This window comes from Nocardia sp. NPDC003979, assembly GCF_053605015.1.
Genome location: NZ_JBSGIJ010000010.1, coordinates 114,840 through 170,797, shown reverse-complemented (window position 1 = coordinate 170,797; position 55,958 = coordinate 114,840). Strand labels below are relative to the sequence as shown.

The following is a 55,958-nucleotide window of genomic DNA, read 5'->3' as shown; positions in this document are numbered from 1 at the left end:
GTCTCGGTGCCGCCGAGCGTGCCTTCGCCGACACTCTGGAGTTCGTCACCCAGCGCAAACAGTTCGGCAGGCCGGTCGGCACCTTCCAGGCGCTGCGGCACCGGCTGGCCGATCTGGCCACCGAGATCGAATGCACCAAGCTGCTGATCTACAGCGTGGCCCGCGAGGCCGATGCGAATCCGGACAAGATGCTGGCGCGTGAGGCCTCGATGGCCAAGCTCAAGGCCACCGAGACCGCCAAGCGGGTGGCGCTCGAGGGCATGCAGATGATGGGCGGCTACGGGTACGCGCGCGAGTTCGACATGGAAAAGCATGTGCGCGGCGCCCTGGTGTCGACCATCTTCGGTGGCACCAGTGAGATCCAGCGCGACATCATCGGGCGCACGCTGGGTCTGTGACCCGTGGGGTTCTCGCCGCCGCGACCGTTGGGGGGTGGCGGCGAGAACCCACGCGCTACCGTGGTCGGCATGGCCGAACGCATGGTTGTCATCGGCGCCGACGCGACAGGCATGTCGGCGGCCTCGCAGGCGCGCAGACTGCGCGGCGCCGACGAACTCGAGATCGTGGTGTTCGAGAAGGGCAGCCACGCCTCGTATTCCGCGTGCGGCATTCCGTACTGGGTCAGTGGTGACGTCGCCGAGGCCGACGACCTGATCGCCCGTTCACCCGAGGAACACCGTGCTCGCGCGATCGATCTGCGCATGCGCACCGAGGTGATCGAGCTCGATGTCGCTGGGCGGCAAGTGCTCTCGCGTGACCTCGACACCGGCGACGAGGCCTGGACCGGCTACGACAAACTGGTGCTCGCCACCGGCGCCACCCCGATCCGCCCGCCGCTGCCCGGCATCGACGCCGACGGTGTGTTCGGCGTGCAGACCCTCGACGACGGTGAGGACCTCATCGAGGCGCTGGTTTCGTCGTCGGGACGCGACGCCGTCGTCGTCGGCGCGGGCTACATCGGGGTCGAGATGGCCGAGGCACTGATCCGCCGCGGGTTCCGGGTCACCATGGTGACCCGGGGTCCGGAGCCCATGTCGACACTCGATCCCGATGTGGGCGCCCTGGTCCGAGAAGCCATGCTCGGCATGGGCATCCGGTTGGTCACCGGCACCGAGGTGACCGGTATGCGTACCGATGCCGATGGGCACGTGCGCGCGGTGCTGACCGCCGACACCGAGTACCCGGCCGATGTGGTCGTCCTCGGTCTCGGCGTACGACCGGCCACCGACCTGGCCCGGCGCGCGGGTCTGCCGCTCGGCGAATCCGGCGGCCTTCTCACCGATCTCGCCCAGCGGGTGCGTGGTCACGACGACATCTGGGCGGGCGGCGACTGCGTGGAGGTGCTCGATCTGGTCTCCGGTGAGCTGGTACACATCGCCCTCGGCACCCACGCCAACAAGCACGGCCAGGTGATCGGCACGGGCATCGGCGGCGGGTATGCCACCTTTCCCGGCGTGGTCGGCACCGCCGTCAGCAAGGTGTGCGATCTCGAGGTCGCCCGCACCGGTCTGCTCGAGGACGACGCCGAGCGAGCCGGCCTGCAGTTCCACACGGTCACCATCGAATCCACCGGGCGCGCGGGTTATTTCCCCGGCGCCGAACCGATGACGGTGAAGATGCTCGCCGAACGCCGCACCGGCAGGCTGCTCGGCGTGCAGATCGTCGGGCGCGAGGGCGCGGCCAAACGCGTCGACATCGCGGCGGTCGCGCTCACCGCGCGGATGACGGTGGAGCAGATGACCGCCCTGGACCTCGGCTACGCGCCACCGTTCTCGCCGGTGTGGGATCCGGTGCTCGTCGCCGCCCGCGCGGCCACCCGTGCGGTGGCGCGCGGCGACTGAACGACTCAGCGGGGGAGCGGCCGACCGAGGGTGACGGTCTGGAGCAGCCGGACCACGAGGTCCTGCGGGCAGATCCCGTCGTCACCGAAGACGCGTCCGAGGTCGACCACCAGGCTGAACGCGGCATGGACCAGAATCCTGGCCTCACCGATCGACAGCTCCGGCCTGGCCTCGGCGACGAGTTTCGCCCACTCGGTGATGATGAGTTGCTGCAGGTGCCGCAAGGTCACCTGATCGGCCTGGTCGACATGGGTGAACTCGGCGTAATACACGAAGGTCAGCGCCCGTTCGTCGAAAGACCCGGCGACATAGAGATCGATGAGCGTGCCCAGCGCCTCGGCGGGTGTCCCGGCGGTGTTGATCGCCGTGGGAATCGCCGCCGACACCCGGTCGGCGGCACGCCGGAACGCCGCCGCGAGCAGGTCGCTCTTGCTGCGGTAGTAGCGGTACACCGCGGAGGCCGCCGACAGATCGGCGGCCACGGCGATGTCTTCCATACTCACATTGGGGTAGCCACGCTCGTGGAACAGCTCGACCGCTTTGCGCAGCAGCAGTTCGTGTTTGAACGGTTGCGGCAGGTCGGGGCCCCGCCGGGCCGCCGCCGTGCTCGGCTCGCCGCGCAGATCGGCGTCGACCAGTGCCCAGCAAGTCGACTTCAACAGCTGGGCAAGGGTTTTGGCCGACAGGCTCGCGTGGTGGTCGCCGATGCTGCTGACCACCGCGAACACCGACACCGCCCGCACGGCACGGTCGTGTCCGTCGAGTTCGGGGCGCACGTCACGGATCAGGCCACGCAGTGCGGCGATCGCGGTGACGAACTGCCCGGTGAACTCGGTGAAGTCGGCGGGCTCCAGATACCGCCGCTCCCACCGGGCCAGCGCCACAGTCGGCCGATTGGTGACCGTGGCGGCGATGATCGCGTCGAAGACATGATCGAGACGTTCCCTCGGCGACCAGCCTTCGGCCTCCGGCGGCAGTTCGACCGCGCTGAGCGCCAGCCCCGACAGCCGCAGCAACTCCTCCCGGAACAGCGCGTATTTGCTGGGGAAGTGGCGATAGAGAGCGGCGGAACTGATGTCGAGCCTGCGGGCGATGTCGTCCATGCTCACGCCGTGGTAGCCGTGCGCACCGAAGGCCGCCGCGGACTCGGCCGCGATCTGTGCGCGCCGGTTCTTCGGCCTGCGGCGGATCTGCCGTGCCGGGGCGGCGGGTTCGTCGATCTGCTTGCTCGTCATCTCGCTTGTCATGCTATCGCCTGTCGGTACCCGGTCGGACCGGCCGCTGGAGTCACTGGGCGGGCGTCGCTGTCAGCGGGGAGTTCACCTTCTCGACGAGCCAGCGGCCACCGTCGTTGTGCAGGCTCATCACCATCGACAGCTGGCCCGGCTTGGCCTTGTGCTCGGTGCCGAGGCTCGAGATGGTCGTGCCGATCACCACGATGGCCTCGGCGGAGTCCTCGTCGCCGGTGCGCAGGGCGCACTGGGTGTCGGTGGCCTTCGAGGTGACCTGGCCCTGGGTGAGGGCTTCGCGCAGCTCGGTGCTCGTCGCTTCGAACTGCTTCTTCCAGTCGCCGGTCGCGCCGTCGAGGACGGCCTGGAAATAGCCGTCGAGGCTCTTGCTGTCGTAGTCGGCCAGGACCGGGGCGTAGCGGCAGGCTGCTTCGCGGGCGCCCTGCTGGGCGGCGAGCAGGTCCTTGCTCTCCTTGTTCTCGAGGAACAGGATCACCGAACTCGCCACCGAGGCGCCGACGACGAGTGCTGCCGCCGCTCGCAGGACGAGGGACTTGCGCTCGGCGGTCCACCGCTCGGTGACGGTCGGTTCTGGGGTATCCGCGGCGGGGGTATCGGATTCGGTTGTGCCGCTGTCTTTTTCGTCTGTGCTCATGAGGTCATCTCCTTATCGGGGTGCGGGCACCGCGGGCTGGGACAGTTCGTCTCCGGTCGCCCCGGGCGGCGGGCCCGCGCCGTTGTCGGGGCCCGGGGGCCGTGGCGCGTTGGCCGAGCCGCGCACCTGCAGCGCGGGGTTGTCGGTGACGCAGTAGTTGTAGAGCCGCACCCTGGTGTCGGTGGTCGGCGTGGTCGGCACGATCGGGACCGTGTCGTAGTCGCAGGTCGGGCGCGGCCACGGATCGACCAGGGTGAAGAAGGCATTGTCGTGGGCCGGGATGCCGACCGCCTCGGCGAAGCGGCTCAGCGTGGGGAAGAGCAGCTCGATGGCGGGCTGGCGGAGTTTGGCCGCCCGGGTGATCGCGACGAAGTTCGTCACCAGGTCGGTGATCGGGTCCTGGGTGCGCGAGACGAACCCGCCGAGCGTGGCCAGCTGACCAGGCCCCTCCTCGAGCAGGTGCCGCAACTCCGCGTCGGCGGCGGTGAACTGCTGGAACAGCGCGCTACCCGCGTGCGTGATGGTGCCGAGGTCGGGTTGGGCGTGCGCGGTGGTCGAGGCGATGACCTGGAGATTGCGCAGGAGGTGCTCGGTCTGCGGGAGCAGGTCGGTGAGCCCGGCCATCGCACGGCTGAGCCCGGAGATCATATTGCGCAACCCGTCCGGCCCACCGGCGAGAGCTTTGTCGAGTTCGTCGACGATGACATTGAGGCGTTCGGGATTCAGCCCGCTCACCAGGCCGGTCATATTGGCCAGCACCGACTGCACCTGCACGGGCACCGCGGTGTCTGCGCGGGCGATCACGGCGCCGTCCTCGAGATAGGGGCCGGTCTCGGTCTCCGGGCGGAAATCCAGGTACTGCTCACCGGCCGCCGACAGGCGGGCGACCGCCACCCGGCCACCCCGCGGGATCCGGGTGCCCTCCTCGATCTGTGCCACGGCGGCGATGCCGTCACCGGAGACACGCACGTCCTGGACCCGGCCGACCCGGACCCCACGGAACGTGACATCACTGCCCGCCGTGAGCCCGCCCGAGGTGGCCAGTTCGACGGTCACCTCGTAGGGCGAATCGGTCGGGTCGATCCGCAGGACCACCCCGCCCAGGTACAGGGCGCCGAGCACCAGGACCACGACGAGGCCGGCGTTGGCGACCGCGACGCGGCGCCGCACCAGCCACTGCCACAAGGGTGAGTTCATCGCGGACCCTCCTGCGGTGTGCTGTTGAGACGGCCGGTGACCTTGGCGATCACCTCGGCGAGGCTGCCGATGAAGGCGGGCACATCGGTGCCGTCGGGCCAGCGGCTGCCGGTGGGATCGGTGACCGCGCCGACATCGAGGTAGGACAGGATCGCCCCGACCGACAGGTTCGGCCCCCGCATGCTGTCCATCACCGAGGGATAGATCTGATCGAAGCCGTCGAGGGCGCCGGTGAGGTCGTCGCCCATTCCCACGAACCCGTTCATCAGGTTCTGGATGCTCTGGAACAGGCTCACGAACTGCGGCCCGTTGGTGGCGCTGAAGTCACCGAGGGCGTCCATGGTGATCGCCACCCGGTTGATGAGATCGACGATCGCCTGATTGTTCTCGGCGAACAGCCCGATCAACTGGGGGAAACTGTCGGCCGCCGCACCGAGTTCGGCCTTGCGCCTGGCCAATTCGCCCGTGAGCACCTGCAACCCGCCGAGGGTGGCGTCGAGGTCGCCGGTGCGCTCGTTGAGCGCGGTGATGACCGAGGTCATCTCGCCGATCAGGTGCTGCAGCTGAGGTGCTTTGCCCGCGAAGATCGAGTTCAGCTCGGAGGTGATCTCGGCGGCCTGATTGATGCCGCCGCCGTTGATGAGCATCGAGACCGACATCATGAGCTGTTCGACCGAGGCGGCCGAGGCGGTGTGCTCGGTGCCGATGGTCGCGCCCTCGCGCAGCGGCGGACCGGCGTTCGCTTCGCTCGGCAGGGTCATGGCGACGAAGACGTCGCCCAGTGGCGTCGCCTGCCGCAACTCCACGGTGGTGCCCTGCGGCAGCCGGATGTCGTCGCGGATGAGCATCTCCACATCCGCGAGGAACGAGGTGGTCGAAATGCCGGTCACCACACCGATATCGGTGCCGCCGATCTTCACGTGGGCGCGGTCGGGCAGGTTGAGCGCGTCGCGGAAGGTGGCGTGCACGGTGTACCCGGGACCACCGATCCCGGGCTCGGGCATCGGCAACTGGGCGACGGTCATCGAGCAGCCGGCGCTCGATGCCGCGACGGCGGCCGCGCACAGGGCGACGGCGACGGTCCTGCGCAGTGTCTTTGCGTGCGTGGTCATTTCGTGAGTCCCAACAGAGCGGCGGTCAAGCCGAAATCCGGGCCCATATCGGAGATCTTGCCGGTGCGGCACCCGTCCAGACGCATCTGCACGCGCTCGCAGAACGTCGCGAGGATCTCGCTGTCGAGCACGATCTTGTCGAGCAGGCCGTGCAGGCGAAGGGCTCGATGTTCCCGGCTGATCGCGTTGTCGAAGTTCTGGAACATCAGCGGGCCCACGTCGATGATCTCGGTGAGATTGCGGGCGTTGGCCCGCATCTGGGTGGCGATGTCGACGAACTTGGTGAGCGCGCCCGCGAGTTGAGTCTCGTTCTGGCCGACCACCGAGGACGTGTTGGTGATGAAGTCGTCGAGTTGCTTCAGCACCGCCTGCAAGCCGGGAGACTGCTGGGCGAACAGCGCGACCAGTTCGGTGATCCGCCCGCTGAAATCGCGCACGGTCTGGTCGTTGTCGGCGATGATCTGGGTGATCTCGCCGAGCCGGACCACGGCATTGGCGATCTGGTCCTTGTTGGCCAGGGTCACCTCGAACGCCGCCGACAGTTCGTCGAGCGTGGCGCGCAGCCGGTCGCCGTTGCCGTCGAGCAGCGGGAACAGCACCCGGCTCGCCATCGGCCCGCTCTGGCTGTCGCCCTTCAGCGCCTCACCGAGCTGATCGAAGTTGGCCAGGATACGGTCCAATTCGACCGGGGTTCTTGTCTTTCCGAGCGGAAGATGGGCGCCGTCGGCGAGCTCGGGACCCGACCCGGGGTAGGCGGGTGCCAGTTCGACGTGCCGGTTGGTGATCAGCTGCGGCGAGATCAGGGCCGCCATGGCGTCGGCGGGAATGCGCACATCGCGATCGACCTTCATCACCACCTCGACATAGCTGCCGCGTGGTGTCACCGAATCGACGACACCGACCGGGACCCCGAGCACCGCGACCTCGTTGCCCGGGTAGAGCCCGGAGACGTTCTCGAAGTCGGCGCTGATGGTCTTCTGCTCGCCGAGCGCCCGGTCGGCGAACCCGGACACGCTGTCGGGAACCAGAGAACAGCCGGTGGTCACAGCCAGAGCCAGGCACAGCGCGGCCAGTTTGCTCGAACGTGTCGTCCTCATCAGTTGCACCCCTGTACGGCCTGCGCGAAGCACAGCCAGTTGTCCGGGAAGATCCACGGTGCCCAGATCTCCCCGTAGGGGCCGTTGCCGAGCAGATTGTTGAACTGCCGCAACGTCACCGGGGCGATCTCGTAGAGCCGGTCCAGGTTCTCCTTGTTCTTGGTCAGGCCGTCCGCCATGGTGTTGAGATTCGTGATCAGCGGTGCGAGCTCGCCGTTGTTCTCGACGCCCATCTCCTGCAGCAGCCGCGACATCTGCGCGACGTTGTCGAGCAACTGGGTGAGCAGGGTCTGGCGTTTCTGCACGGCAGCGCCGATCGCCTCGCCCCTGGTGATCAGGACGAGCACGCTGTTGCGGTTGTCCGACACCAGTTGCGAGACCTGATCCAGGCTTTTCAGCAGGGTGTCGACCTCGTCGCGCCTGCTGTTGATGACCTGGGCCAGCGCGCCGATGCTGTCGAGTGCCTGCACCGCCATGGCGGGGGAGTCGCCCAGCTGGCTGCTGAACACATCGAGCGCGGTGCGCAGCTTGTTCGGGTCGATGCGTTCGATCCGCTCGAACGACGACGAGTACTTCGGGTCCTGGATCACCTTGCTCAGGTTGTAGGGCACGGTGGTGTTCGCGAGCTCGATCCGGTTGTCCGGCAGCCCTTTTCCGTCGCCGGGGCGCAGGTCGATGTGCAGCCTGCCGAGGATGGTCGACATCTCGATCGCCGCGTGCGCGTCGGCGCCGAGGCGGATGTCACGACGGATGCGCAGCGCCACGTCGACCCGGTCGTTCACGAGTTCCACCGACTGCACCTCGCCGACCTCGATGCCCGAGATGTCGACGGTCGCGCCGGGCCGCAACCCGGCGGCTTGGGCGAATTCGGCATGAATCGTCTTGTCGCCCAGCTGGATCCGGGCGAGCAGATTCGAACCACCGAGCAGCACGAGCACCGAGGCGGCCGCGATCAGACCGAGCCGCAGATTCCGGTTGTGCCGCAAGAACTGCGGGACGCGGGGCCGGTTCATCGGCACACCCCCGACTGCGCGTTCCCGCCGACCTGCGAGAACAGGCCCTCCGGCAGCAGCACTCCCCATAGCGACACATCGAGGCGGCACAGGTAGGCATTGCCGTAGGTGCCGTACTGGGTGAAGCGGGCCACGCCGTTGAGGAAGTCGGGCAGTTGCACCGCGCCGCGATCGAGGGCGGCGCCGTTGGCCAGCAGCATCGCCACGCCCGTCGTCGCATTGCGCTGGGCGTCCGACACACCGGGCTTGACCTGTTCGATGATCGTGACCAGCGAGTTCGTCGCACCGGCCACCCGTTCGACCGAACTCTTCAACGATTCTCCTTCGGCGTATAGCCCGTCCATCAGGCTGCGGGTCTGGGTGATCAGGGTTTCCAGTTCGCCGCTGCGATTGGCCAGCCCCGCCAGCACGGAACTGAGATTGCTCAGCACGTCACCGAGGATCTGATCGCGTTCCCCGAAGGTGGCGGCCAGCTGGGCGGCCTGGGTGATCAGCGCCGACAGCGACACCTCGTTGCCCTGCAGCGCTTGGATGAGTGTTTCTGACAGCGAGTTGATCTGGTCGGGCTGCAGCACGCTGAACAGCGGCTCGAAGCCCGACAGCAGCGCGGACACGTCGAACGACGGTTCGGTCCGTTCGAGCGGGATCTCCGAGCCCGGTGCGATGACGGTGCCACCGTCGGTGCCCGGTGCCAGCGCGAGATAGCGCTGGCCGATCAGATTCTGGTACCGCACCAGCGCCTTGGTCGTATCGGTCAGGCGCTGGCGTTCCTCGATCCGGAAATCGACCCGGGCGGTGTAGTTGTCGGCGAAATCGATCTTGTCGATCCGCCCCACGCGCACGCCGGCCATCCGGACGTCGTCGCCGACCCGCAGGCCGAGTACATCGGTGAACACCGCCGAATAGCTGCTGGTATTTCCCGGCACACTGCGTTGCAGGGTCGACCAGATCGTGTAGGTGAGCACGGTCGCCAGGACAGCGAAGAGGCTGAACCCGATGAGTGCTTTGGTGGATTTCACTGTCGGACACCGTCTTCTGTGTCGGGAACGAGGGGGGTGTCGCCGAGGACCGAGCTGAGCAACAGCAGCTGGCTGAACGTCGGCCTCCCGCCGACCAGCGCCGATATGGCGTCGATGCCGGTGAGCCGCTGTGCGGCCGGGGTGGCGGCGGGTGTGGGTTCGACCGCCGCGGCCGGTGCCGTGATCCCCGGGATGGCGGGCAGCCCCGGGATCGGGGGCAGGCCGGGGATCGCCGGAACGGTGATGCTCGGCAGCGCGGGCAGCTGCGGCACCGCGGGCACCACCGGTGCGGGCCCCGCGGCCTCGAGCCGGTTCGGCAGCATGCCGGGCGGATACTCCTGCGGCGGTGCGACTTCCGGGACGGTCGGGCCGCCGCAGCGGGGACCGGTCATCTCGCCGTAGCGGGGGCAGTCGGCGGCGGTGTACTGCTGGAAGGGCGTGAACGTCACATCCATTCGCCAGGTCATCTGCCTGCGCGGCCCGAAGTTGAAGACCTGCTGCAAGTTACGCAGCGACGCATTGAGATTGGCCGCCGTCGTCTGCAGTGCGCCGGGATCGCGGGCGATGCCGCCGAGCAGGTCGTCCAGCCCCGCGACCAGCTCCTTGCCCGCGTTCGGGTTCGCACCGAACAACACGTTCACCGATTCCACGGCACTGTTTCCCTGCATGAGCAGTTCGATCAGGTCGGTCCGGTGTTCGTTGAGGGTGCGGGCGGAGTTCACCGAATCGGCGAGCACACCGACCAGCTCCGGCGCCGACTGGCTCAGCGCCGTCGACGCACGCCCGAGATTGCCGAGCAAGTCACCGATCTCGGGGATCCGGTGCACGGTCGTGAGCCACTGATCGAGGCGCTCGATCGTCGAGCCCGGCACGCGACCGGCCGGGTCGAGCGCCGCGGACAAGGTGGCGAGCACCCGGCCGAGCTTTTCCGGCTGGATGGTGGTGAGCACGTCGCGCAGGGTGTTGAGCGTGGTCTGCAGCTGGATGGTCGCCTCGCTGGTGTCCTCGGCGATCACCGCACCCGCGCGCAGACCCGAGGTGGCGCCGCCGTTGTCGACCAGCTGGATGGACGAGACACCGAAGATGTTGTCGGGCACCACACGGGCGGTGACGGTGTCCGGAATCGTCTCGGCAAGGTCGGGCTTCAGCTCGAGGGTGGCTCGCTGGCGTTCGCCTGCCGCGACCATCTCCACCGAGCCGACGACGCCGACGATCATGCCGCGGAACTTCACATCCGCGCGCTGCGGTAAGCCGTCGCCGGTGCTGGTGAGGTCGGCGCCGACGGTCACCGTTTCCTCGAACTCGCCGTTGTAGCGCAGGGCGAGCAGATACAGCGCGACCGCGAACGCGGTGATCATCGCCAGGCCCGCGGCGGTGAGCTGCAGGGGTTTGGGGCCGCGGCCGCTGAGATCGAGAATCATCCGATCGACCTATCCCGAGATCCGGAATCCGGGGTCGATGCCCCAGATCGCAAGCGTGAGAAAGAGATTCGTGAACACCATGACGACGATGACCATCTTGATCGCCCGTCCGGCCGCCACGCCGACGCCTTCGGGCCCACCGGTGGCGACGAAGCCGTAGTAGCACTGGATGAAGGCGGCGATCAGCACGAAGACCACCACTTTGAGCAGTGAGAAGAACACATCGGGGCCGAGCAGGAATTGGTAGAAGTAGTGGTCGTAGGTGCCCGCGGTCGTGCCGCCAAGGAACAGCACCGACAGCTTGGTCGCCACATAGGCCACCGCGAGACCGACGGTGTAGAGCGGGACGATGGTGATGGTCGCCGCGAGCATCCGGGTGGTCACCAGGTACGGCAACGGCCGGATGGCGATGGACTCGAGCGCGTCGATCTCCTCGGAGATCCGCATCGAACCGAGCTGGGCGGTGAACCGGCACCCCGACTGGATGGCGAAGGCGAGCGTGCCGAGGATCGGCGCGATCTCCCTGGTGGTCGCGAAGCCGGAGATGGCGCCGGTGAGCGGGCCCATGGTGAGCAGGTTCAGCGCCGAGTAGGACTCCATGCCCACGGTGATGCCGCCGAACGCGCACAGCACGATCACCACGCCGACCGTGCCACCACCGACGATCAGCGACCCGTTGCCCCAGCCGACATCGGCGACGAGGCGGGCGACCTCCTTGCGGTAGTGGCGCAGTGTGAACGGGATCGCCAGCAGCGCCTGGAAGAACACGATGGCCTGATGACCGAGCCGTTGATTGGCCTGGATCGGCACCTTGGCCGTGGCCGCCAGCGCCTGCACCGGACGCATCGCGGGTGGGATGTATTCGGCGGCCACGTCACACCACCTTCGCCGGGAAGAGGGCGTTGTAGAGCTGGGTGACGATGATGTTCGTCGCGAACAGCATCAGCGCCGAGGTGACCACCGCCGAGTTCACCGAGTTCGCGACCCCGCCGGGACCGCCCTTGGTGTGCAGGCCGATATCGCAGGCGATGATCGCGGTGAGCGCACCGAAGATCGCCGCCTTGAACAGCGCGACCAGCAGGTCGTCGGCCACCGCGAACGAGGCGAACGAACTGATGAACGAACCCGGTGTGCCGTGCTGGGCATACACATTGAACAGGTACGCGGTGGCGAAGCCGACGAACACGATGAACCCGCACAGCAGCATGCTCACCACCACCGCGGCCACCAGGCGGGGTGCGACGAGCCTGCGCACCGGGTCCACGCCCATCACCTTCATCGCGTCGATCTCCTCGCGGATCGTGCGCGAGCCGAGGTCGGCGCAGATCGCCGAACCGACGGCCCCCGCGATCATCAGCGAAGTCACCAGCGGTGCGCCCTGACGGATGATGCCGAGCCCGGCGACCGCGCCGATGAAGGTGGTCGCACCGACCTGGTTGACCAGCGCGCCCACCTGGATCGAGACGACCACCGCGACCGGGATGGCGACGAAGACGGTCGGCAGGGCCGAGACATTGGCCATGAAGGCGCACTGTTTCACGAACTCCTGGAACGGAAATCGTCGCCGCACCAGTGAGAGGAACAGCTGCACGATCGCGGACCTGCCGAGCAGGACCTGCCTGCCGAGGGTCTCGACCGATCGCTGGGGATGTCGTCGCCAGAGCCCGGTGGCGCTGTCGATGATCCGTCCGACCTCGGACGGTTCGGTGGCCGGTTGTGACGTCATGCGGCACCGATCCTCGTGCTGAGCCAGTGTTCGAGCAGGACGACGAGTCCGGCGAGGGCGGCGAGGCCGAGCCCGAACGCGCACAGAACGGCGACCCACATACCGAATCGGAGCACCGGATTCACCCCGCGACGTCCGCCGAGGATCTTGACGACGGTCACCACCAGATCGATGACCCAGACCAGCGCCATCATCAGGTCATCGTCACATTCGCGAAGGTGAGCACCGGCCAGCACACGATCGACCCGAGGAACGAGATCACCAGGTCCGCGCCGTGGAGATCACGCAGGTGGCTCGTGTGGGTGAGGGTCCAGATCACCCCGACGACGCCGTAGGGGATCCCGAGAATGATCAGGGTTCCGAGAAATTCGGACACCTTCATCTCGTAGCTGAGAAATCTGTCCAGCCGTCGCAACATGGCGTGCCGCTGTTCCTTCCTGCAGGACCGTGGATCAGCGGGGCCGGTGGGCGGCCGACGTCGCTGACGGTCGAGTGATGTTGCTTGGTGTTCGGTGGGGAGAAAGGAATCGGCTATTCGGGATCTTCCCCTGGATCGTCGGATAGCGTGGGGATTACGGCGCTCACCTAGGGCGACTGCACCGATTAAGTTACTACGCATTCCTCGCTCTGTGACGAGAATTACGGGTAACATAGCGCACGAATCGCTGATTGCCTATAGGTAGTCGACCGGGAGCTCACCTGGTTGTCGTCGACGAGAATCGCTAGTAACTTACCGGTGATGTCGCCGCTGGGGTGGCTGTGCAGGAGGAACGCAATGTCCGCAGTGATCGTCGATGTGGTTCGCACCCCCTCGGGGCGTGGCAAACAGGGCGGTGGGCTCTCGTCGGTGCACCCGGCCACCCTGCTCGCGGGTGTGCTCGCCGAGCTCGTCGCCCGCACCGGCATCGACCCCGCCCTGGTGGACGACGTGATCGGCGGTTGCGTGACGCAGAGCGGTGAACAGGCCAACAACATCTCCCGCACGGCCGTACTCGCCGCCGGGTTCCCCGAATCCGTGCCGGCCACCACGGTCGACCGGCAGTGCGGATCCAGCCAGCAGGCCGTGCATTTCGCGGCCCAGGGGGTGCTCGCCGGCGCCTACGACATCGCCATAGCCTGTGGCGTCGAGTCGATGAGCCGGGCGCCGATGTTCTCCAACACCCAGGGCAAGGACTCTCTGCGCGGTCCGCTTGCCGCGCGCTACCCCGACGGGCTGATCGGCCAGGGTATCGCGGCCGAAATCCTCGCCGCGCGATGGAAACTGGACCGGGCCACCCTCGACGAATTCGCCGCCCGCTCGCACCGTCTCGCGGCCGCCACCGCGCAGGCGGGCGGGTTCGACGCCGAACTGGTGTCCGCGGGCGAACTCACCGCCGACGAGACCATCCGGGCAGGCACCACCGTGGAAGGGTTGGCCGGCCTGCGCCCCGCCTTCACCGATCAGGCTATGGCACAGCGTTTCCCGGAGATCGACTGGTCGGTGACAGCGGGCAATTCCTCGCCGCTCACCGACGGCGCCTCGGCCGCGCTCATCATGAGCGAGGCGATGGCGTCGAAGCTCGGCCTGACCCCGCGCGCCCGCTTCCACTCGTTCGCGGTGGTCGGCGACGACCCGACCCTGATGCTCACCGCCGTCGTCCCGGCGACCCGCAAGGCACTCGAGCGCGTGTCGCTGACCGTCGACGACATCGACACCTTCGAGGTGAACGAGGCGTTCGCGCCGGTGCCGCTGGTGTGGCAACACGAACTCGGCGCCGACCCGGAACGGGTGAACCCGCGCGGTGGCGCCATCGCGCTCGGCCACCCACTCGGCGCCTCCGGCACCCGCCTGCTCGCCACCATGGTCAATCACCTCGAGCAGACCGGCGGCCGCTACGGGTTGCAGACCATGTGCGAAGCCGGTGGCCTGGCCAACGTCACCATCATCGAACGGCTCTGACGCGATCTCGCGTCCTCGATCCCGAACTCTGGAGTAGTGATGCGTCGTCGGACCGCAGCGGTACGAACATCGGAACCGTCGGGCGACCGGCGGCGTTATTTGGCCGGTCCGGCGGCGCTTCTGGGCGGCCCAGCGAATGTGATCATGCAACTGAGCTGGGCGCCGGTCGGTCGCGGTGTCGTGGAAAGCACCGTGACCAATGGGCGTTTCGATCTGCGTCCACGGAAGCGGGGCCGAACCACGTTGACGTACCTGGCGGTCGCGATGCTCGGCACCGAGGAAGATCGGGTCGCCTTCCGTGCGGCCGTGAACACCGCGCACCGGCAGGTGCGATCACGGCCCGACAGCGCGGTGCGTTACAACGCCTTCGATCCGCGGCTGCAACTGTGGGTCGCGGCCTGCCTCTACCGCGGCACCCTCGATTCGGTGACCTACCTGTTCGGTGCGCTGGACGAGGAGTCGGCGGACGAGTTGTATTCGGAATCAGCGCGATTCGGGACAACCCTGCAGGTGCCACCGGAACTCTGGCCCGCGGATCGTGCCGCCTTCGCCGACTATTGGGAGTCCATGCTCCCCGGCCTCTCCTTGGACGACGAGGTCCGGGAATATCTGGTGAGCCAGGTGGTCGACATGGGCCCCTACCGGCCGTGGGAGCGATTCCTGTTCCGCCGGGTGAACCGGTTTTTCACCACCGGCTTTCTGCCGCAACACTTTCGCGATGAACTCGGGTTGCCGTGGAGTGGTCGCAAGCAGCGCGCCTTCGAGATCACGATGCGGGCGATCGGCCGCGTGCTGTCGGTGGTCCCCGAGTCCTGGCGGCTGTACCCCTTCGAGACATATCTGCACGACATGCGCCGCCGGCAGGCGCGCGGCCTGCCGTTGGTGTGAGCGGCTGCCACAAATCCGTACTGCTATCGAGCGACCGGCAGACAGCGAACCGCGCGAGGTGCCAGATGGCCCGCGCCGCGCAGCGTCGCGGCGTAGGCGCTGAGGGCGAGGCGGTCCTTGCGGGTCACCGTGAGACCGAGCAGTCGCGCGGCCCGATCGTGGAGCAGTAGCGCCTCTGTCGAGGCGAGCTGCCGCGACTTCATCGACCACCGTCGGCCGGTAGCTCGGATGTGCTGCGTGGGAAGTCGTGCACTGCGGGCTCGGGCTTCGCGGTGGTGCCGCGCCGTACCCTCCGTATCGCCGTGTGCCACAACAGCAACGGCACCGACCCGGCGATCCGGGGTGCCATCCCGGAGCTCAGGCCGAGCCGCCATTGATCGGCGAGGGCCGCGCGACGAATCGACGCCGATGTTTCGTTCGGCTGTGGCATGTCGAAGGGCGGTGCGGGGTCGTACTCGATGTCCAGCTGAATGATCCGGGCGCGCTCGGTGCCGCATATGCTGCCGACCAGCCAGAGCGCCAGGTCGATTCCCGCGGAAACGCCTGCGGCGGTGGCGATTCGGTCGGTGTGGACGAATCGTTCACCGGGTTGTGGGTGGGCGCCCAGTGTGGCGAGGGCTCGCTGAGCGGCCCAGTGGGTGGTGGCGGGTCGGCCGTCGATCAGGCCCGCGGCGGCGAGGATCAGCGCGCCGGTGCAGACCGACGTCGTCCAGGTCGATGTCTCGTGGACTCGGCGAAGCCAGGCCAGGACGCGTTCGTCCGTCGCGACCACCGTGGCGGCGGGGCCGCCGGGCACGACGATGATGTCGGGACGCACCGTCTCGTCGAGCGTGTGGGTCGCCCCGAGTAGGAGGCTGCCGCTGTCGGTGACGATCGGACCGACCTCATGCCAGACGAATCGGATGCTGGTCGCCGGCATGAACCGGAGGACCTCGTACGGGCCTATCGCGTCCAGTGCGGTCATGCCCGGATAGCACAGCACGGCGATTTGCATGTGGTTCACCACCGCTTTTCGGTGTGGAACGCGCGGGCCACCATGGCCGACTTCAGCTGCCAGAGTCCGGTGGCGCCGGTCGCATCGATCCCGGTCAAGGCCGCGATCCGGCCGAGCCGGTAGATGATGGTGTTGGTGTGCACGTGCAGCTGCCGCGCGGTGCGCTGGCGATTCATATTGTTGGCGACGAGCACCCGCACGGTCTTGGACAACGCGGGATGATCGTCCAGCGGTGCGAGCAATTCGCCGAGTCCGGCCAGGCCCGGTCCGGGCCGGGTGAGCTGGTATTCGAGCGCGAGGTCTTCGAATCGGTAGAGCGCGGGTGGGTAGCCGAGTCGGCCCGCGATGTCGAGAAGTTCGTGTGCGAGCTGTGCCGCGTCGGGAATGTCGGCGGTGCCGCTGACGACCACGGCCGCGGTGATCTCGGCACGGGCAGCGGTCGAGAGTGTGTCGACGAGGTTGTCGAATCGGACATCATCGGTGTCGTCACCGGGGATCAGGATGGTCCCGCCGTCGGGTGACAGCATCGCGAGGGCGGTATCGATGTGCCGTTCCAGTGCCTTGTGGACACGGTGGAGTCGGCGCCGTGCCGTATCGCCGGTCTGCCACTGCTTCGGTGACCTGCGGGGAATCGACACTGCGAGCACCCGATATGCGTCCGCGATGTGCACGCCCGACTCCCGGGCCATCGTGGCCGTCGCGCGGCCGGCGAGCAGCGCCGAGGTCACGGTCCGCATCGCGGTGTGGTGTTCGCCCGCGACCACGCGGTATTCACGCAGGTAAGCGCTGATCATCGTGGTGGACAGGAGATTCGACAGTCGCACTGATGCGCGCAGTCCCGCGGCGAGCGTGTCGTCGCCATAGCCGTTGCGGGGAGAGAACACCGTGTCCACGCTCGCCCACAGCGCCTCGTGGAAGGCACGCAGGATGTCCTCGATCGACAACCCTTCCCTGGCCCAAACGGCCGCGGCGGTCGTGAGCCAGTCGAGTTCGCCCGCGACATCCTCGTCGTCGACGAGGCCCCGGCCGATCCGCGCACACATGCCGGCGGACGTGGTGAGCTCGTCCGAGATCGCGTCACCGAGCAGCGCCCGGCGCCTGGCGAGGTCGCGGACGAAGTAGCTGACGACCCGTCCGGTCATGACGCCGACATCGGGCTGCGCACAGCGCGGTGGTTGGTCGGCCAGGTCCAGCGGCATCGTCGGATCCTCCTCGATTGCCTCGGTGCCACCACCTGCGGCGACGCGGGTACGGCCGAGTGCTGCGACCGGCCTGAGCGGTGGTGCCGTCTGTGGTTCTCGGACTGTCATGGTGTGTCCACGGCTTCCAGTCGGTGGCGCAGGACTTTGCCCGTGGCATTGCGCGGCAGGGCGTCGACGAACCGCACCTCGCGGGGAACCTTGTGTCGCGCGAGGGTGGTGCGCACGTACTCCTGCACCTCGCGCGCGGTGCACGAGGCGCCCGGGGCCCGCACGACATAGGCGCGCAGACTCTGCCCGAAATCGCGGTCGGCGACGCCGACGACGGCGGCCTCGAGGATGTCGGGCCGGTCGACGAGCAGGTTCTCGACCTCGAGCGGGTAGACGTTCTCCCCGCCGGAGACGATCATGTCGTCGTCACGCCCGTCGATGAACAGCCTGCCCTCGGCGTCGAAATGACCGAGATCGCCGCTCGAGCACATCCCGTCGATCATCTCCTTGCCGGTGCCGTCGGTGTAGCCGCTGAAGCTGAGGCCGCTGGTGACGAAGACGGTCCCGACCACGCCCGGCGTGGTGATCCGGCGACGCTGCTCGTCGTAGATCGCGACCCGGCAGCCGACGGGCGGGCGCCCGACTGTGCCCGGCGCCTCGCGCAGATCCCGCGGAGTCGCGACGGCGGCCACGGCGACCTCGGTGGAGGCGTAGAGGTTGTAGAGCACCTCGCCGAAATACCGCGCGGTGCGCCGGCTCAGGTCCGGTGCCAGTGCCGAGCCTGCCGAGAAGATCACCGTCAACGCGGAGGTGTCGTATTCGGCCAGCACCTGCTCGCCCAGATCGACGATGCGCTGCAGCATGGTCGGAACAAGGACGAGCGCGCTCGCGCGGTGGCGGGCGACGGCGGCCAGGGTGTTGCGGGGATCGAACCGGTCCGGCAGCAGCACCACCGTGTTGCCGAGCGCCCAGCCCAGGATCAGCTGCGACAGGCCGGTGCCGTGGAACAACGGCGCGGCGAGGACGATGGTGCTCGTCTTGGGGAGCGGGATGCGATCCAGGAACTGCGCCGACTGCAACGGCGAAACCTTGCCGCGCGGAGCACCTTTCGGTGTTCCGGTGGTGCCGCTGGTGAGCACGACGATGCCTCCGGGCGAGGCGGGCGCGGGTAGTGGAACGCCGGAGTGCCACGCCGCGACGGCATGGATCGTCGGCCGTCCCGGCCGGTCGGCGTCGCCCGCGCGCGTGAGGATGATCGGAATCTCGCGTGCGAGTTCGTCGAACAGGTCGGCGAACTCGGCATCGACGAGCAACATCTTGATCCGCTCGCGCTCCACGACCGTGCGCAGTTGCGGGCCTGCCATACCGGTGTTGAGCAAGACGATGCGTGCGCCGAGCTTGCCCGCTGCCAGCAGCGACAAGATGAAGCCGCGGTGGTCGCGGCACAACGCGCCGACCACCGACTCGGCCGTGACCCCTTGCGCGGCCAGCCCGTTGGCGAGGCGGTTGGAGGCGTGATCGAGCTGTTCGAAGGTGATCGGTCCGCGGTCGTCGATCACTGCGGTGGCCGAACTCGCGACGCGGGTGGCGTGCGCCAGCGTGGTCACGGCCGGACCGAGAGCGGCGGCGTCACGGGCCGTCCGTAAGAGCTCGATCGGGTGCCGGAGTTCGATCGCACCGCGTCGGTGTAGGACAGCGGCGGCGGCCAGAGAGTCGGCAACGGTGCGGACGACCTCGGTCGGTGCGAAGGAGACGGACGGCACGGATACCTCCGAGGGTCGGTCGTCGGCAAGGAGCTGCCGCCGGCTAGGCGGAACGGAAGCCAGCCTAGCAGTCGAGAGAATCAGCGGTAACTTATTCGCGGAAATCGCGAGGATGGCCATCGTGAACCAATGAGAACTCGGACGATTTCGACTCGAACTGACCCTCGATCGTGAGAATTAGCAGTAACATAAGCCTCGACGTCGAGGCGTGCTCGGCGGTGACACGCGCTCGCGAGATTCCGCGGCGAGACGCCTCTGGGAAAGGATGACGATGACCACGGCAACGAAGCCCGGCGATCCCGACTACTCGGACCCGAACAGCGAGGGATATGTCGAGGAGGGTCCGGGCGGGCACTGGCGGCCAACGTCCGGACCGGCCGCGGGATCGGGACTCGCGCCGGTTTCCCGCGAGCTGACCCTCGACCGGGTACGCATCCACATCCCCGACACCTACCGATCCCCGCGTAAGCGGCCCGCACGGCTGGCCGACGCCCTGGACTTCTGGATGTTCGCCGGTGCGGCCGCGAACGTGGCGATGCAGTTCGCCCATCAGGGTGTGGCCGCGGGCGTCATGGAAAGCCAGGTCGAATCCGGTGCCCTCATGGTGCACCCGTGGAAGCGGCTGCGCACCACTTCCGCCTACCTCGCGGTGGCCGTCCTCGGCACCGACGAGGACAAGAAGGCGATGCGCGAGGCGGTGAACGTCGCGCATCGGCAGGTGAGGTCCCGCCCCGAATCCAAGGTGAAGTACAACGCCTTCGACCGCAATCTGCAGCTGTACGTCGCCGCCGCCATCTACATCGGCTTCGAGGACACCCACCAGTTGCTGTGCGGCAAGATGACCGAGGAAGAGCTGGAAGCGTTCTATCAGGGCGCCGACACCTTCGGCACGACCCTGCAGGTCCACCCCGACATGTGGCCCGAGACCCGCGCCGACTTCGACGAGTACTGGCTCCAGGCGTGCGAGCAGGTGGTCTGCGACGACGAATTCCGTGCCTACATCGACGATCTCGTGCACCTGCGGATGATCCACTGGTCGCTGCGGCTGCTGTTCGGCGGCCTCCTGGAGTTTCTGACCTCCGGATTCCTGCCGCCGCACTTCCGCGAGCAGATGGGGATCGAATGGAGCGAGTCCGACCAGCGCCGGTTCGAGAACCTCTTCCTGTTCGTCGGTTTCGTCAACCGGTTCATCCCGAAATTCATCCGGTTCGCCGGTACCCACTCGATGATGCGTGACGTGCGGCGCCGCATCCGCAAGCAGAAACCGCTCATCTGAGGCGGGCCGCACGTCGTCGCATCGGTCAGCCGCGCACCTCCGAGGCCGTCGGAGCCGAGGTGTGGGGGTCGGCCGATCGGCTGGTCGGCAGCGTGTAGGTCGCCGCGATCGACAACACGGCGACGACGAAACAGGCGGCGGTGTACCAGAGGTTGCCGATGGGATCGCCGTTGCCGGTCTCGCCATCGGTCGCCGCGAAGAAGTCGGGCAGGGCGGCGAGCCAGAGACCGGCGAAGACCAGCAGGTAGAAGGTCGCGAAACGCTGGACGAAGGGGTCGGTGTAGCCGGGGTCGGGGGTGGTGCCCCGGCGCAGATCCGACCACTGGCGGAACATGACGATCGAGGCGACGACCATCAACACCGCGAGTTCCAGCCCGTACACCACCCCGCGCACCGTCGTGCTGCTCATGCCGAGCACGGTCGCCGGAAGCGGCAGCAGGAAGGTGCCCACCGAGGCGAGCAGGCCGATGACCACAGTGCGCCAGGTCAATTCGACGCCCGTGAACCGCTTGCCCGCGTCGACATGCCGTCCGACGAAGTACTGCACGCAGAACGCCAGCGACATCGGCCACAGCGCGGCGAACACCACCACGCTGCCCATCGGCACCGAATCGAACATCGGCTGGTTGATCGGATTGTCCACCGACCACTCCCACCAGCGCAGTTGCGGCCCGAGGTGATCGAAGATCTCGTAGAAGGCGTGGTGCACGAAGCCGACACAGGTGGCGCCGATCAGCACCCCGAACCGGCGGAAGATACCGAGCATGCGCACCAGGCCGAAGGCCATCGTCGCCATCAGCGGATAGATCGCGATGATGTAGATCGGCAGGCGGCCCCACAGGAAGTCGACGGTGAACACGTTGTGCGCGAACATCGTGTCGACGTGGTCCTCGATACCGAACGCGGCGGGGAAGTACAGCGGCGGCTCGATGATGAACAGGTACGCGGTCGCACCGAACCACAGGACGAGGTTGGTCGGGTCGCCGTGGCGGCGCAGGCGGACGATGGCGAACCAGAGCGCCAGCACCGCACCGAGCACGATGGTCAGTTCGAGAACGGGCAGGGTCCAGTTCTCCAGCCCCAACGGGCTGCGGAACTCGACGAGTCCACCGGCCTCCTCGCAGGAGAAGCCGAGTTGGCCCGCGAGGTCGGCGAAGGTGGGGGAACAGTGTTCGGCCATGGGTCGGCCCTTCTAGGAGCTCACGGAATCGGCGGTGTACCAGCGGGTGACGTCGTAGCCCTCGTCGTAGCGGCGGAACCACTCACCGGCCAGGTCGGGCAGCTTCTCGTGCGCGGGGTTGTGCCCCGGCGTCTGGCTGCGGATGATCCCGCCCAGGGCGACGAGCTGCTCCTTCAGGCCGAGATCGTCGAAGGCGCGTGGCATCGTGCCGTTGTCGGCGGGGCGCAGGCCTGGCAGCAGCCGGCGCAGGGTCTGCTGATTGCGGTAGCTCGCGAACATCGACAGCGCGTCGACCTGCCGGTCTTCCAGCGGCACATGCTCGTTGAAGCCCGCGCAGGCCACCCGGATCACGCGTAGCACGTGCCGGAACACCGACGGCGCCACCCGCATCCGGTACAGCTCGCTGTTCACCACCGAGTTGAAGATGATCAGCGCCGAACTGCGATGTTCGACTTCCTCGACGAAATGCCAGATGAACAGCGAGGCCACCCGGTCGTCGCCGGGGGCGAACAACGTGGAGTCGTTGTCGAGCATCAGTTTGAACACCGGGGTGAAGGTGGCCTCGAGGTCGGCGGTGTAGGCCAGGCGGTACTTGACCGGGGTGGACGCGGTGAGTTCGTCGAACTCGCGGATCACGGCGTCGAGGGTCTGCTGTAGCCCGGGATAGCGACGGATCAGGCCCTTCACATGCTGGCGGTGAGCGGTGGAGTGCTGACCCTCCTGACGCATGAACGCGTCGGCCTCCTCGGCCACCTCGGGGTCGGTGATCTGCGGTTTCGCCTGGTTGATGAGCTGCACGATCATCTTCTCGAAGCCGATCGCCAGGAACGAGACGGCGTTGGCCATCGAGGAGAACGCCGGATTCTGCGGGTTCCACAGAAACGGCACGTCGTAGTCGGCGAACGCGAAATCCATCTTGCGGACGTGAAGTTCGGTCACGGTGAGTACCTCGTTGTTCGGGCGTACGCCGGTCCGGCCGCCACTCGGTTGGGTGAGGTAATCATACGACTGAACGTTGGTCTGTATGATGACTTTGACGGAATCGGCTGTGACCTGCGCTTGTGCTAGCGTCCACCGGGTGGCGCGCAGACGGGGTTGGGGCGGAAGTCCGCCGGGGGACGATGCGGAGGCGACGCGCCGGATCGTCGCGGCGGCAGTCGAATTGATCGGGCGCACCGGGGCGGAGATCAGCATCGCCGATGTGGCGGAATCGCTCGGTGTCATCCGGCAGACGGTCTACCGGTACTTCCCGAGCGCCGACGCGCTGATGACCGCCGCCGCGATGGCGTCGGTGGAGGGTTTCCTCGACCGGCTCGCGGCGGAGGTGCGCGGGCTCGGCGATCCGGTGGAGGCGATGGTCGAGGCGGTGGTCTACACGCTGGCCGAGGTGCGCCGCACACCGCACCTGGGCATCCTGCTGTCGAGTTCCTACTCCAACGTCCGCCCGGACAGCCTCACCTCCGAGGAGGCGCAGGCCTTCGGAATGACCATGATCCGGCGGTTCGACGTGGACTGGGCCGTGCACGGCTACGACGAGCAGGCGCTGCGGGAACTGGTCGAATACGTGCTGCGGACGATGCAGTCGTTCTTCTTGTCGCCCGGTGACCCGCCGCGCACCGACGACGAACTACGCCGTTACCTGCGGCGGTGGATGGGCACGGCCATCAGCGCTCAGGCCGCCGCCGGAGAATTCCTCGAGCGCTGAGGCCGCTGCTGTTTCTGGCGTGTCCCGCGGGGGCGTCCGACGAGGACTCCGTGCGATGACGTCGTTGGCATCGCGGTGGAGCGTCGGCCCGACCCCGCGGGTGCACCGGTGTCGACACCGTGACCGAAAAACATTGCTCCCCCGGACCGTTCGGCGCCTCGTACAACGGGCCGGTCGAGCACCACATCAGGGTGGTTCCCGCTGGGTGACGGCTCAAACGTGGTTCGCCGTTGCTGGTTGAGGACGGATTCACCGGGTAGGCGGCGGATATGGAGATTCTCGTGATTCTCGCCGTGGTCGTCGTGGTGGCGGCCGTCGTGCTGTGGCGCAAGACGCGGAGCGGACCCAAGCCGCCGGACGAGCCCGAATGGACGGGCAATCCGCCGCGCTGAGCGTTTCCGGCTCAGGGTTTTCTCGCGACGACCAGGACGTTCTTCCCGAACAGCTTGCCGGTCACCGACTGCAGGGCCTTGCTGAGCGGGAAGACGACCCGGTCGTAGAGCTTGAGCGCGCGCACATTGATGCTGCCGTCGTCGTTGCCGAGCAGTTTGTAGGCCATGGTGGCGAAGAACCCGATCGGATCGCAGTAGCGCGAATCCACCACCTCGAGCCCGGCATTACGCAGAATCCGGTTCAGTTGGGTGCGCCGGTAACGGCGGTAGTGCTCGACTTTCACATCCATCGAGGAGAACAGCATCTCGAGCGCGGGCACGTAGATCACCATCGTGCCACCCGGCCGCAACAGTGACGCCAGGTGTTCCGCGGCTTCCTGGTCGTTCTTGATGTGCTCGAAAACGTTGAAAGAATAGATGAGCCCGTATTTTTCGGCCTCGGGCGGTTCGGTGTCGCAGTGGACGACCTTGTAGCCCTTCGCCAGCAGTACTTTCTGCAGGTCGGGGTCCGGTTCCAGACACTCGGGGAAGATCTCGCGTTCGGCGAGCAGATCGGCGTAGGTGCCCTGTCCCGCGCCGAAATCGAGCACACGCAGATCCGTTGTGGTGACATGTTTTTCGACGCAGTCGAGGAGAAATTTGTTGTAGTTGATCGCTTCGGCCATCACCTCCAGGTTGTCGCACCCGGTGTAGGCGAAATTGCTGCTCGTCACGCTCGGTCCCCTCAATCCATCGAAATGTGTGAGTCCGTCCGTTCGAGCGGCCATGATGCCACGTCGCGGTCACAATGGTCGTCGAACACCCGTACCGAGCAGGGAGTGACCGTGTCCACCGTCTTCGTAGCATCGGGCGCGGGCGCGGCCCGTCGCCTCGTCATCGCCCTCAGCGCGGCGATTGTGCTCGCCTTCGCGTTCGTGTTCGCGCCGCCCCTGGTGGCGGGGTGGCTGCCCGGCGCGGATTTCGCCGACGAGCACGCGCTGCGCGCGGGTTTCCGGTCCGCGCTCGTCACGTATTGGCATGCGGGACAGACCGAACTCACGCCCGAGCTGCAGGCGGCGGTGGACTACTGGTTCGGGTACCACGTCGTGAAGGCGGTGGTGGCGTTGCTGTGGTCGATCGTGCTCGTCGCGCTCGGGGTGATGCTGTGGCGGTCCTCGCTGCGTACCTGGCAGCCGAACCGAACGATGTTCGCGGTGGCGGGGGTGGTCACCACGCTGGTGCTCGCGGTCGCCGGGGTGGCGGTGCTGGCCAATATTCAAGGGGCCGTGACACCGTTCGCGTCCTTGCTGCCGATGGCGGTCGACGGCGCGGCCGATGCGTCACTGGCCGGGGTACTGACCGAGATGGGACAGGGGCTCGACGACTACCCCGGTGGTCCGGCGGCACTGGAGGTGATGGTCGAGGACTTCGCGCGCTATCACGTCGCGATGGCCGTGCTCGCCGCGGCGGCGTCGGCCGGGCTCCTCGGGCTCGGTGTCGTGCTGTGGCGGCGGCGCGCAGGCGCGGCCGGTGGCGTCCTCGGCGCCTATGCCCTGGCCGCGGTGGCCCTCGGCCTGCTGTTCGCGGTGGTCACGGTCGCCAACGTGACCACCGCGCTCGATCCGGCCCCCGGGCTCGCCGCCCTGATGTCGGGTGGCTGGTGATCAGCGAGCCTGCCAGTTCGGGCTGCGCTTCTCGACGAACGCCATCAGGCCCTCGCGGACGTCCGCCGAGCGGGTGAGTTCGGCGATCTCGCGGTCGGACCGGTCCCAGGCGTGGTCGTCGGGCAGGGCGCCGTCGACGATGCCGAGCGCCACCCGCTTGCTCGCCTGCACCGCCAGCGGCGCGTTCGCCGCGATCCGCGTCGCCAGCTCCATCGCGGTATCGAGGACCCGGTCGGCGGGAACCACCCGGTTGACCAGACCGAACTCCAACGCACGTGCGGCGGTGATCGGCTCACCGGTCAGGATCATCTCCATAGCCACCTTGCGCGGCAGCTGTTCGGGCAGCCGGAACGCCCCGCCCGCGGCGGCGAAGAGACCGCGTGCCACCTCGGGCAGCCCGAACGTGGCGGTGGACGCGGCGACGGCCAGGTCGCTGGCCAGCACCAGCTCGGTACCGCCACCGAGCGCGAGCCCGTTCACGGCCGCGATGGTCGGCTTGCTGATGGGGTGGCGCATGTAGCCACCGATACCCCAGTGTTCGTGTCCCGCAGCCAGAATCGACTCACCCCGCCCGAGTGCGCGCAGATCCGCGCCGGCACAGAAGGCCCGGTCGCCCGCGCCGGTGAGGACGAAGGCCCGCACGGCCCGATCGTTGTCGGCCTGTTCCAGGGCCGCGCCGAGTTGGGCGCTGACCTCGCCGTCGATCGCGTTCATGGCCTCGGGCCGGTTGATGACGGCGACGAGCACATGCTCGTGCATCTCGACGAGTACGGCGCTCACGATCGACTCCTGCCTTCGTTGTCCCGTCCGGTCGTGGACGGAACCCGACCGACAAGTACCACGCCGCAAGTAGGCTCCGAAAAAAATTCGCGAAAGAATTTCCGGCGGGTGTCGATTCGCGCGGTGCCCGTTCGACCTACGGATGAACGCAGCGCCCACCAGGGGCACCGACCGAAGGAGACACACCATGAAGTACATGCTGATCATGCGCGCCACCGACGAGGCCTTCGCCGAGTTCGAGAACGTCAGCTTCGACGAGATGCTCGACACGATGGGCAAGTTCAACGACGAACTCATCCGCGCGGGCGTGCTCGTCGCCGCCGAAGGGCTCGAGGACGCCGCCGAAGGTGTTGTCGTCGACTACTCGTCGGAGCCTCCGGTCGTCACCGACGGCCCCTACGGCGAGACCAAGGAACTGTTCGGCGGGTACTACATCCTCAACGTGGCATCGAAGGAAGAGGCCGTCGAGTGGGCCAAGCGGATGCCGATGACCGGTCCCGGCATCAAGACCGAGATCCGGCGGGTGCCCTCCATCGACGAATTCCCCAAGGACAACGTCTGGGTTCAGAAGGAACGCGCCTGGCGCGAGTCCACCGGGCAGCTCTGAGGCGATGACGGAGCACACCGGACGTGCGGCGGTCGCCGCCGTATGGCGGATCGAGTCGGCGCGCATCGTCGGCGCGCTTGCCCGCTACACCGGCGACTTCGCGATGGCCGAGGACCTCGCCCAGGAGGCACTGGCCGAAGCCTTGGTGACGTGGCCGCGCGACGGTGTGCCCGCGCATCCGGCCGGGTGGTTGCTCACCACCGGACGACGGCGCGCGATCGACGCGTTCCGCCGCCGCGCCGCCCTGGACGAGCGCTACACCGCTCTCGCCGCCGGACTCGGCGAGGGCGGGGCGTTCACCGGCGGCGAGCCGGTCCCCGCCGGTGAACCGGTGTGGGATCCCGAGCAGATAGACGACGACGTCCTCGCGCTGATCTTCATCGCCTGCCATCCCGTGCTCTCGCGCGAGGCGCGGCTGGCGCTGACCCTGCGCGTGGTCGGCGGTCTGACCAGCGACGAGATCGCCGCGGCCTGCCTGGTGCCGACCGCGACCGTGCAGGCACGGATCACCCGCGCCAAGAAGACCCTCGCCGCGGCACGGGTGCCGTTCGAGGTGCCGCCGCTCGCCGAACGTCGCGAGCGGCTCGGTTCGGTGCTCGGGGTGATCTATCTGATCTTCACCGAGGGATCGACGGCGAGCAGCGGCGGCGACCTGATCCGGTTCGACCTCGCCGGGGAAGCGCAGCGCCTGGCGCGGGTGCTCGCCCGGCTGATGCCCGGCGAACCCGAGGTCTACGGTCTGCTCGCCCTGCTCGAACTCACCGCCGCCCGGTTCCCCGCCCGCACCGGACCCGACGGCGAACCGGTCCTGCTCGAGCAGCAGGACCGGCGTCGCTGGGACAGGACCGCGATCCGGCGCGGTCGCGCCGCCCTGGCCAAGGCCGAACAGGTGGGGCGTGGGCTGGGCGCCTACGGGTTGCAGGCCGCGATCGCCGAGTGTCACGCCGTCGCCCCGTCGGTCGAGCAGACGAACTGGGAGCGCATCGTGCTGCTGTACGAGGCACTCGGCAGGCTCGCGCCCTCACCGGTGGTCGAGCTGAACCGGGCCGTCGCGGTGTCGATGGCGGCCGGAGCCGCCGCGGGTCTCGCCGTCGTCGACGAGCTGGCGGCCGGGGGAGCGTTGTCGTCGTCGCATCTGCTGCCGAGCGTGCGTGGGGAACTGCTGACCCGCCTCGGCCGCGTCGAGGAGGCGCGCGGCGAGCTCACCGAGGCGATCCGGCGCTGCCGGAACGACCGCGAGAAGGCGGTGCTCGCGGGCAAACTCCAGGCACTCTGACCCAGCGACACACAAGCGTAAAGTTTTGTCCGCGTACCGATCGGGTAGTCCGGAATGGCGACGACGAGAGGTTTGTGGATGTCTCAGGAATCGAAATCGGTGTTGCACCGGGCAATCGGTGCATCGGCGATCGGAAATGCGGTCGAATGGTTCGACTACGGCGTCTACGCCTACCTCGCCACCTATATCGCGGCATCGCTCTTCCCCGGTGACGGCACCGGATCCAGCGTTATCTATACGCTGCTCGGTTTCGCGGTCTCCTTTCTGATCCGCCCGATCGGCGGCATGATCTGGGGTCCGCTCGGTGACCGCATCGGCCGCAAACGCGTGCTCGCGATGACCATCATCCTGATGGCCGGTTCGACCCTCGCCGTCGGTCTGATCCCGAGTTACGAGGTCATCGGCATCGCCGCGCCGATCCTGCTGTACGCGCTGCGCATGGTGCAGGGTCTGTCCGCCGGTGGCGAATACGGTGGCGCCGCGACGTTCATGGCCGAATACGCGCCCGACCGTAAACGCGGTTTCTACGGCAGTTTCCTCGAAGTCGGCACACTCGCCGGTTTCACGCTCGGCAATCTGGCGGCGCTGCTGCTGGTGAATGTGCTCGACGCCACGAGCATGGAATCGTGGGGCTGGCGCATTCCGTTCCTGATCGCCGCACCGCTCGGCCTGATCGGCATGTATCTGCGCAGCCGGGTCGAGGACACCCCGGTATTCCGCGAAATCGAGGCGAAGGACGAGACCGAGGAAACGGTCGGGGTCTATCGCGATCTGCTGACCAAATACCTGCGCCCGGTGCTGACGCTTTTCGGTCTGGTCATCGCCTTGAACGTGGTGAATTACTCGCTGCTGAGCTACACGCCGACCTATCTCGGCAACACCATCGGCATGGCGGAATCCGACGCGCTGCTCGTGCCGCTGATCGGCCAGATCGTGATGCTGCTGACCCTGCCGTTCCTCGGTGCGCTCTCGGACCGGATCGGTCGCAGGCCGATGTGGTTGTTCTCCTGTGCGGCGCTGATGATCACGGTGATCCCGGTGTACATCCTGATCGGCACGTCGCTCACCGGCGCCATCATCGGTTTCGCCATCCTCGGCCTGCTCTACGCGCCGCAGCTGGCCACCATTTCGGCGACCTTCCCGGCGATGTTCCCCACCATCGTGCGGTTCGCGGGTGTGGCGATCGGCTACAACGTGGCCACCTCGATCTTCGGTGGCACCGCGCCGGTGATCAACCAGTCGCTCATCGAGCTGACCGGCGACAATCTGTTCCCGGCCTACTACATGTTCGGCGCGTGTCTGGTCGGCCTGATCGCGGCTTACTTCCTCATCGAGACCAAGGGCATGTCGCTGCGCGGTACCCAGGTGCCCGGCACGCCGGAAGCCCTCGAGGAACAGCGCGAGCTCGGCGAGCCGGTGGAACTCGCCGAGGGGCTCGATCCCGCTGTCCCGGTGAAGTAGGTCCTCAGGACCGGAACACCGCGAGTGCCTCGTCGCCGAGGTGCGGCCCGCTCACCTCGATGGCCACATTCGAACTGGCGACCACGTCGGCGCAGCTCAAGGTGAAGCTGGGTCCCGGCCCGAGGATGGGCCCGAACTCCGAGGCCGCCGCCGCGAACACGATGCGACCCACCTGGGCCCACACCATCGCGGCGGCGCACATCGGGCACGGCTCACCGCTGGCGTACACGGTGGCGCCTTGCAGCGCCTCGGCCTTGCCGGTGGCGGAGGCGACGGTGATCGCGACCAGTTCGGCGTGGGTGGTGACATCGCCGGTGGTGGCGACGGCGTTCGCGGATTCGGCGAGCACCGTACCGTCGCGGTCGACGGTGACGGCACCGAACGGCCGGTCACCGAGCACCGCCGCCTGGGCGGCGAGGTCGATGGCCCGGCGCAGGTAGGCGATGTCGGTGTCGGTGAGTGTGGTCATGCGCTGAGCTCCACTTCCGTTCCGCGGCCCTGGGCGCGGGCCTTGTCGATGAGCAGGCGGGCGGTGACGAGATCTTGCAGGCCGATACCGACCGAGTTGAACAGGGTGATGTCGCGTGGGCTGGTCCGGCCGGCCGCCCGGCCGAGGACGACCTGGCCCAGTTCGGTACTCACCTCGGCTTCGGTGATCGCGCCGTCGGCGATGGCCAGCAGCGTGTCGCCCGACTTGGTGAGCGTTGTCGCGATCGAGTCTACGATCACGCGCGCCCGGCGCATGGCGGCCCCGTCGACCTCGCGGTGATCGGCGCGAGGCGGGGCGCCGACCGCGTTCACGTGCAGCCCCTCGCCGAACCAGGCACCGCGCACGATCGGTTCCCGTGCGGGGGTGAGGGTGCACAGCACGTCGGCCGCCCGTGTCACCGACTCCGGTGACGGCATCGCCCGCACCTCCAGCCCGAGGTCGGCGATCGCAGCGCGGAACCGCTCGACGGTGGCGGCGGACCGCGACCAGACCAGCACGGTGTCGATGTCGCGTACCCGGGCGACGGCGCGGGTGTGCTCGATCGCCAGCGCACCGGCTCCGATCAACCCCAGTGTGGAACTGTCTTGTCTGGCAAGGTATTCGGTCGCCACCGCGCTGGCGGCGGCCGTTCGCACGGCGGTGACGAGCCGTCCGTCGACGAGCGCCTCGCAGCTGCCGTCGAGCGCGGAGGTCACCAGGATCACCGAGCGCTGTACCGGCAGTCCGCGTTCCCGGTTGGCGGGGAGGTCGGCGAGCAGTTTCACGGCGGCGGCCCCGGCGGATTCGGCGGCGGCGACCATCGGAACGAAGGCGGTGGCGCCCACGCCCACCGCGGGCGGCGCGGGGACCACCGCCGTGCCGAGCGCGAGGTCGGCGTGCGCGCGTTCGACGGCGGCGAGCACCTCGGCCCGGTCGATCAGGGCGGCCACATCGGAATGCGACAGGATCAGAGTCATCGGTGGCTCCTCGGAAGCGGTGGATCAGGAGGTTCGGGCGAAGGCGACCGTCAGGTCGCGCGGTGCACGGCTGTTGCCGACCAGACCACTCACGGCGACGATCGCGATCAGATACGGCAGCATCACCAGCAGCGCGAACGGCACATCGACACCGAGCGCGGGCAACGCGAACTGCAGCGCCTGGGCGATGCCGAAGAACACCGACGCCCAGATGACGCCGAGCGCCCGCCAGCGGCCCGCGATCACCGCGACCACGGCCAGATACCCGATGCCGCCGGTCATGTTGTCGCTGAACGAATGCACCTCTGACAGCGCCAGCTGCGCGCCGCCGAGGCCCGCGGCGAACGCGGCGAGCAGCACGCAGCCGTAGCGGACGGCGCGCACGGGCAGGCCGGTGCGATCGGCGGCCACGGCGTCCTCGCCGATCGCATCGACCACCAGACCAATTTTGGTGCGGCGGGAGAACACGAACGCCGACCCCGCGACGAGGGCGATACACAGGTACCCGAGTGCGGTCTGCCCGAACAGTGCCGGACCGATGACCGGAATATCGTGCAGCACAGGAATTCGCAGTGCCTCGAAGCCCACAACGCTGTGCCCTTTGCCGTCGGCGAGCAGCAGGCGCGAGCCGTAGGTGGTCGCGCCGAGAGCGAGAGCGTTGCTCGCGATGCCGACGACGATCTGGTCGGCACGCAGTCCGATACTCCAGACGGCCTGTAACGCACCGAATATCAGGGCGGCCAGCACCGCGGTGGCCGTGCCGAGCACCGGCGACCCGGTGGCGACCGCACCGAGTACGCCCGCGAACGCGCCGGTGAGCATCATCGCCTCGAGGCTCAGATTGAGCACGCCCGCGCGCTCACTGACCAGCTCACCGCTCGCCGCGACGAGGATGGGCAGGGTGAAGCCGATGCCGCTGGTGGCGATGTCGGTGACCGTGTCGAGGCTCATCGGCTCGCTCCTGCCGCGTCGGTGGTGCTCGTGTCGGGAACTGGTTGTGACGCAGCGGCTTTGCGCGTTCGGGATGTCCAGATGGCAGCGCCCGCGATGAAGACGATCATCAGGGACTCCACGACCGCGATGGTCGAAGCGGGCACGTTCGCGGCCAGCTGCAGGTTGATCCCACCGGAGACGAGGAATCCGAGCAGGAGCGACACCGCGACGACGGCGCTCAGGGAGCCACGTGCCAGCAGCCCGACGACCAGCCCGGAGAACCCGTACCCGGAGGAGAATCCCTCGGCGAGGACGAACGGCGCCGTCGCCACCAGCAGTCCGCCCGCGACGCCCGCGAAGGCACCCGCCGCCGAGAGGCTGAGGAAACGCAGTCGGCCCACCGGCACACCCACCCTCGCCGCCGCGTCGGGATTGAGCCCGACCGCACGCAACCGGGTACCGAGTGCCGTGTGGCGCACCAGAATCGCGGTGCCGAACGCGGCGAGCACGGCGATCCACAGGGCGATGGTCGCGGGGGAGCGTTCGATACCGAGCAGGGGCAGATGCGCGGCCTCGGTGAGTTGTTCGGATTGCGGCAGGGTCTCCGAGGAGGTCACCGGCTGACGCAGCAGCGCGGGCTCGTGCACGACGAGCAGCACCAGCGCCAGGCCGACGAAGTTGAGCAGCAGCGTGGTGATGATCTCGCTGGTGCCGCGCGCGACCCGCAGATACGCCGCGATCGCGGCCCACAGCCACCCCGCGGCCGCCGCCCCGAGCAATACCGTGGGCACCGTGATCGCGGCGGGCGTGCCGGTGAGGGTGGTGCCGATCGCGGTGGCGGCGATCCCACCGGCGCAGATCTGGCCCTCACCACCGACATTGACCAGCCCGGCGCGGTGGGCGATGGTGAACCCGACGGCCACCAGCATCAGCGTGGCCGCGACATTGAGCGAGGCGCCCACGGCGTAGTCGCTGCCGAACATGCCCTCCCACAGTGCTGTCATCGTGGCGGCGGGGGCGGCGCCCGCGACGGCAGCCAGGATCAGCCCGATCACTCCGGCGGCCAGCATGGCCGCGACAGCGACGACGAGGGGGTGGTGCCCCGCGGAGAGCTTGCCGAGGCCGCGCGGAACGACTCGCGATGCCGGTCGAGATGGGGTCTCGGTCGCTGTGGCCCGACCCGGTGCGCTCATGCCGCGACTCCCATCATCAATTCGCTGATCTGTTGTGCGGCACCGGGATCGGTGGTTTCGACGGGCCCGGCCAACTCCCCGCGATAGGCGACGAAGATTCGGTCGCACAGGGCGAGCAGTTCGGGTACCTCGCTCGATACCACCAGCACGCCGCAGCCACGCGCGGCCGCGTCCCGAAGCTGAGTCAGCACGAAATCGACCGCGCCGATGTCCAATCCGCGCGTCGGCTGGGCAGCGACCAGGCAGCGCAGGTTCGCCGCCGACAGCTCGCGCGCCAGCACGACCTTCTGCTGATTGCCGCCCGACAGCGATCCCATCGGCACCCACGGACCGGCCGCGCGTACATCGAAGCGGTCGAGTTCGGCCTGTGCGGCGCGACCCATGGCCTGTTTGTCGAGGAGGCCGAAGCGGCGGAACCGGCCGAGGCCGCCGAGGAAGAGATTCTCGGCCAGCGTCATGTCGGCGACCATGCCGTCGCGGTGGCGATCCTCGGGGACGACACCGAGACCGAGCGATGTTCGTGTGGCGGGGTTCGCGGTGGTGATGTCGGCTCCGGCGAGCGCGACTGTGCCCGCCCGCACCGGGGTGCCACCGGCCAGCACCGCGACGAGCTCGCTCTGCCCGTTGCCCTCGACGCCCGCGATCCCGACGATCTCGCCCGGCCGCACGGCCAGGCTCGCCTCGTCGAGCGCGATACTGCCGTCGGCTCGGTGGACGGTCACCCCGTCGACGGTGAGAACCGCTGCGGGCGAGCTCGATTCGTGCGCAATGACGGTTTCGCCGCGGCGTCGACCGGTGGTCCTGTGCTCGCCCGGATCCAAGCCGATCGTCGCCGCTACGGTCGGGTCGAGATCGGTGGCCTCGCGGCCGACCATCGCGGTGAGTAACTCGGAGATCGTGGTCTCGGGCAGCGGACCGCCGCCGGCGACCGTGCCGCGGCGCAGCACCGTCGCGGCATCGGCGACCCTGGCCACCTCGCCGAGTTTGTGCGTCACCAGCACCACCGCTTTGCCGTCGGCGGCGATGGCACGGCAGGTGTCGATCAACGCGTCGATCTCGGCCGGATCGAGCACTCCCGTCGGTTCGTCGAGCAGGATCAGCGCCGGATCGCGCAGCAGGGCCTTGACGATCTCGACCTTCTGCCGGGCGCCCACCGGCATCGTCGCGACCTGCTGGTCGAGATCGATGCGCAGCCGATAGCGGTGGGCGATCTCGTCGAGACGGCTGGTCAGATCCCTGCGGCGCAACCGCAACCCGTGCTGGGTGAGCAGCAGATTCTCCGCGACGGTCATGGTGGTCACCAGGCTGAAGTGCTGGTGCACCATGGCAACGCCCGCCCTCATCGCGGCGGCGGGCGATTCGGGCCGGAAAGCCTTGCCGCCCAGTTCGATTCGTCCGTCATCGGGTGGATAGCCACCGAACACGAGATTGCACAGCGTCGACTTGCCCGCGCCGTTCTCGCCGAGAACACTGTGGACGGTGCCGGATTCGACGGTGACGTCCACGTCGTGCAATGCCCGGACCGCACCGAAGCTCTTTCCGACCCCGTGCAGGGTCAATGCGGGAGTGCCCATCGCCATCAGTACGGCTTCACCGCGCCGGTGGACAGGGCCGTCTTCGCCTTGGCGAGCGCGTCGGCGACCGCGGCGTCCTTGTCACACAACACGAAATCGGTGCCGTCGTTGGGCGAGGTGAGCCCGAAGCGCACGTTCTCGGCCTTCCACGTGTTGTCGAGCGCCGCCTTCACCGCGTATTCGACCTCGGCGCCGATATCGGTGTGCACATAGCCCAGATACACAGGGTTGGTGCAGTCACCGGGGATCGGGCCGCCGACCAAGGTGGCGCCGGACTGGGCGGCTGCCTGCTCGAGGCCCGCCTTGCCCAGGTTCACGATCTGACCGAGCGTGCCCGCGCCCGCTCCGTAGTCGGCCAGCGCGGCCTGTTTGGCCTTGGCCGGGTCGTTGAAATCGCCGACGTACTGCGGAGTCAGTACCCTGGCGTCCGGCTTCGCGAACCGCGCGCCGTTACCGAAAGCGTTGGCGGCATTGACGATCGCGGGCAGTTCGACGCCCCCGACGAAGGCCACCGCGCCGGTCTTGGATCCGGCCGCGGCCACCGCGCCACTGAGGAACTCGGCCTCGGCCTGCTGCGGGTCGTAGTAGGCCAGGTTGGCCATCGGCTTCGCATCGGCGGGCCCACCGATCTCCACGAACTTCACACTCGGGAACTGCGGGGCCACCTTGCGCACATCGGCATCGGTCTGGCCGCCGAGCGCGATGACCAGATCGTTGGTCGAGGCGAAACGGACGAGCGCCTGCTGATAGTCGGCCGCCGCCACCTGTTCGACCTTGCTCAATTCGACCTTGTCGCCGAGGGTTTCGGCGACGCGCTGGTAGCCGAGATACCCCGACTGCATGAAGCCGGTGTCGGAGAGCGAACCGGGGAAGAACACGCCGACCTTCAGCTTGCCGCCCGCCGCGGCGGTGTCGGCGGAACCGCAGGCCGACAACAGGGCAGCGGCGGCGAGGGCGGCCGAGCCGAAGGCGATCGCGCGCCGGGTGGAGTTGTGCACGGGGTACTCCTTGATCGAACGAACCGCCCACTTAGCGGTATACCGTTAAGTGTCAGCGTGCGGTCCGCGAATGACGGCCGGATTACCGAAAAGTAAGAATCGGTCGCACGGTGCGCGCGGGGCTACCGTGGAGTCGGAAGCGGGGCGGAAGGATGGTGTGGTGGCGGGACCGGTCAAGAAGTCGCTGCGAGATCAGGCGTACGAGGAACTGCGGGCTCGGATCATCGATCTGCGGTTGAGTCCGGGGCAGCGGTTGGTGGAACGCGATCTCGCCACCGAACTCGACATCTCCCGGATACCGCTGCGCGAAGCGCTGCACCTGCTCGAACGCGAAGGGCTGGTGGTGATCGTGCCCCGGCAGGGCGCGATCGTCGCCCCGTTCACGGTCGCCGATGTGCGCGACCTGTTCGACGTGCGCGAGAGCCTCGAGGTGCTGGCCGCCCGGCTGGCCGCCGAACGCGCCGAACCCGCCGACCTCACCGCGCTGCGCGCCCAGCTCACCGCCGCCCGACGGGCCACCGAACGCGGCGAGCAGGCCGCCATCGCGGCCGCCAACGCCGGATTCCACGCGCTCATCGTGGAGATCTCCGGCAACCCGCTGCTGCAATCGCTGTTGCGGCCCTTGGAGTCTCGCGTGCGCTGGCTGTTCCACCTCACCAAGGAACGCGACCCCGGCACCCAATGCGAGGAACACGAGGCGCTCTACGCCGCGATCGCGGCAGGCGACCCGCAGGCCGCGGCCGACATCGCCTACCGCCATGTCGCCTCCGGTCGCGAACCCAGCCTGGCTCTTGCCGAGCAGTGGGCGACGCCCGCCATCGACCCGGTCAGTGCCACTCGCACGCGTCAGCGCACCACGAACCGCGACAGATCGGCGTGATCAGCCGCCGCCCGCCGGAGCCCGGCCTGCGGCGGCCGCATGGTGGAGGGCACTGCGTGCCGCGCGCACGGCCGGATGCTCGCCGGTGCCGTTGCGGTAGGCGAGACGGGTGCGGCGGCGAATCGGCAACGCGGTGAGCGCGAGCCGTTCCGGCGGTGCGTACAACGCCAGACCTGGGATGATCGCGGCGCCCGCGCCGGCGGCCACCAGGGCGAGCACCGTGTCGAAGTCGTCGGCGTGATGACGCACGCGCGGTGTGAAACCCGCTGCCTGACAGGCGCGAATGGTCATCGTGTGGCACAGCGTGCCGGGGGTGCCCGCGATCCAGGGTGAGTCGCGGTGGGCGCGCAACGGATCGTCGGCGGGCGCCGGATCGCAGGTGGCGAGAAAGACCGTCTCGGTATGCAGTGGCTCGGTGTGCAAAGCCCGGTCGGTGTCGGCGGGCACCAGGTCGTAGTCGTGGGTGAGCGCGATATCGAGGGTGCCTGCCCGCAGGGCGTCGGGTACGTCGGCCGGATCGATCTCGGTGACGGTGAGTTCCAGGCGTGGGTGCTCGGTGCTGAGGGTGACAAGGGCGGGGGAGAGCAGGGTACGCGCGGCGGTGGGGAACGCGCCGATGCGCAATGTGCCGACCAATGCGGTCCGCGCACCGGCCAATTCGGCGTCCGCGCGTTCGAGGGCGGCGAGCACGGTCTCGGTGTGGCCGACCAGCAGGTGGGCGGCGGGGGTGAGCGTCACCCGGCGTCCCGATCGCTCGAGCAGTGCGACGCCCGCGTCCTTTTCGAGCGCGCTGAGCTGCTGGGACACCGCCGACGGCGTGTAGCTGAGCGCTTCGGCGACCGCCGCGATGGTCCCGCGGTGAGCGAGTTCGCGCAGCAGGCGGAGTTTGCGAACATCGAGCATCAGTTCAGCTTACGTTCTACCTCATGAACATGAACTGGACCTTACGGTCGCGGGGTTCGACGATGGAGTCATGACATCGCTGCACGGCCTGTTCGTCCCCCTGATCACACCCTTCACCGCGGACGGCGCCCTCGCCCCCGACGCACTCCGCGCGCACGCCCACACGGTCCTCGACGCGGGCGCCACCGGGCTCGTCGCACTCGGCACGACCGCCGAACCGACTGCGTTGACGCCCGCCGAACGCGCCGAGGTGCTCGACATCTGCGCCACGGTGTGCGCAGAACGGGACGCGCCGCTGATCGTGTGCGCGGGCGGCAACGCCACCGCCGAGGCCGCCGCCGCGGTGGCTGCCGTGCCGCCGTCGGCCGCCGCGGTGCTGTCGGTGGTGCCCTACTACGTCCGCCCCAGCGAGGAGGGTGTGCTCGCGCACTTCACCACACTCGCGGCCGCGAGCCCGGCGCCGATCCTCGTCTACGACGTGCCGTACCGGACCGCGCGCACGCTCGGCGCCGCAACCCTGATCCGGCTCACCACCATCGCGAACATCGCCGGCTTCAAGCACTCTGTCGGTGGCATCACCGATGCCACCGTGGAACTGATGGCGACCGTGGGGGATCGGACCACCGTGCTGGCGGGCGACGACCGTTTCGCCTCGCCGCTGCTGGCACTCGGCGCCGACGGCGCGATCCTCGCCGCGGCCAACGTCGCGCCCGCCGGGTACGCCGAACTCGTGCGAGCCTGGGGGACAGGCGATCTCGCGCGTGGGCGCGCGGTGGGTAACCGTCTCGACGCCCTCGGTGCCGCCCTGTTCGCCGAACCGAACCCCACGGTCATCAAGGGTGTGCTCGCCGCGCGGGGCGAAATCCCCAGCGCGGCGGTGCGTCTGCCGTTGCTGCCCGCCTCGGCCGAATCGGTCGCGGCGGCGCTGTCGGCGGCCGGAACTCAGCCGTAGAGTTCGACGAACTTCGCCAGCGACCGTTCGAAGTCGCCGCGCAGTGCCTTGGCCACGGTCGAGCCGATCGGGCCGAACAGCGGCGCGCCGCCGAGTTCGACGATCAGGTCGACCGCCGAACCGTCGCCCTTGGGCTGCACGGCGAGATCGATGCCGAACTTGGTGCCGCCGATGCCCGCGCCGGTCAACTTCAGCTTGTGCGGCGGCTGGGCGGTGCGCACCGTCCAGGTGACCTTGTTGCGGAACCCCTTCACCCGCGCCACACCGACCAGCACGGTGCCCTCGGTGAGTTCTTCGGGGACGGTGCCGCGCCAGGCCTCGTGGATCGCCAGCCAGTCGCCGAGGTGCTCCAGGTCGGAGGCGTGGTCCCACGCCTTGTCCGGGGCGAGGGGGACGTCGATGGTGAGCTTCAGTTTGGCCACGGCGGGATAGTATCCGGTACTCCCGGTTCCGCGACCACCGCATCCGGACCATCGTGTGTTTCGACAACCCCGTGCCTGCGGAAATTGGGTAATATCAGCGGCAATTCCCATGCCTGACAGCAGGTTCCATCTCGAATCGGTCACAGTGCTGCTACTGTGTGCGGGTCGCTGGAAGCGGGGACTGTCTATCGGGTATCCGGGATGGTTCCCTCGAGGGCGGCTGCCCGGGTGGAACGACGACGAAAGATCAGATGAACTCCGGAATCGCGGTGCTGTCGCTCATCATCGGAGCCCTGGTGGTCCTCGCGGCCATCGCTGTGGCTGTGCTCGCCATGCACAACGAGCGCAAACAACGCGCGCGCGCCGACACCGCCAGGCGGGAGCGTGAACTGTGTGAGGCGGCGGTACATCACCTCGCCCAGGTCACCCTGCCCGCCATCACCGACGCCGTACGGCGACACGACATTCCGTCGGTCGCGGTGGAACTGCCCGCCGAACTGCGCGACGCGCCCCTCGGCGAGTCGCTGCAGGCGATCGCGACCGGCCACGCCGACGACCTGCGCGTCGTCGCCGAGGAGACACGGGCGATGGTCGAGCGCTACGGCGAGCAACGCCGCGTCGCCGAGATCCAGGCCGCCCGCGAAGAGACCCGCGCCGAACTGCAGGCGTCGTCCCGCGCGGCGACCAGTGCGGCGGTGCGCTCGTTCGGCACCTCGGTGGTGAGCCTCGGCACCGACCTCGGCCAGGTGGTGAGTACCGCGCTGCGCGAGCACCGCGACGACGCCGTCTACGAGACGCTCACCCGCATCGACCACACCGTGCAGCAGATGATCCGGCAGGCGCAGTCCTACGTGATCGTCTCCGGTGGCCTGCCCGGCAGGCGCTGGCCACAGCAGTCGCTCACCGACGTCGCGGGCGGCGCCACCGGGCGCGTGCGTGAGTTCCTGCGGGTCCATTCGGCCCAATCGGAACGCATCGTCATCAGCCGCGCCGTCGAGCCGCTCGTGCACACCCTTGCCACCCTGCTCGACAACGCGCTGCGGTACTCGCCGCCGTCCTCGTTCGTCGAGGTCGGCTTCCAGGAAGGCCATCACGGCGTCACGATCATCGTCGACGACGCGGGCATGCGGATGAGCCCCGAGCAGCTCGAGGACGCGCGTCTGGTGCTCAGCGGTGAGCGCTCGGTCGACATCCACGACCTCGGGCCTGCGCCCAAGGTCGGTTTCCCCGGTATCGCCGCACTCGCACGCCGTTACGGCTTCTCCGTGCATGTCGACGGTCCCAATATCTACGGTGGCATGCGCGCGATGGTCTATGTGCCGTCGGCGCTGCTGGTGAGCGGAGAGGCGCCGAGAATCCCCGAACCCGAACTGGCCGCGCCCGCGCACATTCCGGTGCCCGTGCCCGACCCTGTCGAGACCGACGGCCCACGCGCGGCCGTGCACGAAATCACCAGCGGTGGGCTGCCCAAACGGCGCCGCCGCCCGGTCGCCCCGGATTCGGCGGGGGTGACCACGGAAGTGGGGCAGGCTCGCCCCGACCTCGCCGCTGCCTGGCACAGCGGTTCCCGCAGCGGTCGTGCCGCTGCGGCCGAGCGATCCACGGAAGGAACAGCCGATGAGCACACCGGTAGCCGATAGCACCAACCGTTTGGCATGGCTGCTCGAGGATCTAGAGATCCCCGGCGTCCGCTTCGCCGTGCTGCTATCCGACGACGGCCTTCGCATCGCGCACTCCCACGGCGTCGCCAAGGACGACGCCGAACGGTTCGCGGCGGCCGCATCCGGTCTACGTTCGCTCGGCAAGGCCCTAGGCGAGTTCTGCGGGTCACCGGCGAACACGGTGCGCCAGAACATGACCGAATACGACGAGGGCATGATCATGATCACCGCCGCCGGTGTCGGCGCGCTGCTCGGTGTCGCGACCACCGCCGATGTCGACGTGGCGCTGGTGGCGCACCGGATGAACGAACTGGCCGCGCGGGTCGGCCACGAGATCGGTGCGGCGCCACGGCACGGTGTCAGGTAATGAGCCGAGGCAGGCGTGACCCCGACCTGGTCAGGTCCTATGTGCGCACCGGCGGCCGGACAAGGGCCGCGCACGAACTCGATCTGGTGACCCTCGTCCGCGCCGTCGCCGACCCGCGCGCCGATCACCGACCCGACGAGCGCCGGGTACTCGCGCTCACCAGCCGCCGTGGCGCGCTGTCGATCGCCGAACTGTCGGCGTATCTCGACCTGCCTGCCTCGGTGGTGAAGATCATCGTGTCCGACCTGCTCGACAGCGGACACCTACACTGCCCCACCCCGGCCGAGGTGAAGCCGGAGCTGGCGTTGATCAAGGAGGTGCTCCATGGTCTCCGTGTCCTCGCAGGCTGAGGTCGACTACGTCGCCGAAACGGTGACCAGATCGGTGAAGATCCTGGTCGCGGGCAATTTCGGCGTCGGCAAGACGACGTTCGTGTGTGGCGTATCCGAGATCCGGCCGCTGCGCACCGAGGAGACGATCACCGAGGCGAGTATCGGTGTCGACGATCTGGCCGGGCTCGGCAGCAAGGTGCAGACCACCGTCGCCCTCGACTTCGGCAGGCTCACCCTCAATCCGCAACTGGCGCTCTACCTCTTCGGCACGCCGGGTCAGGAGCGGTTCGCGCCGCTGTGGGAGGAGCTGGCGCGCGGTGCGCTCGGCGCCCTCGTCCTGGTCGACACCCGGCGCATCGAGAAGGCCGACGACGTGCTCTCGGCCCTCGAACAACGCGGCGTCCCCTACGCGGTGGCGGTCAACGAGTTCGAGGGTTTCCGCCGCTACCCCCTCGACGAGGTGCGTGAGGCGCTCGACCTCACCCCCGACACCCCGGTGATCGCGGTCGACGCGCGACGCCGCGATCACGGTCTGCGTGCGCTGATCACGTTGGCCGAGTACCTATTTCAGAGGCAGGAAGCGGCAGTTCGGTGACCTTGCAAGACCTCGCGGCCGATGTCCGGGTACCGATGTATTCGCCCGAGTTCGCGGCCGACCCGCAAGCTGCCTACCGGCAGATGCGGGAACGGTTCGGATCCCTTGTCCCCGTGGAACTCTCACCGGGAATCCGGGCCACCCTGGTGATCGGCTATCACACCGCGGTACGGATCCTCAACGATCCCGACCACTTCCCGGCCGACCCGCGCATGTGGGAACGCAACATCCCCAAGGACTGCCCGGTACTGCCGATGCTGCAGTTCCGTCCTGCGGCCCTGCGCACCACCGGTGCCGAGCACGCCCGCTACCGGCAGGCCAATGTGGCCGGTCTGGCCGGGGTCGACCTGTACGCGATGCACAGCACGGTCGAGCAGTTCGCCATCCCGCTCATCAACAGCTTCTGTGCCGGCGGCTCGGCGGACCTGTTGAGCCAGTACGCGTTTCCCCTGGTGTTCCAGGCGCTGAACTCGATGCTCGGCTGCACGCCCGAGATCGGTCAGCAGGTGGCCACCGGGATGTCGCAGATCTTCGAGGGCGGCACCGACGCCGAGGCGGGCAACAACCTGGTTGCCAACGCCCTGGCCGACCTGGTCGGGCTGCGCAAACGCGAGCCGGGCGACGACGTGGCGACCCGGCTGCTGCAACATCCGGCGGCGCTCACCGACGAGGAACTGGTGCACCAGCTGCTGGTGCTCTACGGCGCGGGCATCGAGCCCATGCTCAATCTGGTGGTCAACACGCTGCGCCTGATGCTCACCGACGACCGCTTCGCCGGCGATGTGCTCGGCGGCAGTATGTCGACGCGCGACGCCCTCGACGAGGTGTTGTTCACCGACCCGCCGCTGGCCAACTTCTGCATGACCTACCCCCGGCAGCCGACCCTCATCGAGGACACCTGGCTGCCCGCGCACGAACCAGTCGTCATCAGCATGGCGGCCTGCAACAACGATCCGGCGATCGCGGGCCTGGACGTGATCCACAATCGCGCCCACCTGTCGTGGAGCACCGGCCCGCACGGTTGCCCCGCGAAATCGGTCGCGTACCTGATCGTGCAGGACGCCATCGATCAGCTGCTCGACGCCCTGCCGGAGATCCGGCTCGCCGTACCCCCCGAAGAGCTGGTCTGGCGCCCCGGCCCATTCCATCGGTCCCTGGCCGCGCTGCCGGTCGTCTTCCCGAATACACCGCCCCTGCCGATGCCCTGATCGGGTTGTCCCCGGAATTTCGGGGAGTCGCTCGAGATTCGCTCATACCGCCCACCACCGGAACTGCCGGGTGGTGGACGGTTGTCGTCTGCGCCTGAGCAAACTGCCGACAATGTCCGGCAAACAACGCCAGTTCTCTCAACTGTGCGATTAGCTGAGATATTGCCGTGGGTTCGTACCGGTTGGTTCTCCTCACGGAATTCGCTGAATTCGCAGAATGGTCCTTTGTGTGGAAATACCGGCGGGTAAGCGAATTCTTCGCCGCTGCGACTGTTGACCCGTGATCTTCTTGCGCCTACTGTCCCAGTCAGTTCGAATCGAACTGTTCTTTATCGTCGCTCGAAATGGTCCACGGATGGCACGCCGGCCTCTGCCGTCCATTTCCGTGTGTGTTTCAAGGGAGTATTGATAGTGAGAAGTCGAATTGTCGTGGTCGCCGGCGCGCTCGTCTCCTGCGGTTCGGTGAAATACGAGCCGCAGCGTGTCGAGGGGCCGAAAGGGCTCACCAATTGCAGCGCGAACAAATATCCGGAACTCCACGACGACAGCCTCGGCTGGGTTCCGCAGCGGGTTTCCGGCAGTGTCACATTCACCTGGAAGAACACCGCCAATCATCGCACCGCCGACTGGGAGTACTTTATCGGGAATACCCGGATCGCCGTGATCGACGGGCGGAACGAGCAGCCCCCGATGGAGGTCACCCACACCATCGACCTGTCGCAGTACACCGGCCGACAGAAATTGCGCGCGGTCTGGAACATCGGGGACACCGCGGCCGCCTTCTACAGCTGTGTCGACCTCGAGATCGGCGGCGGCACCCCACCGGCAACGACCACGAAGCCGCCGGCGCCGACCACCACCCCACCCGCGCCGCCGACCACCACGAAACCGCCGGTGACCACCACGAATCCACCGGCCACCAGCACCGCGCCGCCGACGACCTCGCAGCCCGGTGGGGGACACGAACACCCGACGACGACAGCACCGGCGGCATCGACGTGGCGTCAGGGCGCCACCTACGCCGTCGGCGACAGGGTCACCTACCAGGGCGTCACCTACACCTGCCGCCAGGCCCATACCGTCCACGACCCCAACTGGACCCCGCCGAACACCCCGGCCCTCTGGTCGCGGGGGTAGCTGGACGAATGCGAGCGATTCGGGTGTTTCTCCCACCATCGGTGTGCGGATGGGGCCAGGATTGGGAAAACCTCGCCGGCCTCGCGTTCGGCCGGCCTCGCAGCACAAGGACGTGAGATATGAGTGACAGGATTTGCGGTGTGGCCGTCGCGGCCGTCGGAACGGCGGTCGCGACAGTGATGTTCGGTGCGCCGACGGCCTCGGCCGGGGTGTCACAACTGACGGTGAATCCCAGCCTGAGCGTGGGAAGTTCGACGAACTACGGCACCGGGTGCACGCACTACCTCGAGGCTCGGCTCAGTGTCGGCATCGTTCCTGTCGCGTTCTACGACAACGGCACGCTGCTCGCGGTCGTGAACCCCACCGACGGCATCGCCACCATGCCGTGGGTGCCGTCGAGCACCGGAGCGCACACCCTGGCCGCCGTCCAGGACGGCATCGGTCGCGCCGTCGACGTGAGCGTCGGCCGTGGGTACCGCTTCGGTGAGTCCTGCGTGGTCACCGGCGGCTGACCCGCTGAGACGACGGTGGCCCGGTCCGTCCGCGGACCGGGCCACCGTCGTTCGACTCACTTCGAGTCGACCAGCTTCTTGTCGGAGCCCTTCTTCTTGGAGCCCTTCTTCGGTGCCGCGCCGTTGCCCGCGGACGGGTCGTCGGGCATGGTCGCGGTGACCACCAGATCGTCGCCCGAGGTGTCGACGTGCACCGTGCCGCCGGGCTCCAGCCCGCCGTCGAGCAGCAGCCGCGACACCCGGTTGTCGAGTTCGCGCTGCACCGTACGACGCAACGGCCTGGCGCCGAACTCGGGCTGGAATCCCTTCTCGCCCAACCAGTCCACCGCCGGCTGACTGATGTCGAGTTCGACGTCCTGGGCCGCGAGCATGCGCCGCGTGCGGTCGAGGATGAGCCCGACGATCTCCTCGAGCTGCGACTTGTCGAGCCGGTGGAACACGATCTGCTCGTCGATCCGGTTGAGGAATTCCGGCCGGAAGTGCGACCGCAACTTCTCCTCGAGCTGGGGGACGATCGAATCCAGATCATCGGCTGGCGCGTCGAGAATCAGCTGCGAGCCGATGTTGGAGGTCATGATGACGATGGTGTTCTTGAAATCCACCGTGCGGCCCTTGGAATCGGTGACGTGCCCGTCGTCGAGCAGCTGCAGCAGCACGTTGAACACATCGGGGTGCGCCTTCTCGACCTCGTCGAACAGGATCACCGAGTACGGCTGACGGCGCACCTTGTCGGTGAGCTGGGCGGCATCGTCGTACCCGACGTATCCGGGCGGGGCGCCGACGAGCCGCGAGACCGTGTGCTTCTCCTGGAACTCGCTCATGTCGAAGCGGATCAGCCGGTCCTCGTCGCCGAACACCGCCTCGGCCAGAGCCTTGGCCAGCTCGGTCTTGCCGACACCGGTCGGGCCGAGGAACAGGAACGACCCGATGGGCCGGTTCGGGTCCTTGAGCCCGGCGCGCGCCCGGCGCACCGCCTCGGCGACCGCGACGATCGCCTCGTTCTGCCCGATCACCCGCTTGTGCAGCACGTTCTCCAGCTCGAGCAGGCGCTGCTTCTCCTCGGCGGTCAGGTCGGCCACCGGAATGCCGGTGCGTCGCGAGATGACCTCGGCGATGTCGACCACCTGCACCTCCGGTTCCGCGGAGGCGGCACCGGATTCCTCCAGTTCCTCCTCGGCGGCGGCGATCTCGGCCTTGAGCGCCTTGGCCTTCTCGTAGTCCTCGTTGTCGACCGCCGCGTCCTTTTCCCGGTACAGCCGCGCGATCTCGTCTTCCTTGGCCTTGACCTCCGGGTCGGCGGTGCCCGAACGCAACCGCACCCGCGCGCCGGCCTGATCGACCAGGTCGATCGCCTTGTCTGGCATGAACCGGTCGGTGATGTAGCGATCCGACAGCTGCGCCGCCGCGACCAGCGACTCGTCGGAGTAGCGCACCTGGTGGTGTTCCTCGTACACGTCGGCGAGCCCGCGCAAGATCTCGATCGTGTCGGCCACCGAGGGCTCGGCGACCATCACCGGCTGGAAGCGGCGCTCGAGCGCGGCGTCCTTCTCGATGTACTTGCGGTATTCGTCGATCGTCGTCGCACCGACGACGTGCAGGTCACCGCGCGCGAGAGCGGGCTTGAGCAGGTTGCCCGCGTCCATCGAACCCTCGCCGCCACCACCGGCGCCGACGATGGTGTGCAGCTCGTCGATGAACACCACGAGTTCGTCCTTGTGGGCGCGAACCTCGTCGAGGATCTTGGTGAGCCGTTCCTCGAACTCACCGCGATACTTACTGCCCGCCACCAGGGAGCCGACGTCGAGGGCGATCACCCGGCGGTCCGCGAGCGAGGTCGGCACGTCGCCGTTGACGATGCGCTGGGCCAGACCCTCCACGATCGCGGTCTTGCCGACACCGGGATCACCGATCAGGACCGGGTTGTTCTTGCGTCGCCGGGACAGGATCTCGATGGATTCCTCGATCTCCTCCGCCCGCCCGACCACCGGGTCGATCAGGCCCTCACGGGCCTCGGCGGTGAGATCGCGACCGTATTCGTCCAGCGTCGGGGTGTCGGTCTTGCGCTGCTGGCGCTTGGCCTGCGCGGCTGCCGTGCCCGGTGTCGGGCCGCCACCGCTCTGGCTGGCCGCCAGACCCGCGACCAGCGTCTGGGCCGCGATGCTGTCGGGCAGCGAGGCGATGCCGAGCAGGATGTGTTCGGGCCCGATGTAGGTGCTGCCGGACTGCGCGGCCTGGCGCTGGGCGGCGCGCATGGCCAGCTTGGTCGCCGGGCTGAGGGTGATGTCGGCCAGGTCGTACCCGCCGGCCGCGCCGGTGTCGAGGTAGTCCTGCATCTGCTCGGCGACCTGGTCGGCATCGAGGCTCAGCTCATCGATCATGTCGCGCGCGGGTTCGGTCTCGGCGGCGGCGTAGAGCAGGTGTTCGGGCGTGATCTCCGGGTTGCCCCATTGCTGGGCGGCCTGCCGCGCCGCACCGACCAGCAACTTCGCGTCGTCGGTCATCAGACGGCTCAGGTCGATGCGTTGCACCGGCGGTTTCGCCGACATCCCGGAACCGAAAAAGCGCTGGAAGATGTCGTCGAAGGGATCGCTCGAACCGGGCCAGCTCGCTGTCATGTCCGCACCTCTTCGCTCGTCGTGCCGCAGCCAGCGGCGACTCCTGTAGATCGGGACCGTGCTTCCAGCAATACTTCGGCATCCTCCGGTGCTGTGCAAGCCATTGGGCAGTTTCACATCCGCGTCGTCGAGCCGATGGCGGACCGACCAAAATCCGGTGGAAACCGCCCGATACCACCGGATTTGTCTGATTCTTGGTTCTGGGACGGCGCTCGACGGTAGCGTGACGACCCGCACGGCGGGATCGACCGTCGTGCCCGGTTGTTGGGAAGAGCACGGAGTTTGGTCACCGACGTCATCGATGTCAGCGCGGATTTCACCATCGCCAGGCAAGCCCTCTGGGATGTCCTGCTCGATCCGCAGAGTTATCCACGCATGTTCACCGGGATCGGCGCCTGCGAGCGGATCGATCACCCCGACGGAGCGGTGGTGTGGCAGGTCCGGGTCGGCTCGGTGGACACGGGCATCCACACCCATGAGTTCGTCCTCGGCATCGGCCGCTGGTACGAGAGCTTCGAACTGCGCAGCCCCGCGCTCGGCAGCTTCGCCTCGGTGCGGCTGCGTGGCGACCAGCAGCGCACCCGCCTCGACATCACGCTGTTCGCCGCCGCCCGGGTGCATCCGATGCTCGAGCAGCGCAGCAACTCGGTGGTCACCGACTGGGTGAAGGCGGGTCTGCGCCGCACCGCGGACGTGATCGCGGGGACCAGGTCGTCGGTGGTCGTCAACGCCGAACGCTCGCCGCTGCGCCGCAACGCCGGGGTGGCGCGTTCCATCGCGGCCACCGGTCTGATGCGTCCGGAACCGGTGTCGATCCTCAAACAGCTTCGCTCCCTGTCGAAGTGGGGCTTCAACCTGGCGGGCGGTTACGCCGCCGGTGCCGCGCACTCCCCGGACCGGGCCGCGGTGCTCGATCGGTTCGGCACCCGGACCTACCGCGAGATCGACACGCGATCCGATGCCCTGGCCGGTGCCATGTACGAACTCGGCATGCGCGCCGGTGACGCGATCGGGTTGCTGGCCCGCAACCACGCGGGCATGGTCGAGACCATGGTCGCCGCGGGCAAACTCGGCGTCGACGTCGCGCTGCTCAACGCGGGACTTTCCGGGCGGCGCATCGAGGAGATCGTGCAGCGTCATCGCCTCAGCGCGGTGTTCGTCGACGGGGAACTCGAGACGCTGATCCGCTACCTGCACAGCGAGATACCGCGTTTCACCACCGACGCCAACCCGCCCGATCCGCAGCGCGCGACCATCGACGGCCTGATCGCCGCGGGGGTCGAGGACTTCCCCGTGCCCGCTCATCCCGGCAGGCTGATCGTGCTCACCTCGGGAACCAGCGGCTCACCCAAGGGCGCCCGCCGCCCGCACGCCAAGGGCTTCGGCACCATCGCCGCCCTGCTGTCGCGGATTCCGCTGCGCGTGGAGGAAGTGGTGCTGGTGCCCGCGCCGCTGTTCCACACCTGGGGGTTGGCCGGGCTGCAGCTCAGCACCGCACTGCGCGCCACCGTCGTACTCACCGACGGCTTCGACGCGGTCGAGTGCCTTCGCTCGATCGGCGAACACCGCATCACCACCCTGATCGTGGTGCCGACCATGGTCGAACGCCTCCTCGACGTCCCCGACGACGTCCGCGCGAGTTTCGACCTGTCGAGTCTGCGGCATGTGATCAGCTGCGGTGCGCCGCTGGCCGGTGCCACCGTGCTGCGGTTCCTCGACACCTACGGCGACGTGCTCTACAACGTGTACGGCTCCACCGAGGTGTCCTGGGCCAGTGTCGCCACCCCTGCCGACCTGCGGGTCTCGCCGACCACGGCGGGCCGCCCGCCGCTGGGCACCCGCGTGGGGGTGCTCGGTCCCGATCTGCGCCCGGTGCCGGTCGGCGCGGTCGGGCACATCTTCGTCGCCAACCACATGCTCTTCGACGGATACGTCAACGCCGCACCGCCGGAGGAGGCCGACGGCATGCTCGACACCGGCGACCTGGGCTATCTCGACGCCTCGGGCAGGCTGTTCGTGGCGGGCCGCGACGACGAGATGATCATCTCCGGCGGCGAGAACGTCTTCCCGCGACCGGTGGAGGAGGCGCTGGCCCACCTGCCGCAGATCACCGAGGTGGCCGTGGTCGGTGTCCCCGATCGCGAGTTCGGGCAGCGCCTGGCCGCGTTCGTGGTGAAACGGGAAGGGGCGGGCCTGGATCCGGACATGATCCGCACCTATATCCGTCACCGCCTGAGCCGGTTCTCGGTGCCGCGCGATGTCACCTTCATCAACGCGCTGCCGCGTGGGGAGACCGGCAAGATCCTCAAGTGGATGCTCGTCCGGCCGGAGCAGGCGCTGAGCGAGTGATCGCGCGGCGCCCGCCCCGGTGGGGCTAGGTGATCTTCTCCGGTGCGGGCCGGTTCAGCAGCGAATGTTTGCGCGAGTAGGCGAAATACACCACGAGGCCGACGAGCAACCAGCCCGCGAAACGCACCCAGGTCTCCCACGGCAGCGACCAGATCAGGTACGCCGAGAAGCCGATCCCGATCAGCGGGATCACCGGCATCAACGGCAGCCGGAACGAGCGCGGCGCGTCGGGCCTGGTGCGCCGCAACACGATCACGGCCACACAGACCACGATGAACGCCATCAGGATGCCGATATTGGTGAGCTCGGCGACGGTGTTGATCGGCAGCACACCGGCCAGGATCGCCGCGCCGATGCCGACGATCCAGGTGACCCTGGTCGGCACCTTGCGGGTGGGGTGGGTCTTGGCGAACCAGATGGGCAGCAGCCCGTCTCGGCTCATCGCGAACCACACGCGGGTGACACCGAGCATGAAGGTGAGCACGACGGTGATGATGCCGACGATCGCGCCGACGGCGATGATATTGGCGACCCCCGGCATCCCGACCGATTCGAAGGCGGTGGAGAACCCGCTGGTCGGGCTGATCTCGGTGTACTTCTGCATGCCGGTGAGTACCAGCGTGCACAGCACGTAGAGCACCATCGCGATGGCGAGGGAGTAGATGATCGCCTTGGGCAGGTGTTTGCGCCCGTCGATGGATTCCTCGGCGGCGGTGCTCATGGCGTCGTAACCGAACACCGCGAAGAACACCGTCGCCGCGCCCGTCCACACCGCGCCCGCGCCGTAGGGGAAGTACGGGTCGTAGTTGGCGCTGTCGATGTGGAACACGCCGAGCACCACGATGAGCACGACCAGCGCCACCTTGATGCCGACGGCGACGGTCTCGAACCGGCCGACGCTGCCGATCCCGCGCGAGAGCACCCAGGCGGTGCCGAGGCAGAACAGCACCGCGAACAGGTCGATCACCCGGCCGTCACCGGTATCGGGTGCGCCGAGCATCCACTCGGGTAGCGTCAGGCCGACCTGATCGAGCAGGAACCCGAAATACCCCGACACCCCGATGGCGACGACGGCGGCGACCGCGATGTACTCGAGCAGCAGGTCCCAGCCGATGAACCAGCCGGCGAGCTCACCGAGCGAGACATACCCGTAGGTGTAGGCCGAGCCCGCTTTGGGCACCATGCCCGCGAATTCGGCATAGCACAGCGCGGCGGCCGCGCTGGCGACACCGGCGATCAGGAACGAGATCAGCACCGCGGGCCCGGTCACCGAGTGGGCGACCGATCCGGCGAGGGTGAAGATACCGGCGCCGATGATGCCGCCGACACCGATGGCGGTGAGCTGCCACAGCCCGAGTGATTTGGCGAGGCGTTCGTCGCCGGGAATCTCGTCTTCTACCTCGACGAGTGGTTTACGGCGCAGCATCTGGGCGCGCAACTCTGCGAAAGACATCGCTGTTCCTTCCGTCGGCGGCCTGGCCGCGTGATCAGTACACCGCCGCGTCGCCGTTCCCGACCCCGAGAATGAATATTGTTCAGTGGTAGTGCCCGAATGGAGAGCGGCTCGTTACCCGCGTCCGCCTGCCAGTGCCCGCAGGAAGAAGGCGAGATTGGCGGGTCGTTCGGCCAGCCTGCGCATGAAATAGCCGTACCACTGGTCGCCGTAGGGGATGTACACGCGAACGTGGTTGCCCTCGGCGGTGAGTCGCTGCTGTTCGTCGTCGCGGATGCCGTACAGCATCTGGTACTCGTACTCCTCGCACTTGCGCCGGGCCGCCGCGACGGCCGCACCGGCGGCGGCGATGATCGCGGGGTCGTGGGAGGCGATCATCGGATAACCCTGCCCGGCGGCGAGCACGCCAAGGCAGCGCAGATAGGAGGCATCGACCTCGGCACGGTCGCGGAAGGCCACCGATTCCGGTTCGTCGTAGGCACCCTTGCACAGCCTGATCCGCGATTGCGGCCCCGCCAGCGCACGGCAGTCCTCCTCGGTGCGGCGCAGGTAGGCCTGCAGAACAGTGCCGAGCCACGGGAAGTCCTCGCGCAGCTCGCGGACGATCGCGAGGGTCGAATCGGTGGTCGTGTGGTCTTCGGCATCGACGGTCACCCACAGTCCGGCCGCCTCGGCGGCGGTGCAGATCTGGTGGGCGTGCTCGCGGGCGATCGCGTGTCCGTCGCGCGGCAGGGCCTGTCCGAGCGCCGACAATTTGACCGAGACCTCCAGCGGCCGAACGGCTCCCGACGTGGTCTCGGCCTGGGGCAAGCGCCCCAGCGCGGCGATGAGAACGCGGTACTGCTCGACCGTCGCTTGGGCCTGCGTCAGGTCGGTGGTGTCCTCACCGAGGTAGTCGATACTGATGAAACGCCCTGAGCGGAGCAAGGTTTCGGCGGTAGACACCACCTGGTCGGTGGTGGTTCCCGCGACGAACCGTGACACCACATCACGGCTCACCGGCAGCCGGGTGACCGCGCGTTCCAGTGGTGCCGAGCGCGCCGCTGCGAGCAGTGCCGAGCGCAGAAGTGCCGACATCAGTTGGCCTCCGATTCCTGGTGGGGGTAACCGTGCTCGGTGGGTGGGGTGAAGGTCTCCTTGATCGTGCGCGCGGAGGTCCAGCGCAGCAGGTTCTGGGCCGAGCCCGCCTTGTCGTTGGTGCCCGAGGCCCGTCCGCCGCCGAAGGGTTGCTGGCCGACGACCGCACCCGAGGGCTTGTCGTTGATGTAGAAGTTGCCCGCCGAGAAGGTGAGCCGCTCGGTGGCGGCGGCGATGGCGGCGCGGTCCTGGGCGATGATCGAGCCGGTGAGGCCGTAGGCGCCCGCGTCGACCAGATTCATGGCCTCCTCGAAACCCGAGGGTGTCGAGTCGTCGTAGACATGCACCGCGAGGATCGGACCGAAGTACTCGGTGCGGAAGATCTCGTCGCCCGGGTCGTCACCGACCACCACCGTCGGTTCCACGAACCAGCCGACGCTGTCGTCGCTGTGCCCGCCCGCGACCACGGTGATCCCCTGGGTGGCCTTGGCCCGCTCGAGCGCTGCGGTATTGCGGTCGAAGGCGCGCCGATCGATCAGCGCCCCACCGAAATTCGTGAAATCGGTGACATCGCCGTAGCGCAGCGACGCCGTCTTCTCGATCAGATCCTCCGACATCGCCGACCACACCGAGCGCGGCACATACGCCCGCGAGGCGGCCGAGCACTTCTGGCCCTGGTAGTCGAACGCGCCACGCAGCAGCGCGGTGGTGAGCACCGCCGGATCCGCCGACGGATGGGCGAGCACGAAATCCTTGCCGCCGGTCTCGCCGACCAGCCGGGGATAGGTGCGATAGCGGTCCAGGTTCGTCGCCACTTCCCGCCACAGATGCTGGAAGGTGGCGGTGGACCCGGTGAAATGCACACCGGCCAGGCGTCGATCGGGCAGCACCACCTCCGAGACCTCGGGTCCGGCGCCGTGCACGAGATTGATGACACCGGGCGGCAGACCCGCCTCCTCGAGCAGGCACATCGTCAGGTACGCGGCCACCGCTTGCGAACGCGCCGGCTTCCACACCACGGTGTTGCCCATCAGTGCGGGCGCGGTCGGCAGATTGCCCGCGATGGCGGTGAAGTTGAACGGGGTCACCGCGTAGACGAAGCCCTCGAGCGAGCGGTACTGCATGCGGTTCCACACGCCGCGCGAGGACAGCGGCTGTTCGGCGATGATCTTGCGCGCGAACGACACATTGAACCGCCAGAAGTCGACCAGTTCGCACGGTGCGTCGATCTCGGCCTGATACGGCGACTTGGACTGACCGAGCATCGTTGCCGCACAGATCTTCTCGCGCCAGGGACCGGCGAGCAGATCGGCCGCGCGCAGGAACACCGAGGCGCGGTCGTCGAACGACATCGCCCGCCATGCGGGTGCGGCCTCGGTGGCGGCTTCGACGGCAGCGGCGGCCTCGCCGGCGGTCGCGTCGTGCAGGGTGCCGAGTACGGCGCTGTGGCGGTGCGGTTGGACGACCTCGAACACCGGTCCGCCGCCGCGTAGGTGTCGACCGCCGATCACGTGGCAGATCTCGGTCGAGGCGGCGGCCAGTTCGCTGAGTGCGGTCTGCAACCGGGTGCGTTCGCGCGTGCCCGGCGCGAAGGTTCCGACAGGCTCGTTCACCGGCGGCGGGGTGGTCGCGATGGCGTCCATGAGTGCCTCTCCTGCGTCGTACGGCGGTAGCGGGATGTGACGTAGTCAACACCGATCGTCATCGGTCATAATCAGCTGATCGGACGAACTTATGCCCTCTCTTTGGTCCGATCGGACAATGGAGCGTGCGGATGGAGACGACCCTGGCCGAGCTGCTCGGCGCGCTCGACCACACCGTGGCCACGCTGGTCGACGCACCGGCGGGGGAGCAGGTGGTCCTACGCTCGGTCGCCCTCGCCGAGCCCGCCGACCTGGCCGAACACCTCGAGGCCGACGGTGCGTTGGCACAGGTGTATCTGCTGGTCGGCGTCGATTCCGAACAGACCGTACGGTGGCTGCGCGGTGTCGTCGCCCGCCCGCTCGCGCAGTGGCCGCGACTGTTGATGACCAAGCGCGCCGACGACTCGCCCACAGTGCGTGCGGCCGCCCATGCGGCGGGGATCGCGCTGGTGCAGGTGCACCGGCATGCCCGGTGGGACCAGGTGTTCGGGCTGGTCCGCCGCATGCTCACCCGCGCGCCCGGTGGCCGGACCGAGGCCGGCGAACCCGACCTGCTCGCCCCCGATACGGACCTGTTCGGACTGGCCCAAGTGGTGGCGACCGAAACCGGCGGCATGGTGAGCATCGAGGACCCGCACTCCCACGTGCTCGCCTATTCGGCCTCCGACGCCGCCGCCGACCAATTGCGCATCCGTTCGATCCTCGGCCGTGAGGGCCCGTCCGACTACCTGCGGATCCTGCGCGAGTGGGGCGTGTTCGACCGGGTGCGCCGCACCGACGAGGTGGTCGACATCCCCGACCACCCAGAACTCGGGATCCGCCGCCGCCTGGTCGTCGGTATCCGGCGTGCCACGGTCGGCGCCGAGGACCGGATGCTCGGCACGATCTGGTTGCAGGAGGGCGACCGACCGCTGCGGCCCGACGCCGCGCAGGTGCTGCGCGGTGCTTCGGCGGTCGCGGCGCGCATCATCGCGCGGGCACTCGACGCACCGTCGACCGAGGCTGTGCTGGTGCGCAGGCTGTTCGGCGCGCACGGCGAAGGAGTGGACGTGCCGTCGGTGGCGGCCGCCCTACGTCTGCCCGAAGCGGGTCCCGCCGCCGTGATCGGATTCGCCGCGCTCGGTCCGGCTGCCGAACTCGCCGCGTCGAGCGGCCTGATCCGGTTGCACGCCAGTGCTTTTCGTGGCGACTCGGTCACCGAGGCGATCGGTGAGCGGGTGTATGTGTTGCTGCCCTCCTATCACTCCGAGCACGGCGTCGGGTCGTGGGTGCGTGAGCTGGTCGCGCAGCTCGAGCAGACACGTGAGCTGGTGGCCCGCGCCGCGGTGGCCGCGCCGGTTGCCGGGCTGACGGCCGTCGCCGGAGCCCGCGCCGAGGTCGACCGCGTGCTGGACAGCCCCGCCGCCACCGCCGAGGGCAGTCGCGTGACCACCCTGGCCGAGGCGAGAACGGCGGTGCTGCTCACCGAGATCATCGAGTTGATCCGCGACCACCCTCACCTGCACGACCCGCGCCTGGCCGCTCTCGACGCCTACGACCGCGACCACGGTGCCGACCTGCGCGACTCGATCCGCACCTATCTGCGCGCCCACGGCGAAGTGAGCGCGGCGGCCGCCGCCCTGCGCGTGCACCCGAACACCTTGCGCTACCGCCTGCGCCGCGTGGAATCCATCCTCGGCATCGACCTCACCGACCCCGACGACCGCTTGCTCCTGGAAATCCAGCTCGCCGCCCGCCCACCGCGCGACCACTCCTGAAATGCCGGCTCGGCGCGACGAACCGCCCCGCGCCACGCCGAGCGTGTCGTCACGCTCCCGTCGGAACCTCCCCGACGGCCTTGGCGGGGTCGATCACACCGAGCACCTCGCCCTGGGGTGCCTGCAGGATTCCCATGCGCCCGAACGGACTGTCGTCGGGCCCCATGATCACCTTCGCGCCCAGTTCGGTCGCCTTGTTCAGGGTGCCGTCGGCGTCGTCGACCTGGATCCAGGTGAGCCAGTACGGCGGATTGCCGAGCGACGAGGCGTCCATGATTCCACCGACCTCGTGCTTGTCGCCGGGCAGCGAGAAGGTGGAGTAGGTGAAGTTCACCCCGTCACCGATCTCGGTGTAGTTCCAGCCGAACACGCTGGTGTAGAACTCGTGTGCCTGGTCGTAGCCGGGGGTGTGCAGCTCGTTCCAGCAGTAGGCGCCGTGCTGGTTGAACACCCCGGCACCGATGTGGCGCTTGGCTTCCCAGACGCCGAAGGCGCCGCCGGTCGGGTCGGCGGCGACGAACATCCGCCCCACGTCGAGAGCGTCGAA

The 55,958-nt window shown here is 68.2% G+C and carries 55 protein-coding genes (2 of these 55 cut by a window edge); 22 read left to right on the top strand and 33 right to left on the bottom strand.

Annotation, left to right across the window (positions count from 1 at the left end; genetic code table 11):
- Together ACWEVR_RS21630 and ACWEVR_RS21625 are read left to right on the top strand one after the other, a co-directional pair.
- Positions 1-398: the end of an acyl-CoA dehydrogenase family protein gene (locus ACWEVR_RS21630; RefSeq protein WP_452468436.1), read on the top strand. Its footprint begins 748 nt before the window's first position; the window shows 398 of its 1,146 coding nt (coding positions 749-1,146); the start codon falls outside the window, past its left edge; the stop codon is at positions 396-398.
- Positions 399-467: 69 nt separating this feature from the next.
- Positions 468-1,841, top strand: coding sequence for an FAD-dependent oxidoreductase (locus tag ACWEVR_RS21625; RefSeq protein ID WP_452468435.1), 1,374 nt, complete (start codon positions 468-470; stop codon positions 1,839-1,841).
- A 5-nt stretch (positions 1,842-1,846) separates the two neighbouring features.
- Here ACWEVR_RS21625 and ACWEVR_RS21620 read toward each other — a convergent pair whose 3' ends face one another.
- From ACWEVR_RS21620 to ACWEVR_RS21565, 12 genes are read right to left on the bottom strand one after another with little or no spacing between them, the layout of a single operon-like run.
- A complete protein-coding gene (locus ACWEVR_RS21620; RefSeq protein ID WP_067639169.1) occupies positions 1,847-3,088 on the bottom strand; it encodes a TetR/AcrR family transcriptional regulator in 1,242 nt (413 codons plus the stop codon).
- 40 nt (positions 3,089-3,128) lie between these two features.
- A complete protein-coding gene (locus ACWEVR_RS21615; protein WP_452468434.1) occupies positions 3,129-3,725 on the bottom strand; it encodes a hypothetical protein in 597 nt (198 codons plus the stop codon).
- A gap of 12 nt (positions 3,726-3,737) precedes the next feature.
- A complete protein-coding gene (locus ACWEVR_RS21610; protein WP_452468433.1) occupies positions 3,738-4,922 on the bottom strand; it encodes an MCE family protein in 1,185 nt (394 codons plus the stop codon).
- Positions 4,919-6,034, bottom strand: a complete 1,116-nt coding sequence (locus ACWEVR_RS21605; RefSeq protein ID WP_452468432.1) for an MCE family protein — start codon at positions 6,032-6,034, stop codon at positions 4,919-4,921. Before ACWEVR_RS21605 ends, ACWEVR_RS21610 begins: the two co-directional genes overlap by 4 nt.
- Complete coding sequence (locus tag ACWEVR_RS21600; RefSeq protein WP_452468431.1) at positions 6,031-7,131, bottom strand: MCE family protein; 1,101 nt, start codon at positions 7,129-7,131, stop codon at positions 6,031-6,033. Before ACWEVR_RS21600 ends, ACWEVR_RS21605 begins: the two co-directional genes overlap by 4 nt.
- Positions 7,131-8,144, bottom strand: coding sequence for an MlaD family protein (locus tag ACWEVR_RS21595; protein WP_452468430.1), 1,014 nt, complete (start codon positions 8,142-8,144; stop codon positions 7,131-7,133). Before ACWEVR_RS21595 ends, ACWEVR_RS21600 begins: the two co-directional genes overlap by 1 nt.
- Positions 8,141-9,163 carry an MCE family protein gene (locus tag ACWEVR_RS21590; RefSeq protein ID WP_452468429.1) on the bottom strand — a complete coding sequence of 341 codons (1,023 nt, stop codon included), beginning with the start codon at positions 9,161-9,163 and terminating at the stop codon, positions 8,141-8,143. The genes ACWEVR_RS21595 and ACWEVR_RS21590 overlap by 4 nt, the downstream gene beginning before the upstream one ends.
- Entirely contained in the window at positions 9,160-10,584 is a 1,425-nt protein-coding gene (locus tag ACWEVR_RS21585) for an MCE family protein (protein WP_452468428.1), read from the bottom strand. Before ACWEVR_RS21585 ends, ACWEVR_RS21590 begins: the two co-directional genes overlap by 4 nt.
- A gap of 9 nt (positions 10,585-10,593) precedes the next feature.
- The gene (locus ACWEVR_RS21580) at positions 10,594-11,430 is read right to left on the bottom strand and encodes an ABC transporter permease (protein WP_210740100.1); all 837 of its coding nucleotides are present in this window, start codon (positions 11,428-11,430) and stop codon (positions 10,594-10,596) included.
- A gap of 28 nt (positions 11,431-11,458) precedes the next feature.
- Positions 11,459-12,310 carry an MlaE family ABC transporter permease gene (locus ACWEVR_RS21575; protein WP_452468427.1) on the bottom strand — a complete coding sequence of 284 codons (852 nt, stop codon included), beginning with the start codon at positions 12,308-12,310 and terminating at the stop codon, positions 11,459-11,461.
- On the bottom strand, positions 12,307-12,504 hold the full coding sequence (locus ACWEVR_RS21570) for a hypothetical protein (RefSeq protein WP_452468426.1): 198 nt from the start codon (positions 12,502-12,504) through the stop codon (positions 12,307-12,309). Before ACWEVR_RS21570 ends, ACWEVR_RS21575 begins: the two co-directional genes overlap by 4 nt.
- Positions 12,504-12,728 carry a hypothetical protein gene (locus ACWEVR_RS21565; protein WP_452468425.1) on the bottom strand — a complete coding sequence of 75 codons (225 nt, stop codon included), beginning with the start codon at positions 12,726-12,728 and terminating at the stop codon, positions 12,504-12,506. The genes ACWEVR_RS21570 and ACWEVR_RS21565 overlap by 1 nt, the downstream gene beginning before the upstream one ends.
- Before the next feature lie 357 nt (positions 12,729-13,085).
- Here ACWEVR_RS21565 and ACWEVR_RS21560 point away from each other — a divergent pair, with 357 nt between their 5' ends.
- Both ACWEVR_RS21560 and ACWEVR_RS21555 read left to right on the top strand, forming a co-directional pair.
- Complete coding sequence (locus tag ACWEVR_RS21560; RefSeq protein WP_452468424.1) at positions 13,086-14,249, top strand: thiolase family protein; 1,164 nt, start codon at positions 13,086-13,088, stop codon at positions 14,247-14,249.
- 39 nt (positions 14,250-14,288) lie between these two features.
- Entirely contained in the window at positions 14,289-15,137 is an 849-nt protein-coding gene (locus ACWEVR_RS21555; protein ID WP_452468423.1) for an oxygenase MpaB family protein, read from the top strand.
- Between the two features lie 23 nt (positions 15,138-15,160).
- On the opposite strand, the gene ACWEVR_RS21550 is transcribed toward ACWEVR_RS21555, so the two are convergent.
- The 4 genes from ACWEVR_RS21550 to ACWEVR_RS21535 form a co-directional block, all read right to left on the bottom strand.
- A complete protein-coding gene (locus ACWEVR_RS21550) occupies positions 15,161-15,340 on the bottom strand; it encodes a hypothetical protein (RefSeq protein ID WP_452468422.1) in 180 nt (59 codons plus the stop codon).
- A complete protein-coding gene (locus ACWEVR_RS21545; RefSeq protein WP_452468421.1) occupies positions 15,337-16,131 on the bottom strand; it encodes a DJ-1/PfpI family protein in 795 nt (264 codons plus the stop codon). The genes ACWEVR_RS21550 and ACWEVR_RS21545 overlap by 4 nt, the downstream gene beginning before the upstream one ends.
- Positions 16,132-16,136: 5 nt before the next feature.
- Complete coding sequence (locus tag ACWEVR_RS21540; RefSeq protein WP_452468420.1) at positions 16,137-17,330, bottom strand: PucR family transcriptional regulator; 1,194 nt, start codon at positions 17,328-17,330, stop codon at positions 16,137-16,139.
- 107 nt (positions 17,331-17,437) lie between these two features.
- Complete coding sequence (locus ACWEVR_RS21535; protein ID WP_452468419.1) at positions 17,438-19,084, bottom strand: AMP-binding protein; 1,647 nt, start codon at positions 19,082-19,084, stop codon at positions 17,438-17,440.
- Positions 19,085-19,355: 271 nt separating this feature from the next.
- Here ACWEVR_RS21535 and ACWEVR_RS21530 point away from each other — a divergent pair, with 271 nt between their 5' ends.
- Positions 19,356-20,360: an oxygenase MpaB family protein gene (locus ACWEVR_RS21530; protein ID WP_452468418.1), complete on the top strand. Its 1,005-nt coding sequence runs from the start codon at positions 19,356-19,358 to the stop codon at positions 20,358-20,360.
- Between the two features lie 25 nt (positions 20,361-20,385).
- Here the strand turns inward: ACWEVR_RS21530 and ACWEVR_RS21525 are convergent, their stop codons facing one another.
- Both ACWEVR_RS21525 and ACWEVR_RS21520 read right to left on the bottom strand, forming a co-directional pair.
- The gene (locus ACWEVR_RS21525) at positions 20,386-21,540 is read right to left on the bottom strand and encodes a hypothetical protein (RefSeq protein ID WP_452468417.1); all 1,155 of its coding nucleotides are present in this window, start codon (positions 21,538-21,540) and stop codon (positions 20,386-20,388) included.
- Between the two features lie 12 nt (positions 21,541-21,552).
- Positions 21,553-22,479 carry a metal-dependent hydrolase gene (locus ACWEVR_RS21520; protein WP_225279526.1) on the bottom strand — a complete coding sequence of 309 codons (927 nt, stop codon included), beginning with the start codon at positions 22,477-22,479 and terminating at the stop codon, positions 21,553-21,555.
- Positions 22,480-22,618: 139 nt separating this feature from the next.
- On the opposite strand from ACWEVR_RS21520, the gene ACWEVR_RS21515 reads away from it, so the two are divergent.
- Positions 22,619-23,245: a TetR/AcrR family transcriptional regulator gene (locus tag ACWEVR_RS21515; protein WP_452468416.1), complete on the top strand. Its 627-nt coding sequence runs from the start codon at positions 22,619-22,621 to the stop codon at positions 23,243-23,245.
- A gap of 269 nt (positions 23,246-23,514) precedes the next feature.
- On the top strand, positions 23,515-23,637 hold the full coding sequence (locus tag ACWEVR_RS21510; RefSeq protein WP_452468415.1) for a hypothetical protein: 123 nt from the start codon (positions 23,515-23,517) through the stop codon (positions 23,635-23,637).
- 11 nt (positions 23,638-23,648) lie between these two features.
- Here the strand turns inward: ACWEVR_RS21510 and ACWEVR_RS21505 are convergent, their stop codons facing one another.
- Positions 23,649-24,350, bottom strand: coding sequence for a class I SAM-dependent methyltransferase (locus tag ACWEVR_RS21505; protein WP_452468414.1), 702 nt, complete (start codon positions 24,348-24,350; stop codon positions 23,649-23,651).
- Positions 24,351-24,461: 111 nt separating this feature from the next.
- Here ACWEVR_RS21505 and ACWEVR_RS21500 point away from each other — a divergent pair, with 111 nt between their 5' ends.
- On the top strand, positions 24,462-25,280 hold the full coding sequence (locus ACWEVR_RS21500) for a hypothetical protein (protein ID WP_452468413.1): 819 nt from the start codon (positions 24,462-24,464) through the stop codon (positions 25,278-25,280).
- Here ACWEVR_RS21500 and ACWEVR_RS21495 read toward each other — a convergent pair whose 3' ends face one another.
- Positions 25,281-26,063 (bottom strand): crotonase/enoyl-CoA hydratase family protein, encoded by a 783-nt coding sequence (locus tag ACWEVR_RS21495; RefSeq protein WP_452468530.1) that lies wholly within the window; start codon positions 26,061-26,063, stop codon positions 25,281-25,283. It abuts the gene before it with no gap.
- 184 nt (positions 26,064-26,247) lie between these two features.
- On the opposite strand from ACWEVR_RS21495, the gene ACWEVR_RS21490 reads away from it, so the two are divergent.
- From ACWEVR_RS21490 to ACWEVR_RS21480, 3 genes are all read left to right on the top strand, one after another.
- Entirely contained in the window at positions 26,248-26,667 is a 420-nt protein-coding gene (locus ACWEVR_RS21490) for a YciI family protein (RefSeq protein WP_067488828.1), read from the top strand.
- A 4-nt stretch (positions 26,668-26,671) separates the two neighbouring features.
- Positions 26,672-27,943, top strand: a complete 1,272-nt coding sequence (locus ACWEVR_RS21485) for an RNA polymerase sigma factor (protein ID WP_452468412.1) — start codon at positions 26,672-26,674, stop codon at positions 27,941-27,943.
- A 78-nt stretch (positions 27,944-28,021) separates the two neighbouring features.
- Positions 28,022-29,404, top strand: a complete 1,383-nt coding sequence (locus ACWEVR_RS21480; protein ID WP_452468411.1) for an MFS transporter — start codon at positions 28,022-28,024, stop codon at positions 29,402-29,404.
- 4 nt (positions 29,405-29,408) lie between these two features.
- On the opposite strand, the gene ACWEVR_RS21475 is transcribed toward ACWEVR_RS21480, so the two are convergent.
- From ACWEVR_RS21475 to ACWEVR_RS21450, 6 genes are all read right to left on the bottom strand, one after another.
- On the bottom strand, positions 29,409-29,873 hold the full coding sequence (locus ACWEVR_RS21475) for a nucleoside deaminase (RefSeq protein ID WP_452468410.1): 465 nt from the start codon (positions 29,871-29,873) through the stop codon (positions 29,409-29,411).
- Complete coding sequence (locus ACWEVR_RS21470; RefSeq protein ID WP_452468409.1) at positions 29,870-30,850, bottom strand: ornithine cyclodeaminase family protein; 981 nt, start codon at positions 30,848-30,850, stop codon at positions 29,870-29,872. The genes ACWEVR_RS21475 and ACWEVR_RS21470 overlap by 4 nt, the downstream gene beginning before the upstream one ends.
- 24 nt (positions 30,851-30,874) lie before the next feature.
- Positions 30,875-31,801: an ABC transporter permease gene (locus ACWEVR_RS21465; protein ID WP_452468408.1), complete on the bottom strand. Its 927-nt coding sequence runs from the start codon at positions 31,799-31,801 to the stop codon at positions 30,875-30,877.
- The gene (locus tag ACWEVR_RS21460) at positions 31,798-32,853 is read right to left on the bottom strand and encodes an ABC transporter permease (RefSeq protein ID WP_452468529.1); all 1,056 of its coding nucleotides are present in this window, start codon (positions 32,851-32,853) and stop codon (positions 31,798-31,800) included. Before ACWEVR_RS21460 ends, ACWEVR_RS21465 begins: the two co-directional genes overlap by 4 nt.
- Positions 32,854-32,972: 119 nt before the next feature.
- Positions 32,973-34,550, bottom strand: coding sequence for an ABC transporter ATP-binding protein (locus ACWEVR_RS21455; protein WP_452468407.1), 1,578 nt, complete (start codon positions 34,548-34,550; stop codon positions 32,973-32,975).
- 5 nt (positions 34,551-34,555) lie between these two features.
- A complete protein-coding gene (locus ACWEVR_RS21450) occupies positions 34,556-35,548 on the bottom strand; it encodes a BMP family protein (RefSeq protein WP_452468406.1) in 993 nt (330 codons plus the stop codon).
- 160 nt (positions 35,549-35,708) lie between these two features.
- On the opposite strand from ACWEVR_RS21450, the gene ACWEVR_RS21445 reads away from it, so the two are divergent.
- The gene (locus ACWEVR_RS21445) at positions 35,709-36,428 is read left to right on the top strand and encodes a GntR family transcriptional regulator (protein WP_452468405.1); all 720 of its coding nucleotides are present in this window, start codon (positions 35,709-35,711) and stop codon (positions 36,426-36,428) included.
- On the opposite strand, the gene ACWEVR_RS21440 is transcribed toward ACWEVR_RS21445, so the two are convergent.
- Positions 36,429-37,331 (bottom strand): LysR family transcriptional regulator, encoded by a 903-nt coding sequence (locus tag ACWEVR_RS21440; protein ID WP_452468404.1) that lies wholly within the window; start codon positions 37,329-37,331, stop codon positions 36,429-36,431.
- 70 nt (positions 37,332-37,401) lie between these two features.
- Between ACWEVR_RS21440 and ACWEVR_RS21435 the strand changes: the two genes are divergently transcribed.
- Positions 37,402-38,283 (top strand): dihydrodipicolinate synthase family protein, encoded by an 882-nt coding sequence (locus ACWEVR_RS21435; RefSeq protein ID WP_452468403.1) that lies wholly within the window; start codon positions 37,402-37,404, stop codon positions 38,281-38,283.
- Here the strand turns inward: ACWEVR_RS21435 and ACWEVR_RS21430 are convergent.
- Complete coding sequence (locus tag ACWEVR_RS21430; protein ID WP_452468402.1) at positions 38,274-38,705, bottom strand: type II toxin-antitoxin system Rv0910 family toxin; 432 nt, start codon at positions 38,703-38,705, stop codon at positions 38,274-38,276. The genes ACWEVR_RS21435 and ACWEVR_RS21430 overlap by 10 nt on opposite strands.
- Positions 38,706-38,956: 251 nt before the next feature.
- Here ACWEVR_RS21430 and ACWEVR_RS21425 point away from each other — a divergent pair, with 251 nt between their 5' ends.
- The 7 genes from ACWEVR_RS21425 to ACWEVR_RS21395 all read left to right on the top strand — a co-directional run bounded on the left by ACWEVR_RS21425 (position 38,957) and on the right by ACWEVR_RS21395 (position 44,517).
- Positions 38,957-40,345: a sensor histidine kinase gene (locus tag ACWEVR_RS21425; protein ID WP_452468401.1), complete on the top strand. Its 1,389-nt coding sequence runs from the start codon at positions 38,957-38,959 to the stop codon at positions 40,343-40,345.
- A complete protein-coding gene (locus tag ACWEVR_RS21420) occupies positions 40,323-40,733 on the top strand; it encodes a roadblock/LC7 domain-containing protein (RefSeq protein WP_067488807.1) in 411 nt (136 codons plus the stop codon). The genes ACWEVR_RS21425 and ACWEVR_RS21420 overlap by 23 nt, the downstream gene beginning before the upstream one ends.
- Complete coding sequence (locus ACWEVR_RS21415) at positions 40,733-41,083, top strand: DUF742 domain-containing protein (RefSeq protein WP_067488806.1); 351 nt, start codon at positions 40,733-40,735, stop codon at positions 41,081-41,083. The genes ACWEVR_RS21420 and ACWEVR_RS21415 overlap by 1 nt, the downstream gene beginning before the upstream one ends.
- Positions 41,058-41,660 (top strand): GTP-binding protein, encoded by a 603-nt coding sequence (locus ACWEVR_RS21410; protein ID WP_174550318.1) that lies wholly within the window; start codon positions 41,058-41,060, stop codon positions 41,658-41,660. The genes ACWEVR_RS21415 and ACWEVR_RS21410 overlap by 26 nt, the downstream gene beginning before the upstream one ends.
- A gap of 35 nt (positions 41,661-41,695) precedes the next feature.
- On the top strand, positions 41,696-42,868 hold the full coding sequence (locus ACWEVR_RS21405) for a cytochrome P450 (RefSeq protein WP_452468528.1): 1,173 nt from the start codon (positions 41,696-41,698) through the stop codon (positions 42,866-42,868).
- Between the two features lie 411 nt (positions 42,869-43,279).
- A complete protein-coding gene (locus ACWEVR_RS21400; protein WP_452468400.1) occupies positions 43,280-44,005 on the top strand; it encodes a carbohydrate-binding protein in 726 nt (241 codons plus the stop codon).
- A 119-nt stretch (positions 44,006-44,124) separates the two neighbouring features.
- The gene (locus ACWEVR_RS21395) at positions 44,125-44,517 is read left to right on the top strand and encodes a hypothetical protein (RefSeq protein ID WP_452468399.1); all 393 of its coding nucleotides are present in this window, start codon (positions 44,125-44,127) and stop codon (positions 44,515-44,517) included.
- Positions 44,518-44,573: 56 nt separating this feature from the next.
- Here the strand turns inward: ACWEVR_RS21395 and ACWEVR_RS21390 are convergent, their stop codons facing one another.
- Positions 44,574-47,132 (bottom strand): ATP-dependent Clp protease ATP-binding subunit, encoded by a 2,559-nt coding sequence (locus tag ACWEVR_RS21390; protein WP_452468398.1) that lies wholly within the window; start codon positions 47,130-47,132, stop codon positions 44,574-44,576.
- A 282-nt stretch (positions 47,133-47,414) separates the two neighbouring features.
- On the opposite strand from ACWEVR_RS21390, the gene ACWEVR_RS21385 reads away from it, so the two are divergent.
- Complete coding sequence (locus ACWEVR_RS21385; RefSeq protein ID WP_452468397.1) at positions 47,415-49,481, top strand: AMP-binding protein; 2,067 nt, start codon at positions 47,415-47,417, stop codon at positions 49,479-49,481.
- Positions 49,482-49,506: 25 nt separating this feature from the next.
- Here the strand turns inward: ACWEVR_RS21385 and ACWEVR_RS21380 are convergent, their stop codons facing one another.
- The 3 genes from ACWEVR_RS21380 to pruA all read right to left on the bottom strand — a co-directional run bounded on the left by ACWEVR_RS21380 (position 49,507) and on the right by pruA (position 53,654).
- On the bottom strand, positions 49,507-50,934 hold the full coding sequence (locus ACWEVR_RS21380; RefSeq protein WP_067488801.1) for an amino acid permease: 1,428 nt from the start codon (positions 50,932-50,934) through the stop codon (positions 49,507-49,509).
- A 114-nt stretch (positions 50,935-51,048) separates the two neighbouring features.
- Entirely contained in the window at positions 51,049-52,011 is a 963-nt protein-coding gene (locus ACWEVR_RS21375; RefSeq protein ID WP_452468396.1) for a proline dehydrogenase family protein, read from the bottom strand.
- A complete protein-coding gene (gene pruA, locus ACWEVR_RS21370; RefSeq protein ID WP_452468395.1) occupies positions 52,011-53,654 on the bottom strand; it encodes an L-glutamate gamma-semialdehyde dehydrogenase in 1,644 nt (547 codons plus the stop codon). The genes ACWEVR_RS21375 and pruA overlap by 1 nt, the downstream gene beginning before the upstream one ends.
- 131 nt (positions 53,655-53,785) lie before the next feature.
- On the opposite strand from pruA, the gene ACWEVR_RS21365 reads away from it, so the two are divergent.
- Complete coding sequence (locus tag ACWEVR_RS21365) at positions 53,786-55,411, top strand: PucR family transcriptional regulator (protein WP_452468394.1); 1,626 nt, start codon at positions 53,786-53,788, stop codon at positions 55,409-55,411.
- 49 nt (positions 55,412-55,460) lie between these two features.
- Here ACWEVR_RS21365 and ACWEVR_RS21360 read toward each other — a convergent pair whose 3' ends face one another.
- A protein-coding gene (locus tag ACWEVR_RS21360) for a VOC family protein (RefSeq protein WP_452468393.1) crosses the window boundary here: on the bottom strand, positions 55,461-55,958 show its 3' portion. 300 nt of this gene lie beyond the right edge of the window; 498 of the gene's 798 nt are visible here — the last part of the coding sequence; its start codon lies beyond the right edge, outside the window; the stop codon is at positions 55,461-55,463.

What these genes read in the sequence shown, in the direction of transcription:
- ACWEVR_RS21460 (WP_452468529.1), bottom strand. Translation starts at nt 32,853, where the DNA reads ATGCTGGCCGCCGGAGTGATCGGGCTGATCCTGGCTGCCGTCGCGGGC.
- ACWEVR_RS21480 (WP_452468411.1), top strand. Translation starts at nt 28,022, where the DNA reads ATGTCTCAGGAATCGAAATCGGTGTTGCACCGGGCAATCGGTGCATCG.
- ACWEVR_RS21565 (WP_452468425.1), bottom strand. Translation starts at nt 12,728, where the DNA reads ATGTTGCGACGGCTGGACAGATTTCTCAGCTACGAGATGAAGGTGTCC.
- ACWEVR_RS21415 (WP_067488806.1), top strand. Translation starts at nt 40,733, where the DNA reads ATGAGCCGAGGCAGGCGTGACCCCGACCTGGTCAGGTCCTATGTGCGC.
- ACWEVR_RS21510 (WP_452468415.1), top strand. Translation starts at nt 23,515, where the DNA reads ATGGAGATTCTCGTGATTCTCGCCGTGGTCGTCGTGGTGGCGGCCGTC.
- ACWEVR_RS21365 (WP_452468394.1), top strand. Translation starts at nt 53,786, where the DNA reads ATGGAGACGACCCTGGCCGAGCTGCTCGGCGCGCTCGACCACACCGTG.
- ACWEVR_RS21405 (WP_452468528.1), top strand. Translation starts at nt 41,696, where the DNA reads ATGTATTCGCCCGAGTTCGCGGCCGACCCGCAAGCTGCCTACCGGCAG.
- ACWEVR_RS21375 (WP_452468396.1), bottom strand. Translation starts at nt 52,011, where the DNA reads ATGTCGGCACTTCTGCGCTCGGCACTGCTCGCAGCGGCGCGCTCGGCA.
- ACWEVR_RS21530 (WP_452468418.1), top strand. Translation starts at nt 19,356, where the DNA reads ATGACCACGGCAACGAAGCCCGGCGATCCCGACTACTCGGACCCGAAC.
- ACWEVR_RS21440 (WP_452468404.1), bottom strand. Translation starts at nt 37,331, where the DNA reads ATGCTCGATGTTCGCAAACTCCGCCTGCTGCGCGAACTCGCTCACCGC.
- ACWEVR_RS21615 (WP_452468434.1), bottom strand. Translation starts at nt 3,725, where the DNA reads ATGAGCACAGACGAAAAAGACAGCGGCACAACCGAATCCGATACCCCC.
- ACWEVR_RS21575 (WP_452468427.1), bottom strand. Translation starts at nt 12,310, where the DNA reads ATGACGTCACAACCGGCCACCGAACCGTCCGAGGTCGGACGGATCATC.
- ACWEVR_RS21470 (WP_452468409.1), bottom strand. Translation starts at nt 30,850, where the DNA reads ATGACTCTGATCCTGTCGCATTCCGATGTGGCCGCCCTGATCGACCGG.
- ACWEVR_RS21380 (WP_067488801.1), bottom strand. Translation starts at nt 50,934, where the DNA reads ATGTCTTTCGCAGAGTTGCGCGCCCAGATGCTGCGCCGTAAACCACTC.
- ACWEVR_RS21525 (WP_452468417.1), bottom strand. Translation starts at nt 21,540, where the DNA reads ATGGCCGAACACTGTTCCCCCACCTTCGCCGACCTCGCGGGCCAACTC.
- ACWEVR_RS21435 (WP_452468403.1), top strand. Translation starts at nt 37,402, where the DNA reads ATGACATCGCTGCACGGCCTGTTCGTCCCCCTGATCACACCCTTCACC.
- ACWEVR_RS21580 (WP_210740100.1), bottom strand. Translation starts at nt 11,430, where the DNA reads ATGCGTCCGGTGCAGGCGCTGGCGGCCACGGCCAAGGTGCCGATCCAG.
- ACWEVR_RS21585 (WP_452468428.1), bottom strand. Translation starts at nt 10,584, where the DNA reads ATGATTCTCGATCTCAGCGGCCGCGGCCCCAAACCCCTGCAGCTCACC.
- ACWEVR_RS21475 (WP_452468410.1), bottom strand. Translation starts at nt 29,873, where the DNA reads ATGACCACACTCACCGACACCGACATCGCCTACCTGCGCCGGGCCATC.
- ACWEVR_RS21490 (WP_067488828.1), top strand. Translation starts at nt 26,248, where the DNA reads ATGAAGTACATGCTGATCATGCGCGCCACCGACGAGGCCTTCGCCGAG.
- ACWEVR_RS21600 (WP_452468431.1), bottom strand. Translation starts at nt 7,131, where the DNA reads ATGAGGACGACACGTTCGAGCAAACTGGCCGCGCTGTGCCTGGCTCTG.
- ACWEVR_RS21620 (WP_067639169.1), bottom strand. Translation starts at nt 3,088, where the DNA reads ATGACAAGCGAGATGACGAGCAAGCAGATCGACGAACCCGCCGCCCCG.
- ACWEVR_RS21595 (WP_452468430.1), bottom strand. Translation starts at nt 8,144, where the DNA reads ATGAACCGGCCCCGCGTCCCGCAGTTCTTGCGGCACAACCGGAATCTG.
- ACWEVR_RS21485 (WP_452468412.1), top strand. Translation starts at nt 26,672, where the DNA reads ATGACGGAGCACACCGGACGTGCGGCGGTCGCCGCCGTATGGCGGATC.
- ACWEVR_RS21420 (WP_067488807.1), top strand. Translation starts at nt 40,323, where the DNA reads ATGAGCACACCGGTAGCCGATAGCACCAACCGTTTGGCATGGCTGCTC.
- ACWEVR_RS21455 (WP_452468407.1), bottom strand. Translation starts at nt 34,550, where the DNA reads ATGGGCACTCCCGCATTGACCCTGCACGGGGTCGGAAAGAGCTTCGGT.
- ACWEVR_RS21410 (WP_174550318.1), top strand. Translation starts at nt 41,058, where the DNA reads ATGGTCTCCGTGTCCTCGCAGGCTGAGGTCGACTACGTCGCCGAAACG.
- ACWEVR_RS21555 (WP_452468423.1), top strand. Translation starts at nt 14,289, where the DNA reads ATGCGTCGTCGGACCGCAGCGGTACGAACATCGGAACCGTCGGGCGAC.
- ACWEVR_RS21465 (WP_452468408.1), bottom strand. Translation starts at nt 31,801, where the DNA reads ATGAGCCTCGACACGGTCACCGACATCGCCACCAGCGGCATCGGCTTC.
- ACWEVR_RS21390 (WP_452468398.1), bottom strand. Translation starts at nt 47,132, where the DNA reads ATGACAGCGAGCTGGCCCGGTTCGAGCGATCCCTTCGACGACATCTTC.
- ACWEVR_RS21425 (WP_452468401.1), top strand. Translation starts at nt 38,957, where the DNA reads ATGAACTCCGGAATCGCGGTGCTGTCGCTCATCATCGGAGCCCTGGTG.
- ACWEVR_RS21540 (WP_452468420.1), bottom strand. Translation starts at nt 17,330, where the DNA reads ATGCCGCTGGACCTGGCCGACCAACCACCGCGCTGTGCGCAGCCCGAT.
- ACWEVR_RS21545 (WP_452468421.1), bottom strand. Translation starts at nt 16,131, where the DNA reads ATGCAAATCGCCGTGCTGTGCTATCCGGGCATGACCGCACTGGACGCG.
- ACWEVR_RS21605 (WP_452468432.1), bottom strand. Translation starts at nt 6,034, where the DNA reads ATGACCACGCACGCAAAGACACTGCGCAGGACCGTCGCCGTCGCCCTG.
- ACWEVR_RS21625 (WP_452468435.1), top strand. Translation starts at nt 468, where the DNA reads ATGGCCGAACGCATGGTTGTCATCGGCGCCGACGCGACAGGCATGTCG.
- ACWEVR_RS21560 (WP_452468424.1), top strand. Translation starts at nt 13,086, where the DNA reads ATGTCCGCAGTGATCGTCGATGTGGTTCGCACCCCCTCGGGGCGTGGC.
- ACWEVR_RS21550 (WP_452468422.1), bottom strand. Translation starts at nt 15,340, where the DNA reads ATGAAGTCGCGGCAGCTCGCCTCGACAGAGGCGCTACTGCTCCACGAT.
- ACWEVR_RS21570 (WP_452468426.1), bottom strand. Translation starts at nt 12,504, where the DNA reads ATGATGGCGCTGGTCTGGGTCATCGATCTGGTGGTGACCGTCGTCAAG.
- ACWEVR_RS21610 (WP_452468433.1), bottom strand. Translation starts at nt 4,922, where the DNA reads ATGAACTCACCCTTGTGGCAGTGGCTGGTGCGGCGCCGCGTCGCGGTC.
- pruA (WP_452468395.1), bottom strand. Translation starts at nt 53,654, where the DNA reads ATGGACGCCATCGCGACCACCCCGCCGCCGGTGAACGAGCCTGTCGGA.
- ACWEVR_RS21395 (WP_452468399.1), top strand. Translation starts at nt 44,125, where the DNA reads ATGAGTGACAGGATTTGCGGTGTGGCCGTCGCGGCCGTCGGAACGGCG.